Source organism: Comamonas sp. A7-5 (genome assembly GCF_039581385.1).
Classification (GTDB): Bacteria; Pseudomonadota; Gammaproteobacteria; order Burkholderiales; family Burkholderiaceae_C; genus Comamonas; species Comamonas thiooxydans.
In genome coordinates this window covers 337239-391665 of record NZ_JBCPWO010000005.1, presented here as the reverse complement: position 1 = coordinate 391665, position 54427 = coordinate 337239, and the positions used below count along the sequence as shown (strand labels likewise).

Annotated in this window: 61 protein-coding genes and 1 tRNA gene (2 of these 62 only partly in view); 43 read left to right on the top strand and 19 right to left on the bottom strand. The window is 61.1% G+C overall.

The annotated features are described in order from the left end of the window. The 7 genes in view from AAIL67_RS12165 to AAIL67_RS12135 are tightly spaced (at most 21 nt apart) and all read left to right on the top strand, a layout consistent with a single transcriptional unit that may run on beyond the window. A protein-coding gene (locus AAIL67_RS12165; RefSeq protein WP_224649156.1) for a histidine kinase crosses the window boundary here: on the top strand, positions 1 to 1150 show its 3' portion. 188 nt of this gene lie to the left of the window's left edge; only the last 1150 of its 1338 coding nucleotides appear in the window; its start codon lies off the left edge, out of view; the stop codon is at positions 1148 to 1150. After that, positions 1147 to 2481 carry a CpaF family protein gene (locus tag AAIL67_RS12160; protein WP_224649155.1) on the top strand — a complete coding sequence of 445 codons (1335 nt, stop codon included), beginning with the start codon at positions 1147 to 1149 and terminating at the stop codon, positions 2479 to 2481. Before AAIL67_RS12165 ends, AAIL67_RS12160 begins: the two co-directional genes overlap by 4 nt. After that, positions 2474 to 3439 carry a type II secretion system F family protein gene (locus AAIL67_RS12155; RefSeq protein WP_224649153.1) on the top strand — a complete coding sequence of 322 codons (966 nt, stop codon included), beginning with the start codon at positions 2474 to 2476 and terminating at the stop codon, positions 3437 to 3439. The genes AAIL67_RS12160 and AAIL67_RS12155 overlap by 8 nt, the downstream gene beginning before the upstream one ends. After that, entirely contained in the window at positions 3439 to 4392 is a 954-nt protein-coding gene (locus tag AAIL67_RS12150) for a type II secretion system F family protein (RefSeq protein WP_034355112.1), read from the top strand. The genes AAIL67_RS12155 and AAIL67_RS12150 overlap by 1 nt, the downstream gene beginning before the upstream one ends. Next, positions 4389 to 6065 carry a tetratricopeptide repeat protein gene (locus tag AAIL67_RS12145; RefSeq protein WP_224649151.1) on the top strand — a complete coding sequence of 559 codons (1677 nt, stop codon included), beginning with the start codon at positions 4389 to 4391 and terminating at the stop codon, positions 6063 to 6065. Before AAIL67_RS12150 ends, AAIL67_RS12145 begins: the two co-directional genes overlap by 4 nt. Before the next feature lie 17 nt (positions 6066 to 6082). Continuing rightward, complete coding sequence (locus AAIL67_RS12140) at positions 6083 to 6508, top strand: DUF3613 domain-containing protein (protein WP_224649149.1); 426 nt, start codon at positions 6083 to 6085, stop codon at positions 6506 to 6508. A gap of 21 nt (positions 6509 to 6529) precedes the next feature. Beyond that, the gene (locus tag AAIL67_RS12135) at positions 6530 to 8416 is read left to right on the top strand and encodes a TadG family pilus assembly protein (RefSeq protein ID WP_224649147.1); all 1887 of its coding nucleotides are present in this window, start codon (positions 6530 to 6532) and stop codon (positions 8414 to 8416) included. 6 nt (positions 8417 to 8422) lie between these two features. Here AAIL67_RS12135 and AAIL67_RS12130 read toward each other — a convergent pair whose 3' ends face one another. From AAIL67_RS12130 to apaG, 6 genes are all read right to left on the bottom strand, one after another. After that, positions 8423 to 8914 (bottom strand): CinA family protein, encoded by a 492-nt coding sequence (locus AAIL67_RS12130; protein ID WP_224649145.1) that lies wholly within the window; start codon positions 8912 to 8914, stop codon positions 8423 to 8425. Positions 8915 to 8937: 23 nt separating this feature from the next. Beyond that, positions 8938 to 9531 (bottom strand): phosphatidylglycerophosphatase A, encoded by a 594-nt coding sequence (locus AAIL67_RS12125; protein ID WP_343484116.1) that lies wholly within the window; start codon positions 9529 to 9531, stop codon positions 8938 to 8940. Positions 9532 to 9552: 21 nt separating this feature from the next. Then, positions 9553 to 11169: a DUF4139 domain-containing protein gene (locus AAIL67_RS12120; RefSeq protein ID WP_343484115.1), complete on the bottom strand. Its 1617-nt coding sequence runs from the start codon at positions 11167 to 11169 to the stop codon at positions 9553 to 9555. A 99-nt stretch (positions 11170 to 11268) separates the two neighbouring features. After that, a complete protein-coding gene (gene thiL, locus AAIL67_RS12115) occupies positions 11269 to 12246 on the bottom strand; it encodes a thiamine-phosphate kinase (RefSeq protein WP_343484114.1) in 978 nt (325 codons plus the stop codon). A 61-nt stretch (positions 12247 to 12307) separates the two neighbouring features. Continuing rightward, on the bottom strand, positions 12308 to 14275 hold the full coding sequence (locus AAIL67_RS12110; RefSeq protein ID WP_343484113.1) for a site-specific recombinase: 1968 nt from the start codon (positions 14273 to 14275) through the stop codon (positions 12308 to 12310). 19 nt (positions 14276 to 14294) lie between these two features. Continuing rightward, a complete protein-coding gene (gene apaG, locus AAIL67_RS12105) occupies positions 14295 to 14702 on the bottom strand; it encodes a Co2+/Mg2+ efflux protein ApaG (protein ID WP_063663542.1) in 408 nt (135 codons plus the stop codon). 31 nt (positions 14703 to 14733) lie between these two features. Here apaG and rpe point away from each other — a divergent pair, with 31 nt between their 5' ends. The 3 genes from rpe (at position 14734) to speE (ending at position 17698) form a co-directional block, all read left to right on the top strand. Beyond that, positions 14734 to 15414, top strand: coding sequence for a ribulose-phosphate 3-epimerase (rpe, locus tag AAIL67_RS12100; RefSeq protein ID WP_063663544.1), 681 nt, complete (start codon positions 14734 to 14736; stop codon positions 15412 to 15414). 196 nt (positions 15415 to 15610) lie between these two features. Next, positions 15611 to 16294, top strand: a complete 684-nt coding sequence (locus tag AAIL67_RS12095) for a phosphoglycolate phosphatase (RefSeq protein WP_343484112.1) — start codon at positions 15611 to 15613, stop codon at positions 16292 to 16294. A 138-nt stretch (positions 16295 to 16432) separates the two neighbouring features. After that, positions 16433 to 17698, top strand: a complete 1266-nt coding sequence (gene speE, locus AAIL67_RS12090; protein ID WP_343484111.1) for a polyamine aminopropyltransferase — start codon at positions 16433 to 16435, stop codon at positions 17696 to 17698. Between the two features lies 1 nt (position 17699). Here the strand turns inward: speE and AAIL67_RS12085 are convergent, their stop codons facing one another. Beyond that, positions 17700 to 18230, bottom strand: coding sequence for a chalcone isomerase family protein (locus AAIL67_RS12085; protein ID WP_231905895.1), 531 nt, complete (start codon positions 18228 to 18230; stop codon positions 17700 to 17702). 520 nt (positions 18231 to 18750) lie between these two features. On the opposite strand from AAIL67_RS12085, the gene trpE reads away from it, so the two are divergent. From trpE to trpC, 6 genes are all read left to right on the top strand, one after another. Continuing rightward, the gene (gene trpE / locus AAIL67_RS12080) at positions 18751 to 20250 is read left to right on the top strand and encodes an anthranilate synthase component I (RefSeq protein WP_054073726.1); all 1500 of its coding nucleotides are present in this window, start codon (positions 18751 to 18753) and stop codon (positions 20248 to 20250) included. Further along, positions 20247 to 20576, top strand: a complete 330-nt coding sequence (locus tag AAIL67_RS12075) for a chorismate mutase (protein WP_034377357.1) — start codon at positions 20247 to 20249, stop codon at positions 20574 to 20576. Before trpE ends, AAIL67_RS12075 begins: the two co-directional genes overlap by 4 nt. Before the next feature lie 4 nt (positions 20577 to 20580). After that, the gene (locus AAIL67_RS12070; protein WP_063663557.1) at positions 20581 to 21162 is read left to right on the top strand and encodes an aminodeoxychorismate/anthranilate synthase component II; all 582 of its coding nucleotides are present in this window, start codon (positions 20581 to 20583) and stop codon (positions 21160 to 21162) included. Between the two features lie 111 nt (positions 21163 to 21273). After that, on the top strand, positions 21274 to 22317 hold the full coding sequence (trpD, locus tag AAIL67_RS12065) for an anthranilate phosphoribosyltransferase (protein WP_122974798.1): 1044 nt from the start codon (positions 21274 to 21276) through the stop codon (positions 22315 to 22317). After that, complete coding sequence (locus AAIL67_RS12060) at positions 22314 to 22475, top strand: hypothetical protein (RefSeq protein ID WP_165570836.1); 162 nt, start codon at positions 22314 to 22316, stop codon at positions 22473 to 22475. Before trpD ends, AAIL67_RS12060 begins: the two co-directional genes overlap by 4 nt. Further along, a complete protein-coding gene (gene trpC / locus AAIL67_RS12055) occupies positions 22468 to 23268 on the top strand; it encodes an indole-3-glycerol phosphate synthase TrpC (RefSeq protein WP_034355065.1) in 801 nt (266 codons plus the stop codon). Before AAIL67_RS12060 ends, trpC begins: the two co-directional genes overlap by 8 nt. A gap of 21 nt (positions 23269 to 23289) precedes the next feature. Here the strand turns inward: trpC and AAIL67_RS12050 are convergent, their stop codons facing one another. Continuing rightward, positions 23290 to 23694 carry a winged helix-turn-helix domain-containing protein gene (locus tag AAIL67_RS12050; RefSeq protein WP_012840108.1) on the bottom strand — a complete coding sequence of 135 codons (405 nt, stop codon included), beginning with the start codon at positions 23692 to 23694 and terminating at the stop codon, positions 23290 to 23292. 172 nt (positions 23695 to 23866) lie between these two features. On the opposite strand from AAIL67_RS12050, the gene AAIL67_RS12045 reads away from it, so the two are divergent. Next, complete coding sequence (locus tag AAIL67_RS12045) at positions 23867 to 24604, top strand: uracil-DNA glycosylase (RefSeq protein WP_080746147.1); 738 nt, start codon at positions 23867 to 23869, stop codon at positions 24602 to 24604. 20 nt (positions 24605 to 24624) lie between these two features. On the opposite strand, the gene AAIL67_RS12040 is transcribed toward AAIL67_RS12045, so the two are convergent. From AAIL67_RS12040 to AAIL67_RS12025, 4 genes are all read right to left on the bottom strand, one after another. Beyond that, on the bottom strand, positions 24625 to 25530 hold the full coding sequence (locus tag AAIL67_RS12040) for a DMT family transporter (protein WP_045838820.1): 906 nt from the start codon (positions 25528 to 25530) through the stop codon (positions 24625 to 24627). Between the two features lie 125 nt (positions 25531 to 25655). After that, positions 25656 to 26510 carry a Wzz/FepE/Etk N-terminal domain-containing protein gene (locus AAIL67_RS12035; RefSeq protein WP_034377353.1) on the bottom strand — a complete coding sequence of 285 codons (855 nt, stop codon included), beginning with the start codon at positions 26508 to 26510 and terminating at the stop codon, positions 25656 to 25658. A gap of 127 nt (positions 26511 to 26637) precedes the next feature. Then, positions 26638 to 27726, bottom strand: a complete 1089-nt coding sequence (gene queA, locus AAIL67_RS12030) for a tRNA preQ1(34) S-adenosylmethionine ribosyltransferase-isomerase QueA (RefSeq protein WP_034377352.1) — start codon at positions 27724 to 27726, stop codon at positions 26638 to 26640. 87 nt (positions 27727 to 27813) lie between these two features. Continuing rightward, the gene (locus AAIL67_RS12025; protein WP_059440574.1) at positions 27814 to 29025 is read right to left on the bottom strand and encodes an HD-GYP domain-containing protein; all 1212 of its coding nucleotides are present in this window, start codon (positions 29023 to 29025) and stop codon (positions 27814 to 27816) included. A gap of 148 nt (positions 29026 to 29173) precedes the next feature. On the opposite strand from AAIL67_RS12025, the gene recG reads away from it, so the two are divergent. The 5 genes from recG to ubiA all read left to right on the top strand — a co-directional run bounded on the left by recG (position 29174) and on the right by ubiA (position 34947). Further along, a complete protein-coding gene (gene recG / locus AAIL67_RS12020) occupies positions 29174 to 31357 on the top strand; it encodes an ATP-dependent DNA helicase RecG (protein ID WP_343484110.1) in 2184 nt (727 codons plus the stop codon). Between the two features lie 142 nt (positions 31358 to 31499). Further along, positions 31500 to 32468 carry a LysR substrate-binding domain-containing protein gene (locus tag AAIL67_RS12015; protein WP_003050465.1) on the top strand — a complete coding sequence of 323 codons (969 nt, stop codon included), beginning with the start codon at positions 31500 to 31502 and terminating at the stop codon, positions 32466 to 32468. A 63-nt stretch (positions 32469 to 32531) separates the two neighbouring features. Next, on the top strand, positions 32532 to 33068 hold the full coding sequence (locus AAIL67_RS12010) for a Dps family protein (RefSeq protein WP_034377349.1): 537 nt from the start codon (positions 32532 to 32534) through the stop codon (positions 33066 to 33068). 99 nt (positions 33069 to 33167) lie between these two features. After that, positions 33168 to 34016, top strand: coding sequence for a phosphatase PAP2 family protein (locus AAIL67_RS12005; RefSeq protein ID WP_343484109.1), 849 nt, complete (start codon positions 33168 to 33170; stop codon positions 34014 to 34016). Positions 34017 to 34065: 49 nt separating this feature from the next. Further along, positions 34066 to 34947, top strand: coding sequence for a 4-hydroxybenzoate octaprenyltransferase (gene ubiA / locus AAIL67_RS12000; protein WP_343484108.1), 882 nt, complete (start codon positions 34066 to 34068; stop codon positions 34945 to 34947). Positions 34948 to 35031: 84 nt separating this feature from the next. Here the strand turns inward: ubiA and proC are convergent, their stop codons facing one another. Together proC and AAIL67_RS11990 are read right to left on the bottom strand one after the other, a co-directional pair. Beyond that, on the bottom strand, positions 35032 to 35871 hold the full coding sequence (gene proC, locus AAIL67_RS11995; protein WP_059440572.1) for a pyrroline-5-carboxylate reductase: 840 nt from the start codon (positions 35869 to 35871) through the stop codon (positions 35032 to 35034). Positions 35872 to 35941: 70 nt separating this feature from the next. After that, positions 35942 to 37120, bottom strand: a complete 1179-nt coding sequence (locus AAIL67_RS11990; RefSeq protein ID WP_343484107.1) for an esterase-like activity of phytase family protein — start codon at positions 37118 to 37120, stop codon at positions 35942 to 35944. 100 nt (positions 37121 to 37220) lie between these two features. On the opposite strand from AAIL67_RS11990, the gene aqpZ reads away from it, so the two are divergent. Continuing rightward, positions 37221 to 37919, top strand: coding sequence for an aquaporin Z (aqpZ, locus tag AAIL67_RS11985; protein WP_003068393.1), 699 nt, complete (start codon positions 37221 to 37223; stop codon positions 37917 to 37919). Positions 37920 to 38029: 110 nt separating this feature from the next. Here the strand turns inward: aqpZ and glpK are convergent, their stop codons facing one another. Genes glpK through AAIL67_RS11970 form a run of 3 tightly spaced genes read right to left on the bottom strand, consistent with a single transcriptional unit; the run spans position 38030 to position 40784 of the window. Continuing rightward, positions 38030 to 39526 carry a glycerol kinase GlpK gene (gene glpK / locus AAIL67_RS11980; protein WP_343484106.1) on the bottom strand — a complete coding sequence of 499 codons (1497 nt, stop codon included), beginning with the start codon at positions 39524 to 39526 and terminating at the stop codon, positions 38030 to 38032. 14 nt (positions 39527 to 39540) lie between these two features. Beyond that, on the bottom strand, positions 39541 to 40023 hold the full coding sequence (locus AAIL67_RS11975) for a GNAT family N-acetyltransferase (protein WP_034355029.1): 483 nt from the start codon (positions 40021 to 40023) through the stop codon (positions 39541 to 39543). Further along, entirely contained in the window at positions 40020 to 40784 is a 765-nt protein-coding gene (locus AAIL67_RS11970; RefSeq protein WP_003068405.1) for a DeoR/GlpR family DNA-binding transcription regulator, read from the bottom strand. Before AAIL67_RS11970 ends, AAIL67_RS11975 begins: the two co-directional genes overlap by 4 nt. A 499-nt stretch (positions 40785 to 41283) precedes the next feature. On the opposite strand from AAIL67_RS11970, the gene AAIL67_RS11965 reads away from it, so the two are divergent. The 19 genes from AAIL67_RS11965 (at position 41284) to AAIL67_RS11875 (ending at position 52228) form a co-directional block, all read left to right on the top strand. After that, positions 41284 to 42879, top strand: coding sequence for a glycerol-3-phosphate dehydrogenase/oxidase (locus AAIL67_RS11965; protein ID WP_034377342.1), 1596 nt, complete (start codon positions 41284 to 41286; stop codon positions 42877 to 42879). A 421-nt stretch (positions 42880 to 43300) separates the two neighbouring features. After that, complete coding sequence (gene rplN, locus AAIL67_RS11960) at positions 43301 to 43669, top strand: 50S ribosomal protein L14 (RefSeq protein ID WP_003050500.1); 369 nt, start codon at positions 43301 to 43303, stop codon at positions 43667 to 43669. A 12-nt stretch (positions 43670 to 43681) separates the two neighbouring features. Further along, positions 43682 to 43999 (top strand): 50S ribosomal protein L24, encoded by a 318-nt coding sequence (gene rplX, locus AAIL67_RS11955; RefSeq protein WP_003068411.1) that lies wholly within the window; start codon positions 43682 to 43684, stop codon positions 43997 to 43999. A gap of 10 nt (positions 44000 to 44009) precedes the next feature. Then, positions 44010 to 44549 carry a 50S ribosomal protein L5 gene (gene rplE / locus AAIL67_RS11950; protein WP_003050507.1) on the top strand — a complete coding sequence of 180 codons (540 nt, stop codon included), beginning with the start codon at positions 44010 to 44012 and terminating at the stop codon, positions 44547 to 44549. A gap of 8 nt (positions 44550 to 44557) precedes the next feature. Beyond that, positions 44558 to 44863 (top strand): 30S ribosomal protein S14, encoded by a 306-nt coding sequence (rpsN, locus tag AAIL67_RS11945; protein ID WP_003050509.1) that lies wholly within the window; start codon positions 44558 to 44560, stop codon positions 44861 to 44863. A 20-nt stretch (positions 44864 to 44883) separates the two neighbouring features. Continuing rightward, positions 44884 to 45279, top strand: a complete 396-nt coding sequence (gene rpsH / locus AAIL67_RS11940; RefSeq protein ID WP_003050510.1) for a 30S ribosomal protein S8 — start codon at positions 44884 to 44886, stop codon at positions 45277 to 45279. A gap of 24 nt (positions 45280 to 45303) precedes the next feature. Then, a complete protein-coding gene (gene rplF / locus AAIL67_RS11935; RefSeq protein WP_003068417.1) occupies positions 45304 to 45837 on the top strand; it encodes a 50S ribosomal protein L6 in 534 nt (177 codons plus the stop codon). Between the two features lie 11 nt (positions 45838 to 45848). Then, positions 45849 to 46214, top strand: coding sequence for a 50S ribosomal protein L18 (rplR, locus tag AAIL67_RS11930; protein ID WP_003050513.1), 366 nt, complete (start codon positions 45849 to 45851; stop codon positions 46212 to 46214). 15 nt (positions 46215 to 46229) lie between these two features. Further along, a complete protein-coding gene (gene rpsE / locus AAIL67_RS11925; protein ID WP_003050515.1) occupies positions 46230 to 46751 on the top strand; it encodes a 30S ribosomal protein S5 in 522 nt (173 codons plus the stop codon). 14 nt (positions 46752 to 46765) lie between these two features. Continuing rightward, entirely contained in the window at positions 46766 to 46948 is a 183-nt protein-coding gene (gene rpmD, locus AAIL67_RS11920) for a 50S ribosomal protein L30 (RefSeq protein ID WP_003050517.1), read from the top strand. 11 nt (positions 46949 to 46959) lie between these two features. Next, positions 46960 to 47391 carry a 50S ribosomal protein L15 gene (gene rplO, locus AAIL67_RS11915; protein WP_003050519.1) on the top strand — a complete coding sequence of 144 codons (432 nt, stop codon included), beginning with the start codon at positions 46960 to 46962 and terminating at the stop codon, positions 47389 to 47391. 24 nt (positions 47392 to 47415) lie between these two features. Next, positions 47416 to 48729, top strand: coding sequence for a preprotein translocase subunit SecY (secY, locus tag AAIL67_RS11910; protein WP_003050520.1), 1314 nt, complete (start codon positions 47416 to 47418; stop codon positions 48727 to 48729). Between the two features lie 118 nt (positions 48730 to 48847). After that, positions 48848 to 48961 (top strand): 50S ribosomal protein L36, encoded by a 114-nt coding sequence (gene rpmJ, locus AAIL67_RS11905; RefSeq protein ID WP_003050535.1) that lies wholly within the window; start codon positions 48848 to 48850, stop codon positions 48959 to 48961. A gap of 22 nt (positions 48962 to 48983) precedes the next feature. After that, on the top strand, positions 48984 to 49349 hold the full coding sequence (rpsM, locus tag AAIL67_RS11900; RefSeq protein WP_003068424.1) for a 30S ribosomal protein S13: 366 nt from the start codon (positions 48984 to 48986) through the stop codon (positions 49347 to 49349). Between the two features lie 17 nt (positions 49350 to 49366). After that, positions 49367 to 49771, top strand: coding sequence for a 30S ribosomal protein S11 (rpsK, locus tag AAIL67_RS11895; RefSeq protein ID WP_003050538.1), 405 nt, complete (start codon positions 49367 to 49369; stop codon positions 49769 to 49771). Between the two features lie 90 nt (positions 49772 to 49861). Continuing rightward, positions 49862 to 50485 carry a 30S ribosomal protein S4 gene (gene rpsD, locus AAIL67_RS11890; RefSeq protein ID WP_003068426.1) on the top strand — a complete coding sequence of 208 codons (624 nt, stop codon included), beginning with the start codon at positions 49862 to 49864 and terminating at the stop codon, positions 50483 to 50485. Positions 50486 to 50597: 112 nt separating this feature from the next. Beyond that, positions 50598 to 51596 (top strand): DNA-directed RNA polymerase subunit alpha, encoded by a 999-nt coding sequence (rpoA, locus tag AAIL67_RS11885; RefSeq protein WP_003050542.1) that lies wholly within the window; start codon positions 50598 to 50600, stop codon positions 51594 to 51596. 131 nt (positions 51597 to 51727) lie between these two features. Beyond that, positions 51728 to 52111, top strand: a complete 384-nt coding sequence (gene rplQ / locus AAIL67_RS11880; protein WP_003050544.1) for a 50S ribosomal protein L17 — start codon at positions 51728 to 51730, stop codon at positions 52109 to 52111. 40 nt (positions 52112 to 52151) lie between these two features. After that, positions 52152 to 52228: transfer RNA gene (locus AAIL67_RS11875), tRNA-Met, on the top strand. Between the two features lie 74 nt (positions 52229 to 52302). On the opposite strand, the gene AAIL67_RS11870 is transcribed toward AAIL67_RS11875, so the two are convergent. Then, a complete protein-coding gene (locus AAIL67_RS11870; RefSeq protein ID WP_034355023.1) occupies positions 52303 to 52629 on the bottom strand; it encodes a hypothetical protein in 327 nt (108 codons plus the stop codon). Positions 52630 to 52897: 268 nt separating this feature from the next. Here AAIL67_RS11870 and AAIL67_RS11865 point away from each other — a divergent pair, with 268 nt between their 5' ends. Beyond that, complete coding sequence (locus AAIL67_RS11865; protein WP_034404542.1) at positions 52898 to 54403, top strand: DASS family sodium-coupled anion symporter; 1506 nt, start codon at positions 52898 to 52900, stop codon at positions 54401 to 54403. A gap of 9 nt (positions 54404 to 54412) precedes the next feature. Here AAIL67_RS11865 and AAIL67_RS11860 read toward each other — a convergent pair whose 3' ends face one another. Further along, positions 54413 to 54427: the 3' portion of an alkylhydroperoxidase domain protein gene (locus AAIL67_RS11860; protein ID WP_034404540.1), read on the bottom strand. It continues 576 nt past the right edge of the window; only the last 15 of its 591 coding nucleotides appear in the window; its start codon lies beyond the right edge, outside the window; it ends in the stop codon at positions 54413 to 54415.

Here is a 54427-nt window from a genome sequence, read left to right as displayed (position 1 = left end):
CGTGGTGGTAGTGGATTTCTCGGCTCCCATGACGGAGGCTGCCATCGCCCTGGTCAGCGATCTGCGCGTCATATTCCCTGGGGTGGTGATCATGGGGGCTGGATCCGCCGTGGAGCCAATGTCCATGCGCGCAGCCCTGCGCTGTGGTGTGGCTGAATTCATTGACTGGGATGCGTCCGAAAGTGAGGCCAGCGTCGCCATCAGGCATCAGATGCATGTACGCAGTCAGCTGCCTGCGGCTGTAGCTCTGGAGCAGGAAACAAAAGGTTTCTCCCTGCCTTTGCTGGGGGCACGTGTAGGGATGGGAGTGACTACGCTGGCAACGCATCTGGCCGTGATGTTCCAGGAGATGCATGCCTATGACGTGAGAGGCGCCAAGAACAAGAAACAGCTTGCCAGGCCTTTTGGCGCAAGTCAGTTGCCGCTGGATGATTCCGCACATGCGGTATTGCTGGATCTGGGCTTGCCTGCACGCGATGGCTTGCTGTATCTGGGCATCGCTGGTGACTTCAGTTTTGTGGATGCGGTTCAGAATACGCGCCGCCTGGACGCGACATTGATCGAATCGGCCTTTGTCAAGCACTCCACGGGCACTGTGACTCTGGCCTGGCCTTCCGATCTGGGCATGCTGCGCGAAGTCAGCCCTGCGGCTGCAGCGGGCGTAGTCAACACGCTCAAGAGCTTGCTTGGGGTGCAGGTGATTGATCTGGGCGGCATGGTGCAGGCTGATTTTCTGGCGCCTTTGCTACGCGAGAGCGGACAGGGCTGGGTGGTTTGTGACCAGTCGCTGGGAGGCATTGTGTCTACGGCACAGATGCTCAAGGAGCTTGATGCCAAGGGTGTGAATCGCAGCACGCTCAAACTGGTGCTCAACCGCTTCAATGTGCAGGCCGGCCTGCCCGCCAAAGAGGTCGCGCAGCGCCTTGGTCTGGAATTGCTGCACGTGGTTCCGGATCGATCCACGGTTTTGCTGAATGCCGCCAGCTGTGGACAGTTGTTGTCGCAGTCGCTGCGCGGTGATCCCTATGTGACCTGTGTCAGAAGCATGGCCAGAGCATTGCTCAGCGGAGCGGTTGCGGCCGACAAGGTCGCGGCGCCAGCGTCGGGCGTTCTGGGGCAATGGGCCAAGCGATTGAGGAGAGGCGAATGAGCATGGATATTGTTTTCGCCGAAAAAAGCAGTCATTTTTCGGACTCGAAGCAACTGCTGCTGATCAAGAACGTCGCACACGAGCATTTGCTGACGCGTGTGGAGGAGCTTGGCGCGGTGTTTGCCAAATGGTCAACCAGTCGTGTGCGCCAGTTCGTGCACCAGGAGCTGGAGCAGTTTGTGCGTCAGCAGCGGTTTCCCGTCAATGACGAGGAGGTGCAATGGATTGCGCAGGCTCTGAACAAGGAGCTGTCGGGGCTGGGGCCGCTTGACGACTTGATGGCCGACCCGGAGGTCGAGGACATTCTGATCAACGGTTATCAGCGCGTATTCGTTTCGCGCAAGGGAATTTTGCAGCAGGAGGCCTTGCATTTCACCGACAACGCTCATGTGCTGCGCATCGTGCGCCGCATCATCTCACCGCTGGGGCGCCGCCTCGATGAATCCACGCCCATGGTCGATGCGCGCTTGCCGGATGGAGGGCGTATCAATGTGGTGATAGAGCCGTTGTCGCTGGACGGGCCTGCGGTGTCGATACGCAAGTTTCGCAATGATCCGCTGCGGGTTCAGGATCTGGTCGATTTCGGCACCATGGACGAAGGCATGGCCCGCTTGCTCGAGCTGGCGGTGCGCGAGCGCTGCAATATTCTTATCAGCGGCGGCACCAGTTGTGGCAAGACCTCCATGCTCAATGCGATTGCGGGCTTTATCCCCGCCAATGAGCGGGTGGTGACGATTGAGGATACGGCCGAGCTGACGCTGCCTCATCCGCATGTGGTGCGCATGGAAAGCCGCCCCGGTGGCTTTGAAGGCGCGGGAGTGGTCTCCATTCGGGATCTGCTGCGCAACAGCCTGCGCATGCGCCCGGATCGCATTGTGGTGGGCGAGGTGCGCGGCGCGGAAGTGCTGGAGATGTTGCAGGCCATGAACACCGGCCACGACGGCTCCATGGCCACCATCCACGCAAGCTCTCCGCGTGAGTGTCTGCATCGCATGGAGATGCTTGCCGGTTTTGCGGGCTTTCAGGGCAGCGAGGTCAGCCTGCGCCGCCAGATTGCCAATGCGCTCGACTTCATCGTGCAGATCAGCCGCCTGCCCAATGGCAAGCGGCGCATCACGTCGATCACCGAAGTCACAGGCATCATCGATAGCGTGATTGCCACGCAGGAGCTCTATCGTCACGAGCTGCTGCCGCAACCCGACGGCGAGGATCTGGAGCGTTGGACCACGCTGGGCATGGTGCCGCATACGCCCAAGCTGACGCGCTACCGTGCGGTGCTGCAGCACGCCGGAGGCAACGGCGCAAACCATGCGGGACTGCGCCATGGCTAGCAATGCGTTTTTGCTCCTGAGTCTGGCGCTGCTGATTGCGGCTGCCGCGATTGCGCTGTGGATGCTTGTCGGCCGGCAGCAGAGGACGCACCGTATGACCAGGCATCTGGAGCAGAGTCTGGAGAAAAGCGCGGCCGCTGCGGCCGGGTTTGTCGCCAAGGATGCGACATCGGCTTTTGATGGTTCAGTGGCGGATGCCTTACTGGGCAACGAGAAAAGAGCAGGCTGGCCGGTTCCCGCCATTTTGTTGGGGACGGCCAGTGCCAGACTTTTCTATGGCAGTCTGGCCTTGATTGTCGCGGCGTTTCTGATCGTTGGCTTTGCTGTTGGCTGGCTGGCCGGTAGTGCCGCGCTGGTGGTGCTGGGGATTGGCTTCTTCTTTTTGCTTTACACGCGGGCACAGAAGTACCGCACCAGGCTCACGCAGCAACTGCCCGGTTTTCTTGATAACACGGTGCGCCTGGTGACCATTGGCAACTCCGTTCAGGCAGCCTTCCAGATGGCTGTAGCCAGCACCAAAGACCCGTTGCAGTCGGTCATGGAAAAAGCCGCCAGTCTGGCCCGCGCGGGCATGGATCTGGAAAATGCGGTGGCCCATGTAGCGAGGCAGACCAGGCTGGACGAGCTGCACTTGCTGGCAGCTATTCTGCGCATCAGCGTGCGTTATGGCGGTCGGGTCGATCTGCTGCTGGAGCGTGTGGCCAATTTCATGCGCGACCGCGAACAGGCCGAGCAGGATCTCTCTGCCATGACGGCCGAAACGCGTCTGTCCGCCTGGGTGTTGAGCCTGCTGCCGGTGGCCGTGTGCTGTCTGATCATTTCCTTCAATGCGAGCTACTTTTTGAATATGTGGAATGACGCCAGTGGCCGCAACATCATCTGGGCAGCAGCTGCTTTGCAGGTCTTTGGTGTGCTGCTGCTCTACCGCATGGCCAAGCTCGATGAGGGGGCAGATTGATGGAGACATCCCGTCTTTTGCTGATGCTGAGCGTGGCATTTCTGGCCTTGGCGGCGCTGATCGGGGCGGCTTTGATTGCCTATGCGCATCAGCGACGCGAACGCAGTAGTCAGGTGGTGCGGGATGCACTGAGCCGCAGCGGCGCGGCTGCGGCGAATGAGGCTGCTACGCCTGCCAGGCCCGCAGATCTGCTGCGCTCGCTCAATGGCGATGGCGAGCTGCCTGCGCACTGGCTCAATACCTCGCTTGGCAAGGCGTTGGTTGCACAGGAAGATCGCATTTTGCTGAGCAAATGCGGTTGGGGATCGACTCGCGCGCAGCTGCAGTATTTGATAGCGCGCTGCGTGGTCTCTGTACTGTTTTCGCTGCTTGCTGCCTTTGTTTTTTCGGGCAGCAAGCAATTTCTGCTCTACCTGTTTGCAGCGTTCACCATAGGCTTTCTGCTTCCCAAATGGGTGCTGCGCAGCGTGGCTCGCCGCCGCAGGGCCAGCGTCGCCCGCGAGCTGCCTTTGCTCGTCGATTTGCTGGGCTTGCTGCAAGGCACGGGCATGAGTCTGGACCAGACCCTGCAGGTGATTGGCTCCGATTTCGGCAACGTCATGCCCGTGCTTTCGCGAGAGATACAGCTGGCCAACCAGCAGTACAGCCGGGGCAGCACGCGTGAGCGTTCCTTTGGGCGCATGAGCGAGGTCTATCAGAACGACAACCTGGCCAATCTGACATCGCTGATGATTCAGATCGACAGATACGGCGGAGCCGTGCAGGAGCCGCTGCGCATTTTTGGCGAACGTCTGCGTGAGCAGCGCAAGGCCAAGATGAAGGAGTTGATAGGAAAGATCTCGGTCAAGATGACTGCCGTCATGGTGGTGACGCTGCTTCCGGCCCTGATCATCATTACAGCCGGACCGGGGTTCCTTGCCGTGATTCGGGCGCTGGGAGGAATGACGAAATGAAAAAAGAAAGCCGATATCTGATGCTGCCATTGGCCGCTGCAACCATGGCCCTGCTGTCGGGCTGCTCCAGCATGGGTAATCTGCTGGGGCAGAGCCAGCCCGTGTTGTCGCCCGCAGCCAAGGCCGCAGCAGACAGACCGCTGGAGAAGGAGGCGGTGGTCGACACGCAGGACACTTACCTCGCTCTGGTCAAGCAGATGCAGTCCAAGTCGCTCTGGTATGCCTCCATTGCGCACCTGGATGCACTGGACAAGCAGTGGGGCGCTTCCAGCGATTCGCGGCTGCTGCGCGCCGATGCATTGCGTCAGGTGGGGCAGCTCAGTGCGGCCATCCCCATTTACCAGGGCCTGCTGGGCAGCGCCAAGGACGGAGCCGCACGCTACGGCCTGGGCCGTGTGGCCGCAGAGCAGGGCGACTTTCGCAGTGCCGCTCTGCAGATGGAGCAGGCGCGCATGAGCAATCCCGTGGACTCGCGCCTGTTGACCGATCTGGGCTATGCCTATCTGCGTGCGCGTGATCTGAATGCAGCGCGCATCCCTTTGATGCAGGCGGCGCAGCTCAACCCCGAGGACGCTCAGGCCAGTGTCAATCTGAGCCTGTTCATGATGGTCAGCGGCCAGAGCGCGCAGGCCGAGGAATTCATGCGCCAGCGCAAGCTGGATGCACAGACCCAGCAACTGGTCAAGGAGCAGGCTGGGGAGTGGTTGAGGACTGCAAGCCTGGCCGCGGCAAAGCCTGCCGCGGCTGCGACCGGAAAGGTCGTCAACCTCTCTCGTCCGGAAGTGAAAACCGCCCCCGAGGCCGTGGCCAGTTCCGGGAAATCCGCCGAAGTGCCGGAGCCTGCCGCAGCGCAGGAGGTGCCCACCGCAAAAAAGCCCGCACCGGAGCCTGAAGCCGCAAAGGCTCCGGTGGTGGTAGTCAAGGCAGCGGAGTCTGTGCAGCCTCCTGCTCAAACGTCCCAGTCCCCGTTGCCGCTGCCCGCAGCTGCGCCAATGATGGCGCGGAATGTGGAGCGGGGGCCCAGTGGTGGTCAGTGGATGGTCTCTGGCGGCAGCTTCGATGCAGGGCGACCACGTCACCCTGGTCAGGGGGCGAGCCAATTGATGCCAGCAGCTCCGCAAACCTATGCCTACGCGCCGCCTGTGCCTGTGCAGACAATTGACGCTCCTGTCGATGTAGCAGCTGCCGCTTCATTGGAAATGACTTTAGTGCCAAAGCAGTCTGAAATGGCTGTAAATAAAGCGCAACTAGTTCCTGCTTTGATAGCAAAAACTGCGCCGCCGCTGGAGGCCACCGTGGCGACGGCTTCTCAGTCCTTCAGGCAGGAGGCGGGCAAAGCTGCACAGCCTCTGTTTAACGAGGCGATGCCCGCCAAACTGCAGCAGGCGCAACCAGCGCAGGCTACACGCGCCGAGTCTGCACCGCAGCCCGTGATCTCGCGCCAGCCCGTGCGCCCGACAAGATCAGTGCCGGACGCTGCGGTGGTGATGGCGGCGGCATATCCTGCCGCCGTTCGCCAATCCGGTGAATCCGGTAGCAAACAGGCTGTGCAAGCCCTGCTGCCCCAGCGCGCAGCGGCGGGCGGCTTGTTTTTCGAGACGCCCGATGAAGATGCCGGCAGCAAGCCTGTAGCTTCTGCCAAGAAGAGTGCACCCGAGCGTGCCTGGCCCTGAACCTTCAAGGAGTCCCCATGAATATGCAGACAGCATTCACCCAACGGGCCCGCGCATTCACCTTGGCGTTGATGGCTCTCGGCATGGCCTCGGCCGTCTTGGCGCAGGCCAGCAGCAATACCGGCATCGGCACGGGCGTGACCAATATGAGTGCCCCGCGAAGCCCGGTTTCAGCGCCCACAGCACCTGCGCAGGCTGCGGTGACCCAGACGCCGGCTCCAGGCAACGCTTCCCTGACGCCGCCCGCAAGCAATCGTGTGGGCGATGCCACCAGCTATCTGCTGGCGCTGCAGGCCAGTGGGCAGTACGCATCGCGCAATGCCTATCCCGTGACAAGCGATGTGGCCCAGCGCAGCTATCAGCGCTATCTGGAGAGCTTTACCCACAAGATCCCGGAAAGCTCGGAAACACAGGTGGGCAGCAAGACAGGTGGTAGCCGCTAAGCGGTCAGCGAGGTTTTCTGCATGCAGTCTTTTGCCAAAGACCTGAGCCGTGTTCGCATTCGTCGCCAATCGGGCTCTGTGGCGACGCTGGGGGCGCTCTGGCTGATGATTGCCGTGATCTGCCTGGCAACCATCGATATCGGCAATGTGTTCTGGCAGAAGCGTGAGTTGCAGAAGATTGCGGATTTGGCTGCGTTGGCGGGGGCCCAGGGCGAAACTCCGGCAGCCTGCCAGGCGAATGCGGCTCGTATCGCGACCTTGAACGGGATGACGGGGGCGCCGCAGGTTGAATGCGGAAACTGGACCCCAAGTCCCGGGGTGGCCGATACCAGGACCTATTTTGTGAATGGGGCCAGCCCGTTGAATGCTTCCCGTGTGACCGTTGCGCGAACGGTGCCGTATTTGTTCCTGTTTTCAGTGACTGCCGCGAATGGCCGTCAAGTCGAAGCCGTTGCAACCGCGGCGCGAAGCAGGCCGTTGGCACAGCTGAGAATCAGAAGCACCTTGCTTGTCATCGACGATAAACAATCGGCCATTTTGAATCCGATCATTGGTGGTTTGCTGGGGGGGAATTTGAATATTCAGGCAGTGGGCTGGAACGGTCTGTCTAATGCCCATGTCTCTCTGCTCGATTTCTTCAAGGAATTAGGCGGAAAAAAAGGACTCATAGATATCAATGCGACCGTTATTGATTACGAGAAGATATTGGATGCGCCTATTTCTGCTCTGGATGTGGTCAACGTCATGCTGACGCTTTTCCAAAGGCCGATTTCCAATGGAGACTCTGCCTCCGCAGTCAATGCAGCTATTACCGCACTAAATGCCGTGATTGCCGCCAATATATCCAATGTGCAGATCACGCTTAGACAAATATTGAATGTCAGTTCAGGCTTGCCGGAAGCTGCATTGCAGACGCAACTGAACGCCTTGAACATCATCCAGCTGCTGGCTCAGGTTTCAGGGCAGAAGAACGGAGTGGCCGTCAAGGGAAATGCACTGGATATTCCAGGAGTGGCAGGCGTAAAGCTCAACCTGAAGGTGATCGAGCCGCCTCAGGCATCGGTGATTGCCGCCTTGCCCACCACCAGCGCATCCTCTTATGCCAACGCTGCAGTGGCAGTGAAGACCGCTCAGATTCAAGCGCTGATATCAGTAGATCTCAAGGTGCTGGACGGCCTGTCCGGGCTCGTCAATGCACTGGGAGGCTTGATTGGCTTGCTGACCAGTGTCTCGCCTCAACTGACAACGTTGCCCACCCGGTTCGATGTGCAGGTCGAAGGGGTTGGGGCGCAGGCCTGGGTTGAGAATGGTCAATGCTTGCCCACCAAGAGGATGAGGGTCCATGCTGAAACCTCGGTGGCCAAGATCCGGTTCGGGCGGTTCGGCAACTCTGCTGACGAGGCATTCACGAATGCCTTCAGCAATAATCCATCAAGCTATCTGCAGCCCTTCAAGATTATCGATATAGGTCGCCAGAATTTACTTTCTAGAGAGGCTGGATATTATGGAGGAATAGGCTTAAAGCTTGACTCCTCGGAGGCCTTGAAAGATTCCAAGATATTCGATTTGAGTGCGCCTGACAGCCTGCTGTCCTTGAACAGCAACAATGAAGCGTTTCAGAAATTTAGTATGAATGGCTTGATATCAAGTTTACAGGGACTTTTGATAAAAAATAAGATTGAGATCATTCAGCCACCGTCCGGCAATGATGTTCTGGCCGCTGTTCTGGATCTTGTGACCAAGCTGGTCGCGGAAGTCCTGAAAACAGTGTCCACCGTGGTGGCGCAAATCCTGGCACCTCTGCTGGACCCCGTATTGAATCAGCTCCTGGGACTTCTCGGGATCGATCTGGCACAGGCCGAGTTGGAGGGGCGCATGGACTGCGGAACGGTTGCGTTGGTCTACTAGTGGCAATCAATGCAGGTTTTCAAGAACCGTCTTCAAGATGTGCGACGTCGTTTCCAGACGAATCCGGGCCCGTGATCCCTGCAGATTCAGTGGCATGCTGTAGATCGATTGACCCAGACCCCACCCCACCCACACCGTCCCCACAGGCTTTTCAGCAGAGCCTCCGCTAGGGCCCGCAATCCCCGTCACGGCAATGCTGACCTGGGCGCGTGAGTGACGGATGGCGCCTTCAGCCATGGCGCGCACGACTTCCTTGCTGACGGCGCCGTGCTTTGCGATCAGCTCGGCAGGCACGCCTAGCATCTCGGTCTTGGCCTCGTTGGAGTAGGTCACGAAACCACGTTCGAACCATTGGCTGGAGCCTGCGAGATCGGTGCAGGCTGCGGCAATCATGCCGCCGGTGCAGCTTTCGGCGGTGGCCAGCATCCAGCCTTTTTCGGTCAGCCTGGCGGCCAGCTGCCGAACCAGTTCTTCGATATTGGCTTCTTGTGTGCTCATCGTCTCCTCCAGGACTCACGCGGTCAGAAGAAATGTCGCCAGAGGGCCACGATCAGCAGGGTGCAGAAGGCAGCAACCAGGTCATCCCACATGATTCCCCAGCCACCGCGCAGGCCGAAGCCTTTGAACAGGCGGTCGGCCCATTTGACGGGCTGGGGCTTGACGGCATCAAAAAATCGGAACAGCGCAAAGCAGGTGAGCTGGCCCCAGAAGCCCATGGGCATGCACAGCCACAGAACAATCCACATGGCGACCACTTCGTCCCAGACGATATGGCCGGGGTCGGCCACGCGCATATGCTTTGCGGTGACGGTGCAGGCCCACCAGCCTACGGGAATGCTGGCGGCAATCAGCCAGCCGATCTGTGCCGGGCTCAGCCACAGTGCCAGCACCAGATAGGCCAGCCAGGCCCACAGGCTGCCCACCGTGCCGGGGGCGACGCGGGGCAGGCCGGAGCCAAAGCCCAGAGCAATCAGATGGGCCGGGTGTTGCAGCATGAACTTCACGCTGGGGTGGGCGATTCCCGCCGCATTCGTGCCGGGGTGTGCTTTGTTATTGATAGCTGCTTGCGCAATATCGGCAGGCGCTGCAGCGCTGTTTGATGAGTCATCCGTCATGGCGTGATGATAAGCGCAGGCTTATTGCAGTCCGGTGATGGGCTGGTTTTCGGGAAAGCGGATCTGGTGCGTGGCCTGGAATTGGGCCGTGCTGCGGGCGGCCAGATTCTGCTCCCAGGCAACCATGCCGTTTTGCGCATTCCAGCTGGTGGTGGCTGGCTGCGGGCTGTATTGCGACTGCACCTTGATCTGCTCATTGCGTGAAACAGGGGCCGAGTCCAGCACCTGCAGTGCGATGGGCTGGTTGTGACGGTTTTCGACGGCGTAGCTGCGCACGATGCTGCGCTCGGTCTTGCTGCTGACCCAGCCGCCGCTGCCGGTATGACTTTGCGCAGGCAGGCGGCGCACCACGACGTTGTCATCGCGGCCAAAAGACAGTCCTTGCGCCAGTGCCTGGGCGTTGCCAAAGTCCAGCCTGCCATTGCCAACCAGCGCCTCGTCACGGAACAGTGCTATCGGGCCCGCCGGCCAGATGCCTGGCGGAGCCTGTAGCGTGGCAATCAGATAGGCCGCCTCTTCCATGGCCGGCGCGGTGCGGGTCAGCAGGCTGGTGGCGAGATTTTCCTGGCCTAGCGACAGCGTGATGCGCTCGGCGCTGGAGGGCACGCTGATCTTGTACGGCACGATGAATTGCGTGCTGTAGGCCGTGTTGATGCTGGAGACATCGAGCACCGGCAAGTCCGGTGCTGCTGCCTCTTCGCGTATCGCCCGGGCTCCGCTGCGCGCCATCATGGCGACGGGGGCTGGTGCCGGAGCGGCGGGGGGCATTGGCTGGGCGATATCCACCGTCCAGGGGCGCGGCATGACACCCTGGGTGCTGCGGCTGGGTTGGCCGGTGGACAGGCGCAGGCGCACATTGCTCCAGTCCTCGCCACTGGCCTGCACGACCAGGGCCTGGCGCTCCAGCTGCACCTGCTGCTTGGTGGTGTTCAACTGAGCGCGGTAGCTAGGCTGCCAGCTGGGGCCGCGCACCTGATAGCTCAGGCGCACATTGGCAGCGCGTGCGCTGGCCAGTTGCACGCTGACTTTCATGACCTGAGACTGCTCGGAGCCCGTGCGGTCGCGCTCCTGGCGCAGAGGCTGCAACTGCGCCAGCAGATCCTGCTTCTGGCGCTGAATCTGGTGAGCACGCAGGCTGTTGTCGCGGCTGGTCTGGCGCAGGGCCTGGCTGGTGCCGGCGATCTGAGCGGGGCTGATTCTGGCTTCGTCGCCGGGCTTGCTCATGCCCTGCAGAAAATCGCCCACCAGCCTGGCTGCTCCTTCTTCGGCCTCGATGTTTGCGAGCTGATCCTCAAGACTGCGAATCTGCTGGTCCAGCGGGCTGGTGCATTCCTTGGCAGCCATCTGCCTGGACTGCATCAGGGTCTTGATCTCACCCACGCGCACGCCTTCATCTCCGCTGATCTGCAGGCTTTGTGTGTCCACGCTGGAGGGCAGGCATTCAAAGCTGAGCAGGCGTGTCTGGGCGTCGATGCGAGCCTCGCGCTGTACGGCGGCGATGCCGGGATAGAGCGTGACTTCTGTGATGGGCGCGCGATTGCCCGAGACACTGAGGCTGCTGGCGTCGGCCAGGGCGAGCCCGGGCAAAGCAGCTGCGACACAGACCATGGATACGGGCAGAAGACGGCTTGAACGCATTGGGCAGCTCTTGTGGATAGCGAGGGCTTGAGCTTAACCCAGGGCTCTGGGCGCGCCGCTTGTCAGGTGCCGGCCGCCTCCTGCCCGCGTGCTCGGCGTTCAGCTGCCGAAGTGGTCGAAGGATTTCCAGCGGTTTTGCAGCAGGGCTCCATTTGCGTCGATCACGCGCAGGCCCGGCTCGGCATCGATGCGGCCTATGCGATGCACAGTCGTGCCGCTGGCAGCGCCTGCTGCCAGCACGTCGGCATGCCGGGCTGCGGGGGCGGTAAAACACAGCTCGTAGTCATCGCCGCCTGCCAGTGTGCATTGCTGCTGCAGCTTTGAATCGAATTGCCATGCATCGCTTTGCGGATAGGCGGCTGCGGCCATCAAGGGCGTGGTGCAGCGGCTGTCTACCGTGGCCCCGACGCTGGACAGCTCCAGAATATGGCCGAGATCGCCGAGCAGGCCGTCGCTGACATCCAGCGCGCTGCTGGCAATGCCGCGCAGCGCCAGGCCCAGGGCCACGCGCGGCGTGGGCGCTTCCAGCCGCTGGCGAGCCTGCTGCAGCAGCTCGGCAGGCAATTGCACATGGCCCAGCATGGCCTCCAGTGCCAGGCGTGCATCGCCCAGAGTGCCGCTGACCCAGATCTCATCGCCGGCCCTGGCGCCGCTGCGCAACAAGGCCTGGCCGGCAGGGACTTCGCCAAATACGGTAATGCAGATATTGAGCGGGCCGCCCGTGGTGTCGCCGCCGATCAGCTCGCAGTCATGGGCATCGGCCAGAGCCAGCAGGCCGGTTGCAAATTCGCTGATCCAGTCTTCGTCGGCACGGGGCAGAGACAGGGCCAGCGTGAACGCCAGAGGCCTGGCGCCGCTGGCGGCCAGATCGCTGAGATTGACGGCCAGAGCCTTGTGACCCAGCAGGCGCGGGTTCACGTCGGCAAAGAAATGGCGGCCCTCGACCAGCATGTCGCTGGAGATGGCCAGCTGCATGCCGGGGGCCGGGGCCAGCAGCGCGCAATCGTCGCCCACGCCCAGGGCGGCGCGACGTACGGGGCGCTGGAAGTAGCGGCGGATCAGATCGAATTCACCCATGAAGTCTCTGGCCGCCCGCGATGCTGCGGCCTGGTGGCCGCTGGTCGGCGGCGGTTAAAGGTCAAGGCCAGAAAAAGCTCAGCGGCCTGCGCCAGAAGCGCTGGCGTATCGCCTTGTAGATGCGCGAGCGGTCCACGCCGCTGACGTTGTGGGCACGCAGGGCGACGCGGAAAGCCAGATAGAAGCTCACCCCCACGTTCAGCGCCGCATTGAAGGGCAGCATGGCCACGGCCCACCACAGCAGGTCGTCATGCAGCACCTCCCAGCCCAGCGATGCCACGGCCACGCCGATCTGGCCCGTGGACAGGGTGACGTGGCGCACTTCCAGTCCCAGACCGAAGAAGGCCGCAAATGCAGGCACCAGCCCCAGCATGAAACCCAGCGAGATATTGGATGCCAGGCTGGAGACATTCTTGCGCAAGAAGCTTGCCCAGCGATCCGCGCGGCCCGTGCCCAGAAAGCGGGTGATGCGCGGGTTGTAGCGAATCACCGAATCGATGTTGCGTAGCACAAACCAGTTTTCCGCACCACCGGCAATCAGGCTGCTGACAAACAGCAGCACGCCGGTAAAGGCGGCGAAGAGCACCGACGGCCCCAGCAGACTCAGCGAGTCCAGCACCTGGCGCGCATGCGGGGTGCTGAGCGCCTGATGACCGACAAGATAGGCATAGCCCAGCGACAGCAGCAACGCACCGGGGAAGACGATGAGCACATTGCCCAGAATGGCCGCCACCTGGGAGCGCACCAGATGGGCGACTTCGTCGACGAACTCCTGGATGGAGCCATCACTTTGGATGTCCTTGAGCTTGGCCGCCATGGCCGGCGCCGTCATGGCCGGCTGCTTGGTGGCCACCGTGAAGTGCAGCATCTGGATCAGCACAAAGCTGATGGCGTAGTTGAAGCCCGCAGCCAGTCCCGACCAGAAGACGGACAGGCCCAGCGCATACAGTGCGAACTTGGCCAGCGTGGTGAAGGCCATCACAAAGCCGCCGCCGGCGGCCTTGGCAACCATCTTGCGGTATTCGCTGCCGTCGCGGGTGATGTAGTGCTCGCCGGTTTCGGCGCTGCGCTCGGCCACCTTGGCCGCCAGCAGCGACGAGTTGGTGGACATCAGCGCACGCACGCTGCGCCGCTCTATGCCCACGGCCACGAGGTTGGAGAGCAGCTCTGACGTCTCGTAGGCGCGGTCTTCTGCCAGCAGGCAATCGAGCAGGCGGCGAATGCGCAGAATGCGCGCACGCACCTGGCGCAGGCGGAAGATCAGGCCGACTGAAATGCCTTCGGCCTCGACATAGGAGTAGACCGACGATACGGCGGCGCGGCAGGCCTCGAGCCGTTCGCGCAGCTGGGCGGCTGCGGCGTCGCGCCTGTCGGTGGTGCGCAGCGGCAGCATGACCTCCACACGCAGGTTCTCCACATCGTGGATCAGCGCATGAAACGGTTTTTCCTCGCGTGCCTGCTCACTCATGCGCAGACGCAGCTCTGGGGCAAACCCCGTGGAGAGAATCTGGCCCGCGCAATAGGTGATGGCATCCAGCAGGTTGCGCTCCCAGAAGCTCACACCTTCTTCGAGCTGTTGCGGGGTCAGCAAGGTGGTGATGCGGGCCATGAGTTGGCTGTCCAGCGCATGCAGCCAGCGGGCGTCGAAACGGTCGGGAAAGACCAGCATGAACAGCTCGGAGGCATCCTCGGTCTCGGGCGTGCTGGGCAGCAGCTTGTAGCGCAGGCGTTCGGCCACTTCGCTGGCCATGGCCGTGCGCGGGGCAAAGCCGAAATCGGCCAGCAGGGCGGTGATGTCCACCGTCTCCATCAGCGTCTGGCTCCAGCGGCGCAGCCGGGACAGGGCCTCGGGATCGGCCTCGAAGGCCTCGACGATCTGTTTCACGCGCTGCACGGCGCCTTCGACAGAGGGTTCGGCTGCGCGTATCCATTCGGCCAGATGGATCAGCCACAGATGGCGTTGCGCAAGGCCTGCATCGGGGTCCAGGGACGCCAGCAGGCCGGGCAGGTCAAGAGTGCTTTTCTTCATGCAAATGTGGGTGCTTGCCTCAGTGCAGAACGCGCTTCTCAGGCATGGGCATGGGGCCGCCGGACTCATTCATCTGCAATACGAAGAGCGGAATCTCGCACTCGAAGGTCTCGCCCTCGTGGTTCACGCAGAGATAGCTGCCGCGCATGGTGCCCGTGGGCGTGCGCAGTTGGCAGCCGCTGCTGTATTCAAAGGATTCACCAGGCTGCAGCAGCGGCTGTCGGCCCACCACGCCCAAGCCTTTGACCTCTTCGACATGGCCCAGCTCGTTGGTGATGATCCAGTGCCGCGCAATCAGCTGCGCCGGCACCTCACCCGTGTTGGTGACGGTAATGGTGTAGGAAAACACATAGACGCCGGCGGCCGGGGCAGATTGCTCAGGCAGGTAGGCGGGCTGGACTTGGACCAGAAACTCATTCATCGGCATGAGCTAATGGTAACTGCGACAATTGCAATCCATGAGCCCCACCTACCGTATTGCCCCCTCCATCTTGTCAGCCGACTTCGCCCGTCTGGGTGAAGAAGTGCGTAATGTCATTGCGGCCGGCGCCGACTGGATCCACTTTGACGTGATGGACAACCATTACGTGCCGAATCTGACCTTCGGCCCCATGATCTGTCAGGCTTTGAAGCCCCATTCGGTCACACCCGATGGCAAGCCCGTGCCCATCGACGTGCATCTGATGGTGCAGCCCGTGGACGATCTCGCCACGGCCTTTGCCAAGGCGGGTGCGGACTACATCAGCTTCCACCCCGATGCCTCGCAGCATGTGCACCGCAGCATCCAGAACATCAAAAGCCACGGCTGCAAGGCCGGTCTGGTGTTCAATCCCGCCGCATCGCTGGAGGTGCTGGACTGGATGATCGAAGACATCGACCTGATCCTCTTGATGAGCGTGAACCCCGGCTTCGGCGGTCAAAGCTTTATTGATAGCACGCTGCGCAAGATCGAAAAGGCCCGCAAGTTGATCGATGCTTCTGGCAAAGACATTCGCCTGGAAGTGGACGGCGGCATCAAGGAAGCCAATATCCGCGCCGTGGCCGATGCCGGTGCCGACACCTTTGTGGCTGGCAGCGCCATCTTCGGCAAGCCGGATTACAAGGCTGTCATCGACACCATGCGCAAGAATCTTGCTTGACTCCCGCTTAAGGCGCTGCGCCCCGCAGCTCCTTTGCACTGAGGCGGCGAAGCCGCCCAGGTCTGGCTCCCTGCCCTGGCTTCGGCTGCGCTTGATGCAAGAGCGCGGCTTTTGGAGTCGGGGCTTGAGGGTTTTAGTTTTTTTGGCTGCAAGCCCAATATTGAAAAGCGCATGCAGCTATTGAATTGATAGTTGTATGAAGCTGAATCTGCCTGCTCCCGCCGCCGCCCTGGAACTGGATGCCGTCATGGTCGACCTCGATGGCACCATGGTGAACACGCTGGGGGACTTTGCCGAAGCGCTCAACCGCATGCTGGCCGATTTGCAACTGCCGGCCATCAAGCCGCAGATCATCGAAAACATGGTGGGCAAGGGCAGCGAGCATCTGATCCGTTCCGTGCTGGCGCATGTGGAGGCGTCGGACATCGATGCCCTGTATCCCCGGGCCTGGCAGCGTTATGAGCACCATTACCTGGCCATCAACGGCCAGTTTGCCGATGTCTATCCGGGCGTGGCCGAAGGTCTGCAGGCACTCCAGTCCCTGGGGCTGCGCATGGCCTGTCTGACCAACAAGCCTTTGTCCTTTGCCCAGCCCCTGCTGGCCGCCAAGGGGCTGGACGGCTTTTTCGACTGCGTGTTCGGTGGCGACTCCTTCCCGCGCAAAAAGCCCGACCCCATGCCGCTGGTCGAAACCTGCAAGGCCTTGGGCAGCGAACCCGCGCGCACGCTGATGGTGGGCGACTCCAGCAACGATGCCCAGGCTGCCCATGCCGCCGGCTGCCCCGTGGTGCTGATGACCTACGGCTACAACCACGGCCAGCCCATCACGGCTGTCGAGGCCAGGGCTCATCTGGATTCGTTGGAACAGCTTGTGGTGTGATGCCGTCTGTTGGTCCGCATATCTGGCAGGAAAGAGTGCGGATAAGCATATTTGCTAGAGTCATTTGCTTTGTTTGAACCAATGTCGGCTCGTGCATCGCCTTGCAGCCGGCAGAGAACGAAGGGGGACTCACGCCACATGCACGGATTGCACCTGACTGCCGACCTTTACCAATGCGCAGGCCATGAGCGCTACATGCTCGATGCCGACGCCATCGCCGGGCTTTGCCGCGAACAGACTGCGGCCTCGGGGCTGACCCTGGTGGATGACACCTGGGTGAAGTTCCCGCCCTATGAAGGCCAGCCCGGCGGGGTGACGGGTACGGTGCTGCTGGCGGAGTCCCATCTGGCCATACATACCTGGCCCGAGACGGGCAGTGTCACCATCGACGTCTATGTGTGCAATTTTTCCGCCGACAACTCGGGCAAGGCCCGCCGTCTGATGGAAGGCGTGATCGACGCTTTTGTGCCCAAAAAGGTGCTGCGCCAGCAATTGATGCGCGGCGACATCGGCATGGCGCAGCCGGCAGACCATGCCGTGGACCCTGCACCCGAGCCCGAATTCGGCTGGGCCTGGGAGCAGCTCACGTCCCATGCACGCTTTGGCTATCGCGCCACGGCGTTGCAGACGCTGCAGACCCCATACCAGAAGCTGGAGTTGCTGCAGACGCCGCAGTTCGGCAAGGTGCTGCGTCTGGATGATTGCTTCATGACTTCCGAGGGCGAGGAGTTCTTCTATCACGAGGCCCTGGTGCACCCGGTCGCCACGGCCCACCCCGCGCCGCGCAAAGCCTTGATTCTGGGAGGCGGCGATGGCGGGGCCGCCGAGGAGTTGCTCAAGCATCCGAGCATCGAGCGGGTGCTGCTGGCCGAGCTGGACGAGGCCGTGGTGCATTTTTCGCGCCAGCATCTGCATGCCGTGCATCGTGGTGCGCTCGATGATGCCCGTGTTGAGGTCTGCATAGGCGATGGTCTGGCACTGATGGAGGCAACGGATGAGCGCTTTGATCTGGCACTGATGGATTTGACCGATCCCGATACCCCGGCCAGCGCCCTGTATGCGCCTGACGCGCTGGCACGCATGAAGCGCGTGCTGGCGCCGGGCGGCGCGCTGGTGCTGCATCTGGGCAGCCCTGTCTTCCACGGTCTGCAGGTGGCCGAACTGGTGCGCATCCTGCGTCAGCAGTTTGCCGTGGTGCGCTGCTATGGCCTCTATATTCCGCTTTACGGCGCTTACTGGGGGCTGGCCGTGGCCTCCGATGAGCTCGATCCGCTGGAGCTGAAGGCGCAGCAAGTGGCCGAGCGCCTCAGGCAGCGCAAGGTGCGGGATCTGCAGTACTACAACGAACACGTGCACGGCGCGCTGTTTGCGCTGCCCAACTATTACCGCGAGCTGCTCAAGTGAGTCAGCCGGCCTCGCCCAGCAGCGCTTTCTTGAGCTGCTGATCGGCGGGCTTGGGACCCAGCCAGATGCCCAGCAGGGCGTTGAAGAACTCGGGCTCCTTGAAAGCCTCGCCCTGAGGCTGGCCCTTGACGGTCACAATGGCGCCCTGGCCGGGCAGCCAGTCCACCATGAAGCTCTCGCCCGCAAGCAGTTTTTTGTGCTGGGTGAAGATCTCGCTCATGCGCATCACCCCCGGAATCAGCTTGGAGAAGGCGGCGCGCTCCATATTGTCTTCCATGCCGCGCGAGAACAGCTTGCCCAGCTCGGCCGAGTCGATATCGCGCAGCATGGTCACGCTGATACGCTTGGGGCCGGGCAGGGCGGCGATCTCCTGCAGGCTGCGCGCCGGCTTTTCCAGGTACAGGCCGGCGGTATAGACCTTGAAAACAGCCTTGTAGCGGGTTCCTGCGCCATTGAGTTCCAGCGTCCTGCCCTGGGACTGCAAGCTGGGGGCATAGATGACACCGTGAAGTTTCACGGGCTCGGAGGGCATGCCTTGTGCCTGAGCGGCCGGGCAGGCAAGAGCGGCTGCCAGCAGCAAGGCTGGCATCAAACAGGCACTGGGCATGGCGGTCTCCTCGTGATTTCCGGTCGAGCAGTTCTGGTGACCGCTTCGCTTGCACGCCGTGGGCGAGCGTTCCGGTAAAAAACGGTATGTTTGTTTTTGTCCGCGATGGCTGCAATCAGGTCTGTCCCCAGCAAAGGGGGAGTTGCACGGCATCGGAGCGCTATTGTTTGCGCGGCGGCGCTATGCGCTACACTGTCCGCATCATGTTCATTCATCGCACGTTCAATGCAGGTTGTGGAGACCGGGGAGCCTGGCCCTGGCGTAAGCCTGCACATCCGAACTGCTGAAGCACCCGGCACGAGCCCGGCGTGCACCCCGCGGCCCCATGCGTTGCATACTTCGGGCCAATTGGAATGAACCGGCGCATCCTCTCTTCAAACGCGTCATCTGCCCGTAATCAATCCGTGCAGATGCACCATGCGCCATGACTACCGGAGCTTCTCCCGTGATCACGGAACTGGAATTCAAATCGCTTGCGGCCCAAGGCTATAACCGCATCCCCCTGCTGATCGAGGCCTTTGCCGACCTCGAAACCCCGTTGTCCCTCTATCTCAAGCTGGCCCATGCCAATGGCGACGGCAAGTACAGCTTCTTGCTGGAATCCGTCGTCGGCGGCGAGCGCTTCGGCCGCTACAGCTTCATCGGCCTGCCGGCACGCAGCTTTGTGCGTGCCTCGGGCTTTGGCACTGAAGCCAAGACCGAAGTCGTGACCGATGGCAAGGTGGTGGAGACAGCAGGCGGCAATCCGCTGGACTTCATCGCGGCCTATCAGCAGCGCTTCAAGGTTGCCGTCACGCCCGGCATGCCGCGTTTTTGCGGTGGTCTGGCCGGCTATTTCGGCTATGACGCCGTGCGCTACATCGAGAAAAAGCTGGAGAACAGCTGTCCGCCCGACAGCCTGGGCACGCCCGACATCATGCTGCTGCAGTGCGAAGAGGTCGCCGTCATCGACAACCTTTCGGGCAAGCTCTATCTCATCGTTTATGCCAACCCCGGCGAGGCCGAGGCCTATACCCGCGCCAAGAAGCGTCTGCGTCAGCTCAAGGACCAGCTGCGCTATTCCGTCAGCGCGCCGCAGATTCGTGCCGGCGAGAGCTATCCCGCAGAGCGCAGCTTCGACAAGCAGGACTATCTGGACGCCGTGCAAAAGGCCAAGGAGCTGATTGCGGCGGGCGACTTCATGCAGGTGCAGGTGGGCCAGCGCATTCACAAGCGTTTCACGGCCTCGCCGCTGTCGCTGTACCGCGCGCTGCGCTCGCTCAACCCCAGCCCCTATATGTACTTCTACCATTTCGGAGATTTCCATGTGGTGGGGGCCAGCCCGGAGATCCTGGTGCGCCAGGAGCGCACGCCCGACGGCCAGAAGGTCACGATTCGCCCCCTGGCCGGCACCCGTCCGCGCGGCAATACGGTGGAAGCCGACAAGGCCACCGAGCAGGAGTTGATCGCCGATCCCAAGGAGCGTGCCGAGCATGTGATGCTGATCGACCTGGCGCGCAACGATATCGGCCGCATTGCCAGGACCGGCAGCGTCAAGGTGACCGAAGCCTTTGCCGTGGAACGCTACAGCCATGTCATGCATATCGTGAGCAATGTGGAAGGCATCTTGCAGGACGGCATGGACAATATGGATGTCTTCAAGGCCACCTTTCCCGCAGGCACGCTGACGGGCGCTCCCAAGGTGCATGCCATGGAAGTCATCGACCGGCTCGAACCCAGCAAGCGCGGCATCTACGGCGGCGCCTGCGGCTATCTGAGCTTTGCCGGCGACATGGATCTGGCGATTGCGATCCGTACCGGCGTCATCAAGGACAACGTGCTCTATGTGCAGGCCGCTGCCGGCGTGGTGGCCGACTCCGTGCCCGAGCTGGAGTGGAGAGAAACCGAGCACAAGGCCCGCGCCCTGTTGCGCGCCGCAGAACTGGTTGAGGAAGGTCTGGAATGAGCCAAGCCATTGATCTGGTGCAGCACTGCACCACCATGGAAGATGTGCGCCGCAATGTGAATGCGCTCGACGATGTGCTGGTGCCGCTGCTGGTCACGCGCATCGGCTATATGCAGCAGGCGGCGCGCATCAAGGGCGATGCGAGCCAGGTGCGCGATGAGGCGCGCATCGAAGCCATCGTCAGCCGCGTGCGTGAGCGCACGGCGCAGGAGGGCGGCCAGCCCGATGTGATGGAGACCGTCTATCGCGCGCTGATGGAAGCCTGCATCGACTACGAACACCAGGAATTTGCGCGCCTGCGTGAACCCAGGAAATCAGGGGAGTAAGACCATGAAACTGCTGATGGTCGATAACTACGACAGCTTTACCTACAACATCGTCCAGTACTTTGGCGAGCTGGGCGCGGAGGTGACCGTGGTGCGCAATGACGAAACCACGGTGGCCGAAGTCGAGGCGCTGATCGCGCGCGAAGGCATCGAGCGGCTGGTGATCTCGCCCGGCCCCTGCTCGCCCAACGAGGCGGGCATCTCGGTGGCGGCGATCAAGCATTTCGCGGGCAAGCTGCCGATTCTGGGTGTCTGCCTGGGTCACCAGAGCATTGGCGCGGCCTTTGGCGGCGACATCATCCGGGCGGGCCAGCAGATGCATGGCAAGACCAGCGTGATCAGCACCGACCAGAAGGGCGTGTTTGCCGACCTGCCAAGGCAGTTCACGGTCAACCGCTATCACTCTCTGGTCATAGACCGCAGCACGCTGCCCGAGTGCCTTGAAGTCACGGCGACCAGCGAAGATGGTGAAATCCAGGGGGTGCGCCACCGCGAGCTGGCCATCGAGGGCGTGCAGTTCCACCCCGAGAGCATTCTGACCGAGCATGGTCATGCCATGCTGAAGAACTTTCTCGATCAGAAATAACAGCCGATTTATTGATAGCTGCCAGCGCATGTCATTGCTTGATTTCAGATTGAAAACAATAGGAATTCAAGTGAAAGAAAGCGCAAGCAGCTCTCAAAAATATAGAGAGATATTGCAATGATCACTCCCCAGGAAGCGCTGCAGCGGACCATCGAGCATCGTGAAATCTTCCATGACGAAATGCTGCATCTGATGCGCATGATCATGCGCGGCGAGCTCTCGCCCGTGATGACGGCCTCCATCATCACCGGCCTGCGCGTGAAGAAGGAAACCATTGGCGAGATCTCGGCTGCGGCCGAGGTGATGCGCGAGTTCTCCAACAAGGTGAACGTGCACGACAAGAGGAATCTGGTCGATATCGTCGGCACCGGCGGCGACGGCGCCAACACCTTCAACATCTCCACCTGCTCGACCTTTGTGATTGCGGCGGCGGGCGGCAAGGTGAGCAAGCATGGCGGGCGCAGCGTCAGCAGTAAGTCGGGCAGCGCCGATGCCATGGAGGCGCTGGGCGTCAACATCAACCTCAACGCCGCACAGATCGCCGATTGCATACGCGATGTGGGCATAGGCTTCATGTTTGCGCCCAACCATCATCCGGCCATGAAGAACGTGGCCCCTGTGCGCAAGGAGCTGGGCGTGCGCACCATCTTCAACATCCTGGGCCCGCTTACCAACCCGGCATCTGCGCCCAATATTCTGATGGGCGTGTTCCACGAAGACCTGGTCGGCATTCAGGTGCGTGCCCTGCAGCGCCTGGGTGCCGAGCATGCGCTGGTCGTCTACGGCCGCGACGGCCTGGATGAGATCAGCCTGGGCGCGGGCACGCTGGTCGGCGAGCTCAAGGACGGCGTGGTGCGCGAGTATGAAGTCCATCCCGAGGACTTTGGCCTGCGCATGGCTGGCACGCGTTCGCTCAAGGTCGAGAATCCCGAGGAGTCCAAAGCCATGCTGATGGGCGTGCTGCAGGGGGACCAAGGCCCGGCACGCGATATCGTCTGTCTCAACTCCGGCGCCGCCCTCTATGCCGCCAACGTGGCAGGCTCGATCGAAGAGGGCCTGGAGCGTGCGCAGAAGGCCATCGACAGCGGCGCGGCACTGGCCAAGCTCAAGGAGCTGGTGGCCTATTCGCAAAAGCTCGGCCAGGCAGCGGCATGAACCTGCTGGATGCGCCCATCTGGAGTGATGCCGGCACCTGGATCGTGCTGGGCCTCTCCCTGCTGTTCATCGTGGTGGGCATAGGCATGCACCGCGTCATCGTGAAGGTCTTGCGCGGCCCGGCAGATGCCGCCACCAACAAGGAAAACCATGTCTGACATTCTCAAGAAAATCTGCGACGTCAAGGTCCAGGAAGTTGCTGCCGCCAAGAAGGCCGTGCCGTTTGCCGAGATGCGCCGCGATGCGGAAAGCCGTGTCTCCACGCGCGATTTCGTGGGCGCCATCCGTGCCAAGATTGCCAAGGGACAGGCTGGCGTGATTGCCGAAGTCAAGAAGGCAAGCCCCAGCAAGGGCGTGATCCGTCCCGACTTCGATCCTGCCGATATCGCCCAGAGCTATATGGTGGGCGACGGCAAGATCAGTGCGGCCTGCCTGTCGGTGCTGACCGACCGCCAGTTCTTCCAGGGGCAACCCGACTATCTCAAGCAGGCCCGCGCGAGCACGCTGCTGCCGGTGCTGCGCAAGGACTTCATGGTCGACCCCTATCAGATCTACGAATCGCGGGTGATGGGCGCCGACTGCGTGCTGTTGATCGCTGCCTGCCTGGACGATGCGCAGATGGCGGAGATGGAGCAGATTGCGCACAGCCTGGACATGGATGTGCTGGTGGAAGTGCATGACGGCGAGGAGTTGCAGCGCGCTCTCAAGCTCAAGACGCCGCTGGTGGGCATCAACAACCGCAATCTGCGCACATTCGAGGTCGATATTCAGACCACGATTGCGCTCAAGAAGGATGTGCCCGCCGATCGCCTGCTGGTGACCGAGTCCGGTATCCTGAGCCGCGACGATGTGAAGACCATGCGTGACGCCGGCATTGACGCCTTCCTGGTGGGCGAGGCCTTTATGCGTGCCCGCGAGCCGGGCGAGGCCCTGGCCCAGTTGTTTCAGTGAGCGATTGGCTGCTGTGCAGGTTCAGCGCAGAACCTGCACATCGGCATCCAGAAAATAGCCGGCACCACGCTTGGTCTTGAGCAGCGTGGGTGCGCGGCTCGATGCTTCGACCTTGCGGCGCAAGCGCAGCATCTGCACATCAATGGCACGGTCAAAGACATCGTCTTCGGCCTGCGTCAGATCCATGATCTGCTCACGGCTCATGATTTGCCTGGGACGTTTGAGCAGGGCCAGCAGCAGCGCGAACTCGCTCTTGGTCAGTCCCACCTCATGCCCGGCAGCGCTGATGAGGCTGCGCGAGCGCAGCCTCAACTCCCAGTCGGCAAACTTGAAGCCCTGGGGACTCAAGGTGAACGCAGGGCGGGCGCAGGAAAAGAAGGCCTGCGCGGCAGAGGCTTGTGAGTGACTGGCAGAAGATGTGTGCATGAATAACTCCTTGTGAGCCTGAGCCGCCAAGTGGTCAGCTATGTTGGAATCGATTCTTTGCAAATTGTCAGAATGTGTCACTCACTGAAATCAGGTATTTTGAGCCTCAAAATAGGTAGGAACCCTTGAGGAAATCATTCGAGGTGACTCTGGAAGTTGAGAGAATCCACGCATGAACTTCACTAGCCAGAGCATGAGTGCCAACACCGCTGCGCCCACCCAGTTGATGAGTGCAGATCCGCAGGACTGGCCTGTCTCGCCAGACTGGCAAGCCGTTGTCGACTCTTTCTTTGCAGGGAGCACAGGCCAGGGCTTGCTGCAGTTTTTGCAGCAAAGACTGGGTGCAGGGGCCGTGATTTTCCCGCCCAAACCTCTACGGGCCCTGGAATTGACACCCGCCGAGGAGGTGCGTGTCGTGATCCTGGGGCAGGACCCCTATCATGGTCGTGGGCAGGCCGAGGGCCTGGCATTTTCTGTAGCACCCGGGGTGCGCGTTCCGCCATCGTTGCAGAACATCTTCAAGGAAATGCAGCGCGAACTGGGCACGCCGTTTCCGGCGTTTCCCCAGCCAGGCGGCAGCCTGGTGAGCTGGGCTCAGCGTGGTGTACTGCTGCTCAACACCAGCCTGACGGTGGAAGAAGGGCAGGCCGCAAGCCATGCCAAAAAAGGCTGGGAAGAGCTGACCGATGCCATCATCCGCCAGGTGGCAGAGCAGGGGCGGCCCACGGTCTTCATGCTCTGGGGCTCGCACGCCCAGTCCAAGCGTGTATTCATTCCTCAGGATCGTGGCCATCTGGTGTTGATGAGCAATCACCCTTCACCGCTATCGGCCCTGAGGCCTCCCGTACCCTTTATCGGTAACGGACACTTCGGCAAGGCCAGGGAGTTCAAGCTCAGACACGGCTATTGAGATGGCCAGATTGGGCTGTCTCAGCGCTTTTCCCTGATTCCAAGCCAGACGCCCGTCAGGCCGCTGAGCGTCACCACCGTCATTCCGAGCAGCGATGTGCTGTCGGGAAGCTGCCCGAAAAACAGCCAGCCCATCAGCATGGCAAAGCCGATCTGGCTGTAGAGGAAAGGTGCCACGGTTGCGGGCGTGGCGTGGGTGTATGCCTGCAGCAGCATCAGGTGGCCAATGCCGCTGCAAAGGCCCATCACAGCTGCTGCTGCGTAGATCTGCCAGTCATCGATGGGCTGCCATACAAAGCCTATGAGAGGCGTGGTCAGCAGCAAGGGCAGCCAGGTCGAGTAAAGCTGGGTGGTTGGAGGTGAATCCAGGCGCGACAGGCGACTTCCTAGGACCTGGTAGGTGGTGCCCGATACCAGCAGACCAACCGGCCACAGGGCGGCCAGGCCCAAGGGCTGTCCATCGTTTTCCGGTCGGACGATGGCAATCACTGCCAGCAGACCGATCACCAGCAGCGACCAACGGGCAGGACTGACCTGCTCTTTGAAAAATAGCGCCGAGGCCACCACGATAAAGAGCGGCGCTGCTGACCAGATGGCCGTGAAATTGGCCAAAGGCATGTTCTTTATGCAGAAGAAGGCGCAGACCGTGGTCAACAGCCCCGAGATCGCGCGCAGCAGCTGAAACCTCAGGTTCCGGGTTTTCAGTGCCGAAAGGCCGTGCCGAGGCAAAACCAGCACGCTGGTGACCAGAGCCTGGGCCGTGAAGCGCAGCCACAGAACCATGAGAACCGGAAGCAGCGTTCCCGTGAACTTGGTGGCGCTATCCAGAACGGCAAACAGCGCACAGGCGAATATGGTGAGCAGAACACCGCGGATGGCTGATTGCGCTGACGTGGAAAGTGTGGGAGAGAGCCAGCTGGGAAGCATGTCCGTAGCGATTTGCGACAAGAGAAGCGAGGAATTCTAGGGGGATGAAGTTGTCGGCTCTGGTTGTGACGCCCATAAAAATGCCCGCACTGTTAGATGCGGGCACTGGATGGGGTGAAGAAGGATTACCAGGGCATGGCGTTACGAATACGCGCAATTTTTTCGGCCTGCTCGGTCGAGGACTCCTTGGCGGTGCGCAGCGCCTGTCGGATGAAGACAAACAGCAGCAGCAGGAAACCGGTACCCACAGCCGCACCAATGGCCAGCATGGGCTTCTTGGGCTTGATGGAGCGCTCGGGCAGGGTCGGCATCTGGATCACATCGTCGTTGTCCAGGCCGCCGAGGCGACGCTCCATGTCCAGAATCCCCTTCTGGCGATTGCTGTTGGCGGTCAGCAGTTCACCATAGAGGCGGCTGGTGGCTTCGGTGACACTTTTTCCAGAAGAGAGATTGGCAGAAGTGTCATGCTCCAGCTTGAGCGATTCCTCCAGGCGTGTCTTCTCGGAGGCCAGTTGCACCTCCAGCTGCTTTTTTTCCAGACCGCGTGGCTTGCTCAGAGGAAACAAGGTGTCCAGCAGTGCCTGGTTGAGCTTTTGAGCCGCTTCGGGCGATTTGGCCTGGGTTGAAATATTCAGCAGCTTGTCCTGCTTGCCGACATTGACGGTGATGCGCTTGCTGAGTTTTTTATAGATTTCTTCCTTGGTCAGGCCATCGTCCAGGCCTGCAACGGGGGCAAGCTGATGCAGCACGTCAGCAGACATGACCAGGCTGGCGGCCATGGGGGCGGTAAAGCTGGAGCCGGGACGCTCCACCTGAACCGATGCGCTGCTCTCGTAGGTCTTGGGGATCACCAAGCCGATTCCGTAAGCCGCAATGCCAGCCAATAGCGGGCCGAAAATCAGAATTTTCCAGTTTTCTGCGAGTGTGACCAATAGATCCAGCAGATCCAACTCTTCATCTTGTGGGGTTTGAACTTCCATTGATTTTTTCTAAATGAATAAGCACTTTGACAAAACGATGAAATCTACCACTAAGAAAAGATTGGACCCAGTGTTTCTGTAACTCCTTATGCCAGGAGCCGGCACGGCGGCTCCAGTGTGTTGCAGATCAGCGCTGGCGCTCCAGCAGCATGGAGTCTCCATAGCTGAAGAAGCGGTAGTGCTGGGCAATCGCATGCTGATACATGCCCATGATGTGCTCATAGCCCGCAAAAGCGCTGACCAGCATCATCAGCGTGCTTTTGGGCAGATGGAAGTTGGTGATCAGCATGTCCACCACCTGGTACTGAAAGCCCGGTGTGATGAAGATGCTGGTGTCGCCGCTGATATTGCCGTACTTGGCCCAGGACTCCAGCGTGCGCACCGTGGTGGTGCCCACGGCAATGATGCGGCCACCGCGCTGGCGGCAGCGCTCCATGGCAGCCAATGTGGGCAGGGGAATGTCGTACCACTCGCTGTGCATGGTGTGGTCGGCAAGGTTTTCGGTCTTGACGGGCTGAAAGGTGCCGGCTCCCACATGCAGGGTGACGCTGGCGCGTTCCACGCCCTTGGCTTGCAGGGCGGCCAGAACGGTCTCGTCGAAATGCAGGGCGGCGGTCGGTGCGGCTACGGCACCAGGGTGGGCTGCGAACACGGTCTGGTAGCGCTCGCTGTCTTCTTTCTCATCGGGATCATGCTCGGCGTTCTGCTGGCGCTCGATATAGGGCGGCAGCGGCAGGTGGCCGAACTGCTCCAGCAATTCATAGGGCGATTCGCCCTGGTTGCCCTTGAAGGAAAGATGGAACAGCGGTCCGTTCTCATCCGGCCAGCGGCCCAGCAGGGTGGCTTCGAAACCGCCGTTCTTGAGGCCGCCGCAAAGATGGATCTTGGCACCAGGCAAGGGCTTTTTGCTCACGCGCATATGGGCCACGACCTCGTTGTTCTGCAGCACGCGCTCGACCAGCAGCTCGATCTTGCCGCCGCTGGCCTTTTCGCCGAAGACGCGCGCCTTGATGACCTTGGTGTCGTTGAAGACCAGCAGGTCGCCGGGCTGCAGCAAATCGGGCAGTTCGCGGAAGATGCGGTCGGTGGCAGGGAGGCTGCGGCCGTCAAGCAGGCGCGAGGCGCTGCGAACGGCGGTGGGATGCTGGGCAATCAGGGATTCGGGCAGGTCGAAGTCGAAATCGCTGAGTGTGAATTCACGGGTGCAGGAAGACATGCGGTGCTTGAGGGCCGTACGAGGCCCGTTCCAAGTTCAATCAAACAAGTGGGCGATTGTCGCAAATCGCCATTAGGGCTGCCGGCTTCAGGGCTGAGCAGCAGCTGGGGTCCAGAGCTCGTTGAGATTCCTGAAGGGCCAGTCGGCAGGGTCTTCGCGTCCGACTATGCTGTCGTTGGCATGTGGGCAGGCCAGGTCGAGAATCTCGGGCGTGATGCGGCGCTGCTGGCTGAGGCAGTAAAAGCGCCGCACTTTCGGGGTCAGCAAACAGGTCGGCGAGACATCCAGCACCACGGCAAGATGCTGCGACTGCAGCCGCACCAGCGAGCCCAGCGGGTAGATGCCCACCGTCTGGACAAACTGCTCGAAGATGGCCTTGTCGAAATGATGGGGCGCCCATTGCGCCATGCGCTGCAGCGCGATGGCCGGGTGCCAGCCCTGCTTGTAGGGGCGATCCGAGGTGATTGCGTCATAGACATCGCAGACTGCCGTCATGCGCGCCATCAGACTGATCTCGTCCTGCTTCAGTCCGTCGGGATAGCCCGTGCCGTCGACTTTTTCGTGGTGATGCAGGCAGGCGTCGGTAACGGCGTCGTCCAGCCCCTGAGGCAACAGGATTTCGTAGCCCCAGCGAGGGTGGGACTTCATGATGACCCATTCCTCGGCATCCAGCGGCCCAGGCTTGTTGAGAACATCCGGCGGCACTCTGCTTTTACCGATATCGTGCAGCAGGCCTGCGATACCGGCCTGATGCACCTGGTGCTCGTCCAGGCCCATGCGGCGTGCCAGACCAATCATCAGCGCGCACACCGCAATGCTGTGCATATAGGAGTAGTTGTCCGCAGTCTTCAGACGCGCCAGGCTGATCAGTGCATGGGGGTTGCGCTTGATCGACTCGGCCATCTCGTCGACCAGCTGGCCTGAGGCAGGCAGGTCCAGCGGACGGCCCAGGCGAACGTCCTTGAACATGGTCTTGAGCACATCACGTGCCTGCCCAATGATCTGATGGGCCTGTTGCAACTCCACGCTGGTTCTGGTGGGCCGTACCGGCGAGCTGGGCACAGCTTCGTCGCCTGGCGACTCCAAGACTTCTGCGGGCGTGATGTCGGGGGCGATGTCGGCCCCCTTGCCGGTGTCTATCCACACCTGGCGGATGGTGGTGGCAAGCAGGCGTTCCAGGTCCCTGGGCTGATCGAGCAGGAGGCGGGTACGCAAAAAGGGGTGCTCCATCCACGAGCCGCAGAACTCGTGCACAAACATCCCCGGGCGCAGGTGCTCGACATCAACTCGTTTCAACATGGATTTACGAGGAAACACATAGTAACAATTTGAGAATGGTAGCGATTTTGACGTTATTGCGCTGGCGGCAGTTGTTTGCAAACCTGAATATGCTGTATATACATACATTGCTTTCCCTGTCGCGGGGAGTGTAGTCAAGGAGTCTCAGTTGTCTGTGTCAAAAAAGCCTGTTGCAGAGCCGAAGTCTGCTGTCAAGCGCGCTGCCGCTCGTGAGAAAAAGGCGGGCATGGACCAGGATGCCGTTCCCAAAAAGACCGTCAGTCCTGCGCAGCAGGCCTTGCAGAAGATGGGATTGACGCGCGATATCGATCTGGCTTTGCATCTGCCGCTGCGCTATGAGGACGAAACCCGCATCGTGCCGCTGAAGAACGCGCGTGATGGCGAGACGGTGCAGATCGAAGCCACGGTCACGCACAGCGAGGTGCAACTGCGCCCGCGGCGTATGCTCAAGGTCACCGTGGATGATGGCAGCAGCACTTGTCTGCTGACTTTCTTCAGCTTCTACCCCTCGCAGCAAAAGACCATGGCGCCCGGGGCGCGTCTGCGCATTCGCGGCGAGGTCAAGGGCGGTTTCTGGGGGCGGCAGATGATGCACCCCGCATTCCGGGTGGCGGGCGGCGAGCTGCCCACGGCGCTGACACCGGTCTATCCCGCCACTGCCAGTCTGCCCCAGGCGTATCTGCGCCGGGCCATCGCCTCGGCGCTGTTGCGTGCCGATCTGTCCGAGACCTTGCCACCGGGGCAGTCGCCTCCTATCGCGCAGTCCTATGGCCAAAATGGACTGCAGCCGGCATATGACTTGCGCAATGCGCTCATTTTTCTGCACCATCCAACCCCCGACGTGGCCTTGGTCACGCTGGAGGACCATTCCCACCCGACCTGGCAAAGACTCAAGGCGGAAGAGTTGCTGGCCCAGCAGCTGTCCCAGTACGAGGCCAAGCGCGAGCGCGCCCGCTTGCGTGCGCCCGTGCTCAGGCCGCAGGCCGGCATGGCGGATTTGACGCAGCAGTTTCTGGCGCAACTGCCATTTGGCCTGACGGGGGCGCAGCAGCGAGTGGTGGGAGAGATTCGGGCCGATATGGAGCGCCGTATTCCCATGCATCGTTTGCTGCAGGGCGATGTGGGCTCGGGCAAGACGGTGGTGGCAGCACTGTCTGCCGTGGCCTGTATTGAGGCCGGCTGGCAATGCGCGTTGATGGCTCCGACCGAAATCCTGGCCGAGCAGCATTTCGGCAAGCTGGTCGGCTGGCTGGAGCCGATTCTGGCGCCGCTGGGTAAAAAGGTCGCCTGGCTGGCCGGCGCCCAGAAGAAGAAGGAGCGCGCCGCGATGCTGGCGCTGGTGGAAAGCGGCGAGGCGGCGCTGGTCGTGGGCACGCATGCCGTGATTCAGGAGCAGGTGCAGTTCAAGAACCTGGCCCTGGCCGTGATCGACGAGCAGCACCGCTTTGGCGTGGCCCAGCGCCTGGCACTGCGGCAAAAGCTCGCGGCCACGGGTATGGAGCCGCATTTGTTGATGATGAGCGCCACACCGATTCCGCGCACGCTTGCCATGAGCTATTACGCCGACCTCGATGTCTCCACCATCGACGAGCTGCCGCCAGGGCGCACGCCCATCGTCACCAAGCTGATCTCGGACAGCCGCAAGGACGAGGTGATCGAGCGTATCGGTGCCCAGGTCGCCAGCGGGCGTCAGGTCTACTGGGTCTGCCCGTTGATCGAGGAGAGCGAAGCGCTGGATCTGTCGAATGCCACGGCCACCCATGAATATTTGAGCGAAATGCTGCCAGGTGTCATGGTGGGGCTGCTGCACTCGCGCATGCCCACGGCCGAGAAAAAGGCCGTGATGGAGCTGTTTTCTGCCGGCGTCATGGGGGTGCTGGTATCCACCACGGTGATCGAGGTGGGGGTGGACGTGCCCAATGCCTCGTTGATGGTCATCGAACACTCGGAGCGCTTCGGTCTCTCGCAGCTGCACCAGTTGCGCGGCCGTGTGGGGCGCGGCGCTGCAGCCTCGGCCTGTGTGCTGCTGTATTCGGTCAATGACAACGGGCGACTGTCCGATACCGGCAAGGAGCGCCTGCGTGCCATGGCCGAGACCAATGACGGTTTCGAGATCGCGAGGCGGGATCTGGAGATTCGCGGCCCGGGCGAGTTTCTCGGCGCCCGGCAGTCGGGCGCACCCATGCTGCGCTTTGCCGATCTCGAGCAGGACGTGCTCCTGCTGGACTGGGCGCGCGAGCTGGCACCGCTTATGCTTGAGCAATTTCCTGCGCTGGCGGCACGCCATGTCAGCCGCTGGCTGGGTGGCAAGGCCGAGTATCTGAAGGCCTGAAGTACCGAAAATTGCGTCTGTAGACGTAAATAGTTACGTTTTTGCAGGAATATATGTAATCTTTTGCCTTGGTAATATGTGATTGAATGCAAAAACAGGATGAATCAATGCCGTTATTGATGATCCGAAAGATCCACTCTCTATGACTCTTACCGAATTGAAGTACATCGTGGCCGTTGCGCGGGAGAAGCACTTTGGCCGCGCAGCCGAAGCCTGCTATGTGTCCCAGCCTACGCTGTCCGTGGCGATCAAGAAGCTGGAGGAAGAGCTGGATGTCAAGATTTTCGAGCGCAGTGCCGGCGAGGTCTCGGTGACCTCGCTGGGTGAGGAGATCGTGCGCCAGGCCCAAAGCGTGCTCGAGCAGGCCAACGAGATCAAGGAAATCGCCAAGCGCGGCAAGGACCCGCTGTCAGGCGTTCTGACCCTGGGCGTGATCTACACCATAGGCCCCTATCTGCTCCCTGATCTGGTGCGCAACTCCATCAATATGACGCCGCAGATGCCGCTGATGCTGCAGGAGAACTTCACCGTCAAGCTGCTGGAGATGCTGCGCACGGGCGAGATCGACTGCGCCATCATGGCTGAGCCCTTCCCCGATACCGGCCTGGCACTGGCGCCGCTGTACGACGAGCCCTTCATGGCCGCCGTGCCCAGCACCCACCCGCTGGCGCAGAAGAAAAGCCTGTCCACCACGGATCTCAAGAACGAGACCATGCTGCTGCTGGGCGCGGGTCACTGCTTCCGCGACCATGTGCTGGAGGTTTGCCCGGAGTTCGCGCGCTATGCCAGCAACTCCGAGGGCATTCGCCGCACGTTCGAGGGCTCGTCGCTGGAAACCATCAAGTACATGGTGGCCGCCGGCATGGGCGTGACCCTGGTGCCGCGATTGTCCGTGCCCGAAGATGCGCTGGCTCCCATTGAACGCCGTCGCCGCGCTGACGAACCTCATATCCGCTATCTTCCGATTCATGAGGAAGACGGCATTGCACCGCCCACCCGCCGTGTGGTGCTGGCCTGGCGGCGCAGTTTCACGCGCTATGAGGCGATTGCCGCACTGCGTAATGCCGTCTACGCCTGCCCGCTGCCAGGAGTACAGCGCCTGTCGCAATAAGCGCTGCTGCAGTGGCTTGAAGAGGGCGGGAGTCTGGATCCGTTAAACCTGAAAGGTGAGTGCATGACCAAGCAAGGCAAGGACAAATCGCAGAAACACAAGCCGGATGCCACGCCGCAGGTGCCCGCAGGCATCCACATCGGCATCAGCGACGAGGACCGTGCTGCCATCGCCAAGGGGCTGTCGGTGCTGCTGGCCGACACCTATACGCTGTACCTGACCACGCACAACTTCCACTGGAATGTCACGGGGCCCATGTTCAACACGCTGCACACCATGTTCATGGCGCAGTACACCGAGCTGTGGAATGCCGTCGATCCCGTGGCCGAGCGCATCCGCGCACTGGGCCACCATGCACCTGGCTCCTACGCCCAGTTCGGCAAGCTCACCAGCCTGCCCGATGCCCCGGCCCAGCCGCCCAAGGCCCTGGAGATGGTGCGCATCCTGGTGCAGGGCCACGAGGCCGTGGCGCGCACGGCTCGCCAGCTGTTCCCACGTGCCGACAAGGCCGGCGACGAGCCCACGGCCGATCTGCTGACCCAGCGTCTGGCCGTGCACGAGCAGACCGCCTGGATGCTGCGCTCCCTGCTCGAGGAGTGAGCCGCGCCGCGGCAGCAGCTCGTTCCGGTCTTCCCCAAGCCTTGACGGGCTAGCCTCCAGAGGCCCGTCAGGGCTTTTTCGCTTTTGCTTTTGAAAGGAATGCCTGTGTTTTCTGCAGCGACTCCCGTGGTCCTGCTGGCGCAATGGGTGGACAGCCATGTCATCTGGGTGTTGCTGCTGCTATTGCTGGTTGGGGCCTACATGCTGCGTTGCCGTGCGCAGGGCCGGGCCGAGTGGTTGTGGCAGGACCGCAGCGCGGACTTCAGGGCGGATGGCGGTCGCTTGCTGGCGGTGGCGGCACTGGCCGCTGTGCTTCTGGCCCTGCTGAGCGTCGGCGTGCACCAGTCCCAGTCGGTGCAGCCGCCTCAGGGGCTGATGGCCCTGGATCTGAAGCTGCAGCGCGCGGTGAGCGCGGCCCTGCCGCCCATGCTGCAGCCTCTGGTGCGGACATGGACCCAGCTCGGGGATTTGCGCGTCATGGGGTTGCTAAGTCTGGTCGTGGGCCTGTGGCTGCTGTGGCGGCGCCAGGGTCTGCAGCTGCTGAGCTGGGTGGTGGCGGTGGCCGGCACCGGACTGTGGGTGCGTTTCATCAAGGGGACCATGCAGCGCGCGCGTCCGCTGGACGGGCTGGTGCATGAGGCCGGCTTCAGCTTTCCCAGCGGCCATAGCGCGGGCACGGCAGCGATTTTCGGCATGCTGGCCTGGCTGGCCGCTCGTCGCCTGCCGCGGCGCTGGCGGGCTTGGGTCTTTGCGGCGGCGGCGCTGCTGGCCCTGAGCACGGGCTTGAGCCGTGTGCTGCTGTCCGTGCACCATGCTAGCGATGTGCTGGCGGGCCTGTGTCTGGGCCTGGGCTGGACGGCCCTGGTGCTCTGGTTGACAGACCGTGTCGAGCATGGGGGCGGCGCCATCGGGCCGCCGCAGGCCGAGGCACAATTGCCGCTGCGCTGACCGTGGCCTGGGGCCCGGTCATGATCTCCTGCCTTTCGGAAACCGTCTCATGTCCGCCTCCATCCCTGCTTCGCCGCGCTCCAAGCTGTCGCTGTATCTTGATCTGATCCGCTTCAACCGCCCCGCAGGCTGGCTGGTGCTGGTCTGGCCCACGCTGGTGGCGCTGTGGGTGGCAGGCCAGGGCTTTCCGGGCTGGCATCTGCTCGTGGTCTTTGTGCTGGGCACGGTGCTGATGCGCAGCGCGGGCTGCACCATCAACGATATTGCCGACCGCGACTTCGACAGGCATGTGAAGCGCACCACCCAGCGCCCCATCACCAGTGGTCAGATCTCGGTCAGGGAGGCGGCCATGGTCGGCCTGGTGCTCACGCTGGTGGCCTTCGGCCTGGTGTTGTCCACCCGCTGGGAGGCCGTGGCCTGGTCGGTGCCCGCCGTGCTGTTCACGATTCTCTATCCCTTCACCAAGCGCTTTTTTGCCATGCCTCAGGCCTTTCTGGGCATTGCCTTCAATTTCGGCATCGTGATTGCGTTTGCGGCGGTGACCGGTGAGGTCAGCGCCACGGCCTGGACGATGTGGCTGGCGAATATGTTTCTGGTGCTGGCCTATGACACCGAATACGCCATGGTGGACCGCGATGACGATCTCAAGATCGGCATGAAGACCTCGGCCATCACCCTGGGCCGTTTCGATGTCACGGCGATCATGCTGTTCTTTGCCCTGTGCTGGGGGCTGAGCGCCTGGGTGCTGGCTCCTTATCAGCTGGGCTGGCCCTTCTGGCTGGGCATGGGCGTGGCAGCGGCACAGATCGTCTGGCATTTCAGCCTGATCAAAGACCGCACGCGCGAAGGCTGTTTTGTCGCCTTCAGCAAGAGTCACTGGATTGGTGCTGCGATCTTTGCGGGCGTGGCGCTAGGGTTTGCGTTGAAATAGTCCTGTTTTAATAGCTCAAAGCGCTTGACTGATAAGCGATAGATTCCTGAAAGACTCAAAAAAAACCGGCCAAGGCCGGTTTTTTTATTTGCCGAACTCGGCAGCCAGCTCCTGTGCGCGGATCTGGGCCTTGCGCATGGCTTCGATGAAATGCTCGGGCAGCTTCTGCTCCTGCATATGAGTGATGGCAGCGTAGGTGGTGCCGCCCTTGCTGGTCACGCGCTGGCGCAGCACTTCGGCGCTTTCGCTGGAGCGTGCCGCCAGTTCCGAGCCGCCCGCAAAAGTGGCCACGGCCAGCTTGTAGCTTTGCTCGGCGCTGAGGCCCATGTCGACGCCTGCCTGGGTCATGGCTTCGAGGAACAGGAATACATAGGCGGGGCCGGAGCCGGAGATGGCCGTCACGGCATCCAGATGGGCTTCCTTGTCTACCCAGGTGAGTTCGCCGGTGCTGCCGATCACGGTCTCGATCAGGGCCTTGCCCTGGGCATCGACCTCGGGGCGGGCGAATAGGCCCGTCATGCCCTTGCCCACCAGGGCCGGTGTATTGGGCATGGCGCGCACGATGCGGTGGGTGCCGGTCCAGGCCGCAATGCTGTTGGTGGTGATGCCGGCCGCCACGCTCAGGTGTAGGGCGTGGCGGGTGTGGGCGGCAACGGGAGCGGCCGCTTCCTTGAAGCTCTGGGGCTTGACGGCCCAGACCACCAGTTGGGCGCTTTGCAGGGCCTCGGTGGCGGCGGGCAGGGCGTCGATGCCGAAGCTGGTCTTGATCGCAGCGCGCGTGGCTTCAAAAGGCTCGACCACGGTGATGCTGCTGGCCGAAACGCCCTGGCGGATCAGGCCGCCGATGATGGCGCTGGCCATGTTGCCACCGCCGATAAAGGCGATGGGAGGGAAAACGGAGGTCGAGTGGTCGGTCTGGCTCATGATGGTTCGATTCGCTCTGCGATGCAGCAAGTGGGCAAGCCTGTATTCGGATTCCAGGCGCAGAACGGCACTATAAACCTGCGCCGCAGCGGCCGCGCTCCTCGCTCAATGCGACGAACTGGGTGACTTCGGCAGGATTGAAGTTGTTGTCGCTGACCAGCAGCAGCACGCGTCGGCCATCGGGCAGCTGCGGGCCCCAGCTCATGCCCTCCAGGTTGTCCACGGACCGCAGGTCGGCATCGGCCAGGTCCAGCAGCAATTCCTTGTCTGCAGGGCGGTAGCTGCCCGGCACGAGCCGGGTTTGGCCCAGCGTATCGCTGCTTGCGTCGGCACGGGTGCTGATGCGGTAGATGCGGGCGCCGAATCGCAGCGGTGGCGCAAAGGAGCGCTCCAGCACCAGCAGATGTTCAGGGCCGTCGGCCAGCACGGCGCTGATGCCGTTGATGGCACCGCGTTGCAGCCACAGGTCGGCAGGCAGGGCATCGGGCAGATAGGCAAGCTGGCGCGCGGGCTGCTGCGTGCCCATGTCATAGGCGGTAATGCGCACCGGGCCGCCCGAGTGCTCAGCTGCGGGCAGGGCCCCGTCCTGTCTGAGCGCTGCCTCCATGGCCAGCCAGAGCGTTCGGCCATCCTGGCTCAGCGCCAGACCTTCGAGCGTGAAGTTGCTGCGCGGCCCTTGGGTCTTGCTGCTCGGCAGGTGCAGCTCGGGCGGCAGCGGCCATTCGCGCAGCCAGTGTCCATCCTTGCCTGATTGCAGCAATTGCGGGCCGAATCCGCGTGAGAAGTCGCCCTCGCTGCTCCACAGCAGGGACTGACCTCCTGGCAGCACGCGCAGGGCTTCCGCGTCGGGTGTCGCGATGCCGGGCACGGGCTGGCGGTGGCTGGGGTAGGGGGCCTGGGCGGGGCTGAGCAGCGGTCGGGCATTTTGCAGTCTGACCTGATGCAGGCCGCTGGCGTCGTATTCGATACGCGCCGTGTAAAAGCGCGCCGGCCCATGGGCGGAGCGGTCGTCGCTGACCAGGTAGTACAGATTGCTGCCCGCGTCGTAGTCGATCGAGGACAGGCCGCCCACTGGTGTGTCGGCAAACAGCTTGTCGTGCTGCCAGCGGATTTCCCCAAGCAGGGACCAGGGCCGGGCCTCGGATGTGCTGCAGATGCGGTGGGGTGCGAGCGACGCCGTCGTGCAGGCAGCGAGACTGGCGCAGATCAACGAGAGGACCCAAAGGCAGAGCTGTCGTGGATTGTTCACATTTGTGCCTTGTACTTTTCGCTGATCGCTTTCTAAGATGCCAGCATTTCTGTGCCGCGCGGGGCTGCACGGACAACGCCATCGGAAATAGGGAGCAATCATGGCATCCAATGTCAAAAAATGGTCGGCGGAGTTTCTGGGTACTTTCTGGCTGACGTTTGGCGGTTGTGGCAGCGCGGTGCTGGCAGCGGCCTTTCCCGAAGTGGGCATCGGCCTGCTGGGCGTGTCCTTTGCCTTCGGCCTGACGGTGCTGACGGGCGCTTACGCCTTCGGTCCAGTCTCCGGCGGTCACTTCAATCCAGCGGTCTCCGTCGGTCTGGCAGTTGCGGGGCGTTTTCGCTTTGCCGAGCTGCCCGGTTACATCATTGCCCAGGTGCTGGGTGCCATTGTGGCGGCCGCCGCGCTGTATTTCATTGCCAGTGGCAAGGCTGGCGCCCAGGTGGCCGATCTGGCCACCAACGGCTACGGGGATCACTCGCCGGGCAAGTTCAATATGGCTGCGGCGCTGGTGACCGAAGTGGTGCTGACCGCAGTGTTTCTGCTGGTGATCCTGGGCTCCACCACCAAGAAGGCTGCCGTGGGCTTTGCGGGCATGAGCATCGGCCTGTGCCTGACGTTGATCCACCTGATCTCCATTCCCGTGACCAACACCTCGGTCAACCCCGCCCGCAGCACTGGCCCGGCGCTGTTCGGGCCGGCCATCGCGCTGGAGCAACTTTGGCTGTTTTGGCTGGCTCCCATCGTGGGCGCCATCATCGGCGCCGTGATCCACAAGGCGCTGCTGGGTGACGAAGACTGAGCGTTCAACGCGGCCGCTGTCCAAGCAAAAAGGGATGCCTTGGCATCCCTTTTTTGATGGCTTTTCTGAGGGCTTGAGCGCTTGCCTGGCCAGCGCCCAGTGCAGCGGCTTTACTGCGCCGTGGTCTGGCGCACGGCCTGTTCCCAGCGCTGCATCAGCTCGTCGGCGCGGTCCTTGCCCAGCGTGGGCAGGAAGCGGCGCTCGGCCTTCCACAATGCCGACAGCTCCTCGGTGCTCTGATAGACGCCGCTGGACAGGCCGGCCAGATAGGCTGCACCCAGGGCCGTGGTTTCCACGCAGGCCGGGCGCACCACGGGAATGCCCAGCAGATCGGCCTGGAACTGCATCAGCAGATTGTTCACGCAGGCGCCGCCGTCCACGCGCAGCTCGCTGACCGGCGTACCGCCCGTGGCCACGGCGTCGCGGCTCATGGCGCCGAGCAGGGCAGCACTCTGGTAGGCAATGGATTCCAGGGCCGCGCGAGCGATATGGGCCATCGTCGTGCCGCGCGTCAGTCCGGTGATGGTGCCGCGCGCATCGGGCTTCCAGTAGGGGGCGCCCAGGCCGGTAAAAGCGGGCACCAGCATCACGCCGCCGCTGTCGGGCACGCTTTCGGCCAGTTGCTGGACCTGGCCGCTGTGCTCGATGGCCTGCAGGCCGTCGCGCAGCCACTGCACCACGGCACCGCCTACGAAGACGCTGCCTTCCAGCGCAAACTGGGGCTGGCTGCCCGCCTGGGCGGCCGATGTGGTCAGCAGGCCGTTGCTCGAGGTCTGGAAGCTGCTACCCGTATGCATGAGCATGAAGCAGCCCGTGCCATAGGTGTTCTTGGCCATGCCGGCGTCGAAGCAGGCCTGGCCGAACAGCGCACTTTGCTGGTCGCCGGCCACGCCGCCGATCTTGATGGAGCCGCCCAGCACCTCGTCGGCTGTCTGGCCGAAATCGGCGGCCGAGGGCAGGACTTCGGGCATCAGGCTCGCAGGGATGTCGAGCAGGGCCAGAAGATCGGCGTCCCACTGGTTGCTGTGCACATTGAAGAGCATGGTGCGGCTGGCATTGCTCACATCGGTGACATGGCGCTTGCCGCCCGTCAGCTGCCAGATCAGCCAGCAATCCACTGTGCCGAAGGCCAGCTCGCCGGCCTGCGCTGCGGCGCGTGCGCCGGGCACGTTGTCCAGCAGCCACTTGAGCTTGGTACCTGAAAAATAGGCATCGATGCGCAAGCCGGTCTTGCGCAGAATGGTGTCGCTGTGGCCGGCTTCGCGCAGCTGCACGCAGGTGGGTTCGGCGCGGCGGTCCTGCCAGACGATGCCGTGGTGGATGGGCGCGCCGGTCTTGCGGTTCCAGGCGATGGTGGTCTCGCGCTGATTGGTAATGCCCACCGAGCGGATATCGCCAGCCTTGAGGCCCGCCTTGGCCAGCGCCTCCTTGGCGGTGCTCAGCTGGGTGCGCCAGATCTCGCGCGGGTCATGCTCCACCCAGCCCGGCTGTGGGTAGATCTGCGGCAGCTCCAGCTGGGCCGACGCCACGATGCGGCCTTGCGTGTCGAAGACGATGGAGCGGGAGCTGGAGGTGCCCTGGTCCAGGGCGAGCAGATAGGTTGTCATGGGTTGTCCGTGATTCAGAGGGGGAGCACAAAGCGCGCCATTTCGGTCTGCTCGCTCCAGCCCTGCCGGGAATAAAAGCCGCGCACATAGGAAGGACGTTCGCGGTTGTTGACCAGCCAGATGCGTATGCAATGGCGCTCGCGCGCAGCCTGTGTGGCCGCGTCCAGCAACTGCTGGCCCAGGCCTGCACCGCGCGCTGCCTCGGCGACAAACAGCTCGCTCACATAGGCTTCCCAGCCTTGCAGCACGGCGACCGGCAGCCAGTGCACGGCGCAGTAGCCGTGAATGCGTTGCTGGCCGTCTTGCGCCACCAGCATCAGAGAGCGCTCCGGCCCGGCCTGCAGCTCGTCCAGCAGCGCCTTCACGGCCTCGGTGTTCTGGGATGTGGAGTGACTTTCGTAGGCCTTGAACCAGCCGATGTCATGCAGCAGCCCGGCAATGCCTGCGGCATCTTCGGGTAGCGCAGGGCGAATCAGATAGGGGGGGGCAGCATTCATTGGGCGATGGTGCATTGCACCTCGGCATCGCGCAACAGGGCATCGAATGGCGCGGAGGGCGCAACGTCGGTGAACAGGCGGTCGATCTGATTCAGTCGTGCCAGCTCCACCATGGCCTGGCGGCTGAACTTGCTGTGGTCGGCTGCCAGCCAGACTTCACGCGACTGGCCGATGATGGTCTGGGCCACCTTGACCTCGCGCAGGTCGAAGTCGCGCAGGCTGCCGTCCGACTCGATGGCCGAGATGCCGATCACGGCAATGTCAACCTTGAACTGCCGCATGAAGTCCACGGCCGCCTCGCCGACAATGCCGCGGTCGCGTGTGCGCACCACGCCGCCGGCGACGATGACCTCGCAATCGGCGTTGCTGCTGAGGATGGCGGCGACATTGAGATTGTTGGTGATGACGCGCAGCCCCTTGTGCTGCAGCAGGGCCTGGGCCACCGCTTCGGTGGTGGTGCCGATATTGAGAATCAGCGAGCAGCCGTTGGGAATGGCTTCGGCAATGGCGCGTGCGATGCGCATCTTGCCTTCGGCGTGCAGCACCTGGCGCTGGGTATGGGCCAGGTTCTCCACGGTGGCGCTGGGCACGCGCACGCCGCCATGAAAGCGCACCAGCAATCCTGCATCGGCCAGCTTCTGTATGTCGCGGCGCACGGTCTGCAGCGTGACCCCGAGGATTTCTGCCAGTTGCTCCACCGAGGTGGACTGGCGGGCGCGGACTTCTTCGACAAGCTGCAACTGGCGGGGATTGCTGTTCATGACTGGTGACTGGTTATATAGGTGCTATTGGTGCATGGACGCGCTGCAGGCGAAGAGCTCTAAAGGGGAGAGCGTCAGCCGCAGCGGCAGTGCAGGGATTGTGAGCGAATCCAAACGAACCTCTAATAGGGTGATTTTCTATGGAATTGCCCGGTAAAAAACAAAAATGAATCCATGCCGAGTCTGAAGTCTGACAGCAAGCTGCGGTTATATGTCATCGTGGCGAGTTGTTGCAGCAGTAACAATTGGCGCTGCAAGAAGAATGCAGTTCATGCATTGAGAGTGTGCAAGCGCGCCGATTGCCGATGTTGCGGCCTGGCCGGGGTGGCGCCGGGCCAGCGGTTTGGGCTCGAATCGCGCTAAAACGAATCGATATTTGGGATTTGCAATGCACTAAAAGCGAAAAAGAGCGAAAATATTCGATCTGAAATTTGTTCTTTGCTGTGCGCGTCTCATCGCTGGATGATGGCGGCGCGGCGATCACCGCAGAAGTCGTTCCATGAACCAGTCCACTCAACCCTTGGCTACAACGCGTGCTCAACTGCTGGAGCGCCTGGCGCAGACCGAAAGCTTCGATCTGGCCATCGTGGGCGGCGGTGCCACGGGGCTGGGTGTGGCGGTGGATGCGGCGGCGCGCGGCTTCAAGGTCGTGCTGCTGGAGTCGCTGGACTTCGCCAAGGGCACTTCCTCGCGTGCCACCAAGCTGGTGCACGGCGGCGTGCGCTATCTGGCGCAGGGCAATATCTCCCTGGTGCGCGAAGCACTGCATGAGCGCACGACCCTGCTGCACAACGCACCGCATCTGGCCCAGCCTCTGGCCTTTGTGATGCCCTCGTACAAGCTGCTGGATACGCCGTTCTACGGCATCGGCCTCAAGATGTATGACGCGCTGGCCGGCAAGGCCGGCCTGGGGGCTACCGAATTCCTCTCCAGCGCCAAGACCGTGAAATACCTGCCGACCGTTCAGCAAAAAGGTCTCAAGGGCGGGGTCAAGTACTGGGATGGCCAGTTTGACGATGCGCGCCTGGCGCTGGCGCTGGCGCGTACCGCAGCGGCCAAGGGCGCTTTGCTGATCAATTACTGCCCGGCGGAAAAGCTGATCTACGAGGGGCAGCAGATTGCCGGCCTGATCTGCCGCGATGCGGAATCGGGCCGCAACTTCACCGTGCGCGCCAAGTGCGTGGTCAATGCCACGGGACCATGGGTGGATCTGTTCCGCCAGCAGGATGCCGAGGCCCAGGGCAAGCCCGTCAAGCCCATGGTGGCGCCCAGCCAGGGCGTGCACGTGGTGGTGGACCGCGAGTTCCTGCCCACGGATCATGCGCTGCTGATCCCCAAGACGGCCGATGGTCGCGTGCTGTTTGCCGTGCCGTGGCTGGGCAAGGTCATTTTGGGAACCACCGACACGCCGCGTCACGATCTGGCGCGCGAACCCCTGCCTTTCCCCGAAGAGCTGGATTTCATTCTCGGCGAGGCCGGCAAGTATCTGAATCGTCAGCCCACGCTGGCCGATGTGCGCAGCATGTGGGTGGGCCTGCGTCCGCTGGTCAAGCCGCAGGACGATGATGGCGAGAACACCAAGAAAATCAGCCGCGAGCACACGGTGATGGCCAGCAAGACCGGCCTGGTGACAGTCACCGGCGGCAAATGGACGACTTACCGAGCCATGTCCGAGGATGTGCTGGCCGAATGCTTCCAGATCGGTCGTTTGCCCAGTCGCCCTGCCGGGGTGACCGTGAACCTGCCCCTGGTTGGTGCGCCGGCGGAGGCCGCAGTCACGCACAGCATGAACCAGAGCCAGGGTCTGCACTCCTACGGAACGGATGCTGCCGCCGTGGCGGCGTTGCCGGGTGCTCAGAACTGGCTGATGGACGGTCTTTCCGAGGCCATGGTGCGCTTTGCCGCCCGCTTCGAGTACGCGCGCACCGTCGAGGACATGCTGGCGCGCCGCAGCCGCCTGCTTTTTCTCGATGCCCGCAAGGCGGCCGAGATCGCGCCCCGTGTGGCGGCCATCCTGACCGAAGAGCTGGCCCAGGATGTGCAGCTCAACGACTTCCTGGCCCTGACCCGTCAATATCTACCCGCCCAAGGCTGATCTGTGCGGCCGCCCTGCGGGCGTGGCGTGCGGGCAACAGGCTGCGATCCGCAGGCCTCGTGAAAATGTGAGCTTTCAGTGCTTGATGGCTGTTGATTTCGGCTAATTTATTGTTTGAAATCAATGAGCTAATGGCGCGGCATGCTATTGTTTTAGTTGCAAGTGCGAAAGGCCTGTCTGCCGGGCTTTGCGCCAGTGAAATCAGTGCGGGTATTGCAGGCTAAACGCTTGACGCACAAAGGATTTCCTGCGACAATCTCCTGCTTCACGTTTAAAAGCGTGGAACTTTCTGCCCAGCGGGAAGCCCTCCGGAATGGTCCGGAAGGTGGACGACGGGCCCAAGACTGACCGGCTGCTTGATCAGCCCTTGAGAAGACTCTGGGGCTGTCGAGCGTTGCTGGAGCAAGTTGGGAATATTGAAATGATCCAAACAGAATCTCGGTTAGAGGTTGCCGACAACACCGGCGCGAAGTCTGTTCAGTGCATTAAGGTGCTGGGCGGTTCTCATCGTCGCTACGCAAGTGTTGGCGACATCATCAAGGTGAGCGTCAAGGAAGCAGCTCCTCGTGGTCGCGTCAAAAAAGGCGAGATCTACAGTGCTGTGGTGGTGCGCACCGCCAAGGGCATCCGTCGTGCAGACGGTTCGCTCGTGAAGTTCGACGGCAATGCCGCCGTGCTGCTGAACGCCAAGCTGGAGCCTATCGGCACCCGCATCTTTGGCCCCGTGACTCGTGAACTGCGTACCGAAAAGTTCATGAAGATCGTGTCGCTGGCCCCTGAAGTTCTCTAAAGGAATAGCACCATGAACAAGATTCGCAAGGGCGACGAAGTTATCGTGCTGACCGGCCGTGACAAGGGCAAGCGTGGCGTGGTTTCTCTGCGCAAGGATGACTCCCACGTGATCGTGGACGGTGTCAACCTGGTCAAGAAGCACACCAAGCCTAACCCCATGAAGGGCACCACCGGCGGTATCGTGGAAAAGGCCATGCCTATCCACCAATCCAACGTGGCTATCTTCAATGCAGCGACCGGCAAGGCCGATCGCGTGGGCATCAAGGTGAACGCCGACGGCACACGTGTTCGCGTGTTCAAGTCCAATGGCGCTGAAATCGCCGCCTAAGGAGTAACACATGGCACGACTGCAAAAACTCTATCGCGAAAAGATCGCGGCTGAACTGAAAGAAAAGTTCGGCTACACCTCCGCTATGGAAGTGCCCCGTCTGACCAAGATCACTCTGAACATGGGTGTGAGCGAAGCCGTGGCCGACAAGAAGGTGATGGACAACGCCGTGGCTGACCTGACCAAGATTGCTGGTCAGAAGCCTGTGGTGACCAAGGCCAAGAAGGCTATCGCTGGTTTCAAGATCCGCGAAGGCCAAGCTATCGGCTGCATGGTGACCCTGCGTGGCGTTCAGATGTACGAATTCCTGGACCGTTTCGTGACCGTGGCTCTGCCCCGCGTGCGTGACTTCCGTGGTATCTCGGGTCGTTCGTTCGACGGTCGCGGCAACTACAACGTTGGCGTCAAAGAACAAATCATCTTCCCCGAAATCGAGTACGACAAGGTGGACGCTCTGCGTGGTCTGAACATCAGCATCACGACAACAGCGAAGAACGACGAAGAGTGCAAGGCACTGCTCGCCGCTTTCAAATTCCCCTTCAAGAACTGAGGTGGCGCATGGCTAAAGTAGCAATGATTCAGCGCGAACTGAAGCGCGAAAAGCTGGCAGCCAAGTATGCTGCCAAGTATGCAGAACTGAAGGCAATCGCCGGCGACGTGAAGCGTTCCGACGAAGAGCGCGACGCCGCTCGCCTGGGTCTGCAGAAGCTGCCCCGTAACTCGAACCCCACTCGCCAGCGTAACCGTTGCGAGATCACTGGCCGTCCTCGCGGTACCTTCCGCCAATTCGGTCTGGGTCGTGCCAAGGTGCGTGAATTGGCCTTTGCTGGCGACATCCCCGGTGTCACCAAGGCCAGCTGGTAAGCAAGCAGGAGAGATTAAACATGAGCATGAGTGATCCCATCGCTGACTTGCTGACCCGCATCCGCAATGCACAACTGGTCTCCAAGGCCACTGTGTCGGCTCCTTCCTCCAAGGTGAAGGTTGCCATCGCACAAGTGCTGAAGGAAGAAGGCTATATCGACGGCTTCGAAGTGAAGTCCGAAGGTGGCAAGTCCGAACTCGAAATTACCCTGAAGTACTACGCCGGTCGCCCTGTGATCGAGCGTATCGAACGTGTGAGCCGTCCCGGCCTGCGCGTGTACAAGGGTCGTCACGCAATTCCTCAGGTCCAGAACGGCCTGGGTGTGGCCATCGTCACTACTCCCAAGGGCGTGATGACTGATCGCAAAGCACGTGCTGCCGGTATCGGCGGTGAAGTGCTGTGCTATGTGGCCTAACGGACATTAAGGAGAAATACTGAAATGTCTCGCGTAGCAAAAGCTATTGTGACCATCCCCGCAGGTGTGGATGTGTCCATCAACGCTGAAACCATCAAGGTCAAGGGCAAGGGCGGCGATCTGTCGCTGGCTCTGAACGGCCTGGTGACCATCGGCAACAACGACGGCAAGCTGTCCTTTGCTCCCGCCAACGATTCCCGTGAAGCTGACGCTCTGGCCGGTACCATCCGCCAGCTGGTCAACAACATGGTCAAGGGCGTGACTGAAGGCTTCGAGAAGAAGCTGACGCTGATTGGCGTGGGCTACAAGGCCGCTGCACAAGGTTCCAAGCTGAACCTGGCTGTGGGCTTCTCGCACCCCGTCAACTTCGAGATGCCTGCCGGCATCACTGTCGCTACCCCCACTCCGACTGAAATCGTGATCAAGGGTGCTGACCGTCAAGTGGTCGGTCAATTGGCTGCTGAGATCCGTGCCGTTCGTCCTCCCGAGCCTTACAAGGGCAAGGGCATTCGCTATGCGAATGAGAAGGTCGTGATCAAAGAGACCAAGAAGAAGTAAGGAGCTGCATGATGTTGAACAAGAAAGAGCAGCGTCTGCGCCGTGCCCGTCAGACTCGCATCCGCATTGCCCAGCAAGGCGTTGCACGTCTGAGCGTGAACCGCACCAATCTCCATATCTACGCCTCCGTGGTTTCGGAAGACGGCACTACCGTGCTGGCTTCGGCCTCCACTGCAGAAGTCGAAGTGCGTTCGCAACTCGGCGCCGCTGGCAAGGGTGGCAACGTGGCCGCCGCCACGCTGATCGGCAAGCGCATTGCTGAGAAGGCTAAGGCTGCTGGCGTTGAGAAAGTGGCTTTCGACCGCGCCGGTTTTGCATACCACGGCCGCGTGAAGGCTTTGGCAGAAGCCGCTCGCGAAGCGGGCCTGCAGTTCTAAGCGGAGCGGATACAAATGGCTAAATTTTCCCCCAAAGTGCAAGACGAAGGTCGTGACGACGGTCTGCGCGAAAAAATGATCGCGGTCAACCGCGTCACCAAGGTTGTGAAGGGCGGTCGTATTCTCGGCTTCGCTGCACTGACCGTGGTTGGCGACGGTGACGGTCGCGTTGGCATGGGTAAGGGCAAGTCCAAGGAAGTGCCTGCTGCCGTGCAAAAAGCGATGGAAGAATGCCGTCGCAACCTGATGAAGGTTGCACTCAAGAGCGGCACCATTCACCACTCGGTGAAGGGCCATCACGGCGCTGCCAAAGTCGAGCTGCACCCAGCTCCCAAGGGTACCGGCATCATCGCTGGCGGCCCTATGCGCGCTGTTTTTGAAGTGGTGGGTATCACCGACATCGTGGCCAAGAGCCACGGTTCGTCGAACCCCTACAACATGGTTCGCGCAACTTTCGACGCTTTGAAGAACTCCACGACCCCTGCGAACGTGGCAGCAAAGCGCGGCAAGTCGGTCGAAGACATCTTCACCGCCTGATCGGAGTCCAGCACATGACAACACAACAAACTGTCAAGATTCAGCTGGTTCGTAGCCCCATCGGCACCAAAGAGTCGCACCGTGCGACTGTGCGTGGCCTGGGTCTGCGCAAGCTGAACAGCGTCAGCGAACTGCAGGACACTCCTGAAGTGCGCGGCATGATTAACAAGATCGCCTACTTGGTGAAGGTTCTCTGAAAGGATTGATGATGGAACTCAATAGCATCAAGCCTGCAGACGGCGCCAAGCACGCCAAGCGTCGCGTGGGTCGCGGTATCGGTTCTGGTCTGGGTAAGACTGCCGGTCGCGGTCACAAGGGTCAGAAGTCGCGTTCGGGTGGCTACCACAAGGTGGGCTTCGAAGGCGGTCAAATGCCTCTGCAGCGTCGCCTGCCCAAGCGTGGCTTCAAGTCGCATCTGCTGAAGTTCAATGCAGAAGTGACCCTGTCCGAGCTGGATAAGCTCGGCCTGGCCGAAGTCGATCTGGCTGCTCTGAAGCAAGCCGGTCTGGTTGGCTCTATCGCTAAGGTCGTGAAGATCATCAAGAGCGGTGAACTGACTAAGGCTGTCAAGCTCAATGGTATCGGCGCTACCGCCGGTGCCAAGGCTGCCATCGAAGCTGCCGGTGGCAGCATCGCCTGATTAAAGTTCTGAAAGAAGACATCCGTGGCTACTAGCGCAGCTCAAATTGCAAAGACTGGAAAATTCGGCGACCTGCGTCGTCGTCTGGTTTTTCTGTTGCTTGCGCTGGTCGTATACCGCATCGGGGCGCATATCCCCGTTCCGGGCATCGATCCAGCGCAGCTGCAGCAGCTGTTCTCTGGCCAGCAGGGCGGCATTCTCAATCTGTTCAACATGTTCTCGGGTGGAGCGCTCTCGCGCTTCACAGTGTTCGCACTGGGGATCATGCCGTACATCTCGGCATCGATCATCATGCAGCTCATGACCTACGTGGTCCCGACATTCGAGCAGATGAAAAAGGAAGGTGAAGCGGGTCGTCGCAAGATTACCCAGTACACCCGCTACGGCACTCTGGGCCTGGCGCTGTTTCAGTCCTTGGGAATCGCTGTTGCCCTGGAAAGCTCCGCAGGCTTGGTTCTGAACCCTGGTTTTGGCTTCCGCATGACTGCGGTCGTCAGTCTCACGGCCGGTACCCTGTTCCTGATGTGGCTCGGTGAACAGATCACTGAACGTGGTCTGGGCAACGGTATCTCGATACTGATCTTTGGCGGTATCGCTGCAGGCCTGCCGAGCTCCATCGGCGGTCTGCTGGAACTGGTGCGCACCGGTGCCATGAGCATTCTGGCGGCAATCTTCATTGTTCTCGTTGTGGCAGCCGTGACGTATTTCGTCGTGTATGTCGAACGAGGTCAACGCAAGATCTTGGTGAATTACGCACGCCGACAAGTCGGCAACAAGGTGTACGGTGGTCAGTCTTCGCACTTGCCACTGAAGCTGAACATGGCAGGTGTGATTCCTCCCATCTTCGCTTCGTCGATCATCTTGCTGCCCGCTACGGTGGTGAATTGGTTCAGTGCAGGAGAATCCATGCGCTGGCTGAAGGATATTGCGAGCACGTTGACCCCTGGTCAGCCAATCTATGTCATCCTTTATGCTGCCGCGATCATTTTCTTCTGCTTCTTCTATACGGCCCTGGTTTTCAACAGCCGGGAAACTGCCGACAACCTGAAGAAGAGTGGCGCTTTCATCCCCGGGATTCGTCCTGGCGAACAGACAGCCCGCTACATTGACAAGATTCTGGTTCGCCTGACCCTGGCTGGCGCGATCTACATTACCTTCGTGTGCTTGTTGCCCGAATTCCTGATCCTGAAGTACAACGTTCCGTTCTACTTCGGTGGTACATCGTTGCTGATCATTGTGGTCGTGACAATGGACTTCATGGCGCAAGTGCAGAACTACGTGATGTCGCAGCAATACGAGTCGCTCCTGAAAAAAGCGAACTTTAAGGCTGGTATTTGATGACAAGGCTGCCCAAGGGGGCAGCCTGCCAAAAGTTAGTAGACGCCCATCGATCTATCGCGGGCAATGTTTCCCGGTCGATAGGCCGATAGTGGATGGAAAGTTTTAGGAGAAAAGAATGAGAGTTTCGGCTTCGGTCAAGAAAATCTGCCGTAACTGCAAGATCATCCGCCGCAAAGGTGTTGTGCGCGTGATCTGCACTGACCAGCGCCACAAGCAGCGCCAAGGTTGATTGAAAGCATTAGAGGACTAATATGGCACGTATTGCTGGCATTAACATCCCGCCGCACAAGCATGCTGAAATCGGCCTGACTGCCATCTATGGCATCGGTCGCACTACAGCTCGCAAGATCTGCGAAGCATGCGGTATCGAGTATTCCAAGAAGGTCAAGGACCTGACGGACGCTGATCTGGAAAAGATCCGTGACTTCCTGAATCCCATGACTCTGGAAGGTGATCTGCGTCGCGAAACCACGATGAACATCAAGCGCTTGATGGACATCGGTTGCTACCGCGGTTTCCGTCATCGTCGCGGCCTGCCCATGCGCGGTCAACGTACCCGCACAAACGCCCGTACTCGCAAGGGTCCGCGCAAGGGTGCTGCGGCTCTGAAGAAATAAGAGATTGAAAGATCATTATGGCTAAGTCTCCCGCAAACAACGCAGCTGCTCGCGTTCGCAAGAAGGTCCGTAAGAATATTTCTGACGGCATCGCGCACGTGCACGCTTCGTTCAACAACACGATCATCACCATCACCGACCGTCAAGGCAACGCTCTGTCGTGGGCTTCGTCGGGTGGCCAGGGCTTCAAGGGTTCGCGTAAGTCGACTCCCTTTGCTGCTCAGGTTGCTTCGGAAGTGGCCGGTCGTGCTGCTATCGAACAGGGCATCAAGAACCTGGAAGTCGAAATCAAGGGTCCCGGTCCTGGCCGTGAATCCTCGGTTCGCGCCCTGGGTGCTCTGGGTATCCGTATCACTTCCATCTCGGACGTGACTCCGGTTCCCCACAACGGCTGCCGCCCTCAAAAGCGTCGTCGTATCTAACTTTTTTATCAAGCCCACCGCCGCCCAGGTGCATTTGCATCGCGGGCGGCTCCCGTGTTTGCGCACGGTAGATGACACAAAGGAAATCAAGTGGCACGCTATATTGGCCCTAAGGCAAAACTCTCCCGCCGCGAAGGCACCGATCTGTTCCTGAAGAGCGCACGTCGCTCCATTGCAGACAAGGCAAAGTTCGACACCAAGCCTGGTCAGCATGGCCGCACTTCCGGTCAGCGCACTTCCGACTACGGTCTGCAACTGCGCGAAAAGCAGAAGGTCAAGCGCATGTACGGCGTGCTGGAGAAGCAATTCCGCCGCTACTTCGAAGCTGCTGACCGCAAGCGTGGCAACACTGGTGCCAACCTGCTGTCGCTGCTGGAATCGCGTCTGGACAACGTCGTGTACCGCATGGGCTTCGGCTCCACTCGCGCTGAAGCACGTCAGCTGGTGTCGCACAAGGCTATCACTGTGAACGGCCAGTCCGTGAACATTCCTTCTTTCTCCGTGAAGGAAGGCGACGTGGTTGCCCTGCGTGAAAAGTCCAAGAAGCAAGCTCGCGTGGTCGAGGCTCTGCAACTGGCTGCTCAAGTGGGCTTCCCCGCATGGGTTGAAGTGTCTGCTGACAAGGCAGAAGGTACTTTCAAGAAGTCTCCTGACCGCGATGAATTCGCAGCTGACATCAACGAATCCCTGATCGTTGAGTTGTACTCGCGTTAATCTTTAGCAGCGACATTTCTGTAAACCGTCCCCACGGCGCGAGGCATCGCGCCGTGGGTGCTTCACCAGCCTTACCGGTGTAACGAGCCGAGGGTATTGAGAGGAAGTCTGCATGCAAACGAATTTGCTGAAGCCCAAGACAATCAATGTCGAGCAACTTGGTCACAACCGTGCCAAGGTTGTTCTGGAGCCGTTTGAGCGTGGCTACGGTCATACGCTGGGCAATGCCCTGCGCCGTGTTCTGCTCTCCTCCATGGTGGGTTACGCAGCGACGGAAGTGACGATTGCTGGGGTGCTGCATGAGTACTCCTCCATCGACGGTGTCCAGGAAGATGTGACCAACATCCTGCTGAACCTCAAGGGTGTGGTGTTCAAGCTGCACAATCGTGACGAAGTCACCCTGAGCCTGCGCAAGGATGGCGAAGGTGTTGTCACTGCCCGTGACATTCAGACCCCCCACGACGTAGAAATCGTCAACCCTGATCATGTGATCGCCCATCTGTCGCAAGGCGGCAAGCTGGACATGCAGATCAAGGTGGAAAAGGGCCGCGGCTATGTGCCCGGCAACGTGCGCCGCTACGGTGACGAATCGACCAAGTCGATCGGCCGTATCGTGCTCGACGCTTCGTTCTCGCCCGTCAAGCGCGTGAGCTACGCTGTCGAATCCGCACGTGTGGAACAGCGTACCGATCTGGACAAGCTGGTTCTGGAAATCGAAACCAACGGTGCCATCACCGCTGAAGACGCAGTGCGTGCATCCGCCAAGATCCTGGTGGAGCAGCTGGCAGTGTTTGCCCAGCTCGACGGTGGCGATATCGCCAGCGTGTTCGACGCTCCTGCCGGTGGCCGCGGCGCTGCCACGTCGTTCGATCCCATCCTGCTGCGTCCTGTGGACGAGCTCGAGCTCACCGTGCGTTCTGCCAACTGCCTCAAGGCAGAGAACATCTACTACATCGGTGACCTCATCCAGCGTACCGAAAACGAGCTGCTCAAGACTCCCAACCTGGGTCGCAAGTCGCTCAACGAGATCAAGGAAGTTCTGGCTTCCCGCGGTCTGACTCTGGGCATGAAGCTTGAAAACTGGCCACCCGCTGGCCTGGAAAAGCGTTAATTGCTAGAATAGAAAACTTTGCTGGAGTTGATCCGGCAAAGTCCAAGTGCCTCGGGCAGTACCTGATACGGCTGCCTGATTTAATTTAGAAAAGATCTCCGGATAAAAACGGGGAGCAAAGGAAAAGCACCATGCGTCACGGCAACGGCCTCCGCAAACTGAACCGCACTTCTGCACACCGCAAGGCAATGCTGCAGAACATGATGAACTCGTTGATCGAGCACGAAGCAATCAAGACCACGGTCCCCAAGGCCAAGGAACTGCGTCGCGTCATCGAGCCCATGATCACTCTGGCCAAGGTTGATACCGTGGCTAACCGCCGTCTGGCTTTTGACCGTCTGCGCGACCGCGACAGCGTGACCAAGCTGTTCAACGTGCTGGGTCCCCGCAACGCTCAGCGTCCCGGCGGCTACACACGTATCCTGAAGATGGGCTTCCGCGTGGGCGACAACGCTCCCATGGCCTATGTGGAACTGGTTGAGCGCGCTGAAGAAGCCGCTGCTGCAGCTGAATAAGCCCGAGCAGGCTGCAAAGCCTGCTATAATTTGGAAATACCGCGCGATGGAGCAGTCTGGTAGCTCGTTGGGCTCATAACCCAAAGGTCGGAGGTTCAAATCCTTCTCGCGCAACCAAATTGAAAAGGTCACGACAATGTCGTGACCTTTTTTTTTTGTCCATTTTCCATTGAAGGGCGGCAGCGCTGGTATCAGCCCGTCATCCCTCCCGGCGCTGTGCCCGAGCGCCGGCTCAAATGCTCGCGCACCCGGCTGGCGATCACCTGGGCGATTTCCGGGCTCAGCACCTCGCTGATATGCAGTACCTCGGTGTAGTGCAGATAGAGCAGGCCGCGCAAGGTCCTGAATGCCGTCTCATGTTCGGCACCGCAGATGCCGGCATCGTTGGCCAGCACGCGTTCGACGGCACCGGGGTCGAGCAGCCGGATCTTGCAGATAGCAGCCTGATGCAGTATCGCTAGATCTATTTCTTCAAGGCGGCTTTCCCATTCATCGGGCAGGAATCGGTTCGCTGGCATTTAGAGTGTCTCTCCTGCTGAATCCATGGGCATGTGCCCAATGCTTGAATACTGGCATGTACGAGGTCTTGCCATCGGTTTTGCTTCTGCAAGTCTTGCCGTTGATCAAACTTTGGTAACGTAAAAGTCGGCCTGGAGTCGAAGCCATGTGGCACTGCATCATGATGCCAGTCTGTGACCTGAGCGCCAATGTCCGTCGGGGACTCCTGGCTTTTGCTGGGCTGAGGTATGGTGTCTCGATGCGCTGCAGGTAAAGAAAAGGACTTCTATGTTCGAGAAGATCGTCTCGATGTTCCGTTACTTCAAATCGGTCGTTCCGTTTCGGGTCGTGCCTGCACTGATTTCCACCCTGGTGCTGACCGGTCTGCTGCTGACGCCGGTGCCTGCGGGACTGGACAGCAAGGCCTGGCAACTGGTGGCCATCTTTCTGACGACCATCGTGGCGATCATCCTCAAGGTCATGCCCATAGGCGTGATGGCATTGATGGCGATTGTCATCGTGTCGCTGTCTCAGGTGACCTCCAGTTCGTCCAAAGGTGCGATCACGGATGCGCTGAGCAGCTTTGCGAATCCCCTGATCTGGCTGATCGTGGTGGCGGTTCTGATCTCGCGCGGTCTCAAGAAGACGGGGCTCGGCAACCGCATCGGATTGCTGTTCATTGCGCTGATGGGCAAGCGCACCATAGGCATAGGTTACGGACTCGCGATCTGCGAGCTGGTACTGGCCCCGTTCACGCCCAGCAACACGGCACGCGGCGGCGGCATCGTGCATCCGATCATGAAGTCCATCGCCAATGCCTTCGAATCGGACCCTGCCAAGGGCACGCAAGGCAAGGTCGGGACCTATCTGGCGCTGGTCAACTACCATTCCAATCCGATCACCTCGGCCATGTTCCTGACCGCGACGGCGCCCAATCCTCTGGTCGTGGACCTGGTGGCCAAGGCCACGGGTCAGTCCCTGCACCTGAGCTGGACAAGTTGGGCTCTGTACATGCTGCTGCCAGGGCTGCTGTGTCTGCTGTTGATGCCGCTGGCGATCTATCTGCTGTCGCCACCTGAACTCAAGGCCACGCCCAATGCCGTGGAGTACGCGCGCGCCGAGATGGCAGGCATGGGCCCGCTGTCAGGCAAGGAGCGCGTGATGCTCGGCACTTTCGGCGTGATGCTGCTGCTATGGGCGAATGTGCCGCAGATGCTGTTCGGCCCGGCGTTCACGCTGGACCCGACCGTGGTGGCTTTTCTCGGTTTGTTCGCCCTGATCATCACGGGGACCATCGATTGGGATGATGTGCTGTCCGAGAAAAGCGCCTGGGACACCCTGATCTGGTTCGGTGCCCTGGTCATGCTGGCCGAGCAGCTCAACAAGCTCGGTGTGGTCGCCTGGTTTGCCGAGGGCTTGAAGAGCGCCATCGTCGCCAGTGGCCTGGACTGGCTGCCCGTGGCTGCCATTCTGGTGGGCGTCTTCGTCTTCTCGCACTATCTGTTTGCCAGCACCACGGCCCATATCAGCGCCATGATGCTGGCCTTTCTGACCGTGGGCGCGCAGCTGATCCCGGCTGACTACGTCGTCCCCTTCATGCTGATGATGACGGCCGGTTCGGCCATCATGATGACGCTGACGCACTACGCGACCGGAACATCGCCCATCATCTTCGGCAGCGGCTATGTGACTCTGGGTGTCTGGTGGCGCGTGGGGGCCGCGATGTGCGTGCTGGAGTTGCTGATCTTTGCTGTCGTCGGCGCTGCCTGGTGGAAGCTGCTGGGACTGTGGTGACCTGCGGCCTCAGGTGGCCGTATG

Bases quoted from the DNA above. Each gene is read 5' to 3' on its own strand.
- AAIL67_RS12015 (WP_003050465.1), top strand. From the start codon at position 31,500: ATGACTCTTACCGAATTGAAGTACATCGTGGCCGTTGCGCGGGAGAAG.
- AAIL67_RS12075 (WP_034377357.1), top strand. From the start codon at position 20,247: ATGAGCCAAGCCATTGATCTGGTGCAGCACTGCACCACCATGGAAGAT.
- rpmD (WP_003050517.1), top strand. From the start codon at position 46,766: ATGACAACACAACAAACTGTCAAGATTCAGCTGGTTCGTAGCCCCATC.
- rplR (WP_003050513.1), top strand. From the start codon at position 45,849: ATGTTGAACAAGAAAGAGCAGCGTCTGCGCCGTGCCCGTCAGACTCGC.
- rpe (WP_063663544.1), top strand. From the start codon at position 14,734: ATGAGCCCCACCTACCGTATTGCCCCCTCCATCTTGTCAGCCGACTTC.
- AAIL67_RS12125 (WP_343484116.1), bottom strand. From the start codon at position 9,531: ATGACGGATGACTCATCAAACAGCGCTGCAGCGCCTGCCGATATTGCG.
- rplE (WP_003050507.1), top strand. From the start codon at position 44,010: ATGGCACGACTGCAAAAACTCTATCGCGAAAAGATCGCGGCTGAACTG.
- rplN (WP_003050500.1), top strand. From the start codon at position 43,301: ATGATCCAAACAGAATCTCGGTTAGAGGTTGCCGACAACACCGGCGCG.
- queA (WP_034377352.1), bottom strand. From the start codon at position 27,726: ATGTCTTCCTGCACCCGTGAATTCACACTCAGCGATTTCGACTTCGAC.
- rplF (WP_003068417.1), top strand. From the start codon at position 45,304: ATGTCTCGCGTAGCAAAAGCTATTGTGACCATCCCCGCAGGTGTGGAT.
- AAIL67_RS12050 (WP_012840108.1), bottom strand. From the start codon at position 23,694: ATGCACACATCTTCTGCCAGTCACTCACAAGCCTCTGCCGCGCAGGCC.
- AAIL67_RS12010 (WP_034377349.1), top strand. From the start codon at position 32,532: ATGACCAAGCAAGGCAAGGACAAATCGCAGAAACACAAGCCGGATGCC.
- rplQ (WP_003050544.1), top strand. From the start codon at position 51,728: ATGCGTCACGGCAACGGCCTCCGCAAACTGAACCGCACTTCTGCACAC.
- rplX (WP_003068411.1), top strand. From the start codon at position 43,682: ATGAACAAGATTCGCAAGGGCGACGAAGTTATCGTGCTGACCGGCCGT.
- AAIL67_RS12135 (WP_224649147.1), top strand. From the start codon at position 6,530: ATGCAGTCTTTTGCCAAAGACCTGAGCCGTGTTCGCATTCGTCGCCAA.
- rpsH (WP_003050510.1), top strand. From the start codon at position 44,884: ATGAGCATGAGTGATCCCATCGCTGACTTGCTGACCCGCATCCGCAAT.
- speE (WP_343484111.1), top strand. From the start codon at position 16,433: ATGCACGGATTGCACCTGACTGCCGACCTTTACCAATGCGCAGGCCAT.
- AAIL67_RS11865 (WP_034404542.1), top strand. From the start codon at position 52,898: ATGTTCGAGAAGATCGTCTCGATGTTCCGTTACTTCAAATCGGTCGTT.
- rplO (WP_003050519.1), top strand. From the start codon at position 46,960: ATGGAACTCAATAGCATCAAGCCTGCAGACGGCGCCAAGCACGCCAAG.
- AAIL67_RS12040 (WP_045838820.1), bottom strand. From the start codon at position 25,530: ATGCTTCCCAGCTGGCTCTCTCCCACACTTTCCACGTCAGCGCAATCA.
- AAIL67_RS12120 (WP_343484115.1), bottom strand. From the start codon at position 11,169: ATGCGTTCAAGCCGTCTTCTGCCCGTATCCATGGTCTGTGTCGCAGCT.
- AAIL67_RS12095 (WP_343484112.1), top strand. From the start codon at position 15,611: ATGAAGCTGAATCTGCCTGCTCCCGCCGCCGCCCTGGAACTGGATGCC.
- AAIL67_RS12110 (WP_343484113.1), bottom strand. From the start codon at position 14,275: ATGAAGAAAAGCACTCTTGACCTGCCCGGCCTGCTGGCGTCCCTGGAC.
- AAIL67_RS12060 (WP_165570836.1), top strand. From the start codon at position 22,314: ATGAACCTGCTGGATGCGCCCATCTGGAGTGATGCCGGCACCTGGATC.
- AAIL67_RS12085 (WP_231905895.1), bottom strand. From the start codon at position 18,230: ATGCCCTCCGAGCCCGTGAAACTTCACGGTGTCATCTATGCCCCCAGC.
- AAIL67_RS12145 (WP_224649151.1), top strand. From the start codon at position 4,389: ATGAAAAAAGAAAGCCGATATCTGATGCTGCCATTGGCCGCTGCAACC.
- AAIL67_RS12150 (WP_034355112.1), top strand. From the start codon at position 3,439: ATGGAGACATCCCGTCTTTTGCTGATGCTGAGCGTGGCATTTCTGGCC.
- AAIL67_RS12070 (WP_063663557.1), top strand. From the start codon at position 20,581: ATGAAACTGCTGATGGTCGATAACTACGACAGCTTTACCTACAACATC.
- aqpZ (WP_003068393.1), top strand. From the start codon at position 37,221: ATGGCATCCAATGTCAAAAAATGGTCGGCGGAGTTTCTGGGTACTTTC.
- trpC (WP_034355065.1), top strand. From the start codon at position 22,468: ATGTCTGACATTCTCAAGAAAATCTGCGACGTCAAGGTCCAGGAAGTT.
- proC (WP_059440572.1), bottom strand. From the start codon at position 35,871: ATGAGCCAGACCGACCACTCGACCTCCGTTTTCCCTCCCATCGCCTTT.
- AAIL67_RS12025 (WP_059440574.1), bottom strand. From the start codon at position 29,025: ATGTTGAAACGAGTTGATGTCGAGCACCTGCGCCCGGGGATGTTTGTG.
- AAIL67_RS12160 (WP_224649155.1), top strand. From the start codon at position 1,147: ATGAGCATGGATATTGTTTTCGCCGAAAAAAGCAGTCATTTTTCGGAC.
- thiL (WP_343484114.1), bottom strand. From the start codon at position 12,246: ATGGGTGAATTCGATCTGATCCGCCGCTACTTCCAGCGCCCCGTACGT.
- AAIL67_RS11970 (WP_003068405.1), bottom strand. From the start codon at position 40,784: ATGAACAGCAATCCCCGCCAGTTGCAGCTTGTCGAAGAAGTCCGCGCC.
- rpsK (WP_003050538.1), top strand. From the start codon at position 49,367: ATGGCTAAGTCTCCCGCAAACAACGCAGCTGCTCGCGTTCGCAAGAAG.
- AAIL67_RS12035 (WP_034377353.1), bottom strand. From the start codon at position 26,510: ATGGAAGTTCAAACCCCACAAGATGAAGAGTTGGATCTGCTGGATCTA.
- rpmJ (WP_003050535.1), top strand. From the start codon at position 48,848: ATGAGAGTTTCGGCTTCGGTCAAGAAAATCTGCCGTAACTGCAAGATC.
- ubiA (WP_343484108.1), top strand. From the start codon at position 34,066: ATGTCCGCCTCCATCCCTGCTTCGCCGCGCTCCAAGCTGTCGCTGTAT.
- AAIL67_RS12045 (WP_080746147.1), top strand. From the start codon at position 23,867: ATGAACTTCACTAGCCAGAGCATGAGTGCCAACACCGCTGCGCCCACC.
- AAIL67_RS11965 (WP_034377342.1), top strand. From the start codon at position 41,284: ATGAACCAGTCCACTCAACCCTTGGCTACAACGCGTGCTCAACTGCTG.
- rpsM (WP_003068424.1), top strand. From the start codon at position 48,984: ATGGCACGTATTGCTGGCATTAACATCCCGCCGCACAAGCATGCTGAA.
- glpK (WP_343484106.1), bottom strand. From the start codon at position 39,526: ATGACAACCTATCTGCTCGCCCTGGACCAGGGCACCTCCAGCTCCCGC.
- AAIL67_RS12005 (WP_343484109.1), top strand. From the start codon at position 33,168: ATGCCTGTGTTTTCTGCAGCGACTCCCGTGGTCCTGCTGGCGCAATGG.
- AAIL67_RS12155 (WP_224649153.1), top strand. From the start codon at position 2,474: ATGGCTAGCAATGCGTTTTTGCTCCTGAGTCTGGCGCTGCTGATTGCG.
- rpsN (WP_003050509.1), top strand. From the start codon at position 44,558: ATGGCTAAAGTAGCAATGATTCAGCGCGAACTGAAGCGCGAAAAGCTG.
- AAIL67_RS11975 (WP_034355029.1), bottom strand. From the start codon at position 40,023: ATGAATGCTGCCCCCCCCTATCTGATTCGCCCTGCGCTACCCGAAGAT.
- rpoA (WP_003050542.1), top strand. From the start codon at position 50,598: ATGCAAACGAATTTGCTGAAGCCCAAGACAATCAATGTCGAGCAACTT.
- AAIL67_RS12140 (WP_224649149.1), top strand. From the start codon at position 6,083: ATGAATATGCAGACAGCATTCACCCAACGGGCCCGCGCATTCACCTTG.
- AAIL67_RS12130 (WP_224649145.1), bottom strand. From the start codon at position 8,914: ATGAGCACACAAGAAGCCAATATCGAAGAACTGGTTCGGCAGCTGGCC.
- rpsE (WP_003050515.1), top strand. From the start codon at position 46,230: ATGGCTAAATTTTCCCCCAAAGTGCAAGACGAAGGTCGTGACGACGGT.
- AAIL67_RS11870 (WP_034355023.1), bottom strand. From the start codon at position 52,629: ATGCCAGCGAACCGATTCCTGCCCGATGAATGGGAAAGCCGCCTTGAA.
- apaG (WP_063663542.1), bottom strand. From the start codon at position 14,702: ATGCCGATGAATGAGTTTCTGGTCCAAGTCCAGCCCGCCTACCTGCCT.